Annotated in this window: 49 protein-coding genes; 43 read left to right on the top strand and 6 right to left on the bottom strand. The window is 61.3% G+C overall.

The annotated features are described in order from the left end of the window. Window positions 1-524: 524 nt before the first annotated feature. Window positions 525-914: a hypothetical protein gene (locus tag AC0L3L_RS32100; RefSeq protein ID WP_473489980.1), complete on the bottom strand. Its 390-nt coding sequence runs from the start codon at window positions 912-914 to the stop codon at window positions 525-527. A 494-nt stretch (window positions 915-1,408) separates the two neighbouring features. Between AC0L3L_RS32100 and queC the strand changes: the two genes are divergently transcribed. The 16 genes from queC (at window position 1,409) to AC0L3L_RS32020 (ending at window position 16,259) form a co-directional block, all read left to right on the top strand. After that, a complete protein-coding gene (queC, locus tag AC0L3L_RS32095; RefSeq protein WP_473641169.1) occupies window positions 1,409-2,107 on the top strand; it encodes a 7-cyano-7-deazaguanine synthase QueC in 699 nt (232 codons plus the stop codon). After that, the gene (gene queD, locus AC0L3L_RS32090) at window positions 2,107-2,463 is read left to right on the top strand and encodes a 6-carboxytetrahydropterin synthase QueD (RefSeq protein ID WP_065010611.1); all 357 of its coding nucleotides are present in this window, start codon (window positions 2,107-2,109) and stop codon (window positions 2,461-2,463) included. Before queC ends, queD begins: the two co-directional genes overlap by 1 nt. Continuing rightward, complete coding sequence (queE, locus tag AC0L3L_RS32085; RefSeq protein ID WP_473641167.1) at window positions 2,460-3,194, top strand: 7-carboxy-7-deazaguanine synthase QueE; 735 nt, start codon at window positions 2,460-2,462, stop codon at window positions 3,192-3,194. Before queD ends, queE begins: the two co-directional genes overlap by 4 nt. A gap of 713 nt (window positions 3,195-3,907) precedes the next feature. Further along, complete coding sequence (locus AC0L3L_RS32080) at window positions 3,908-5,167, top strand: glycosyltransferase family 9 protein (protein WP_473641165.1); 1,260 nt, start codon at window positions 3,908-3,910, stop codon at window positions 5,165-5,167. Window positions 5,168-5,589: 422 nt separating this feature from the next. Further along, window positions 5,590-6,639, top strand: coding sequence for a cation:dicarboxylate symporter family transporter (locus AC0L3L_RS32075; protein WP_473641163.1), 1,050 nt, complete (start codon window positions 5,590-5,592; stop codon window positions 6,637-6,639). 256 nt (window positions 6,640-6,895) lie between these two features. Then, window positions 6,896-7,612 (top strand): DsbA family protein, encoded by a 717-nt coding sequence (locus AC0L3L_RS32070; protein WP_473641161.1) that lies wholly within the window; start codon window positions 6,896-6,898, stop codon window positions 7,610-7,612. A gap of 398 nt (window positions 7,613-8,010) precedes the next feature. Beyond that, entirely contained in the window at window positions 8,011-8,973 is a 963-nt protein-coding gene (locus AC0L3L_RS32065) for an ArdC family protein (RefSeq protein WP_473641159.1), read from the top strand. Between the two features lie 145 nt (window positions 8,974-9,118). Further along, the gene (locus AC0L3L_RS32060; protein ID WP_473641157.1) at window positions 9,119-9,529 is read left to right on the top strand and encodes a DUF2958 domain-containing protein; all 411 of its coding nucleotides are present in this window, start codon (window positions 9,119-9,121) and stop codon (window positions 9,527-9,529) included. A gap of 214 nt (window positions 9,530-9,743) precedes the next feature. After that, the gene (locus AC0L3L_RS32055) at window positions 9,744-10,022 is read left to right on the top strand and encodes a hypothetical protein (RefSeq protein ID WP_473641155.1); all 279 of its coding nucleotides are present in this window, start codon (window positions 9,744-9,746) and stop codon (window positions 10,020-10,022) included. A gap of 345 nt (window positions 10,023-10,367) precedes the next feature. Beyond that, window positions 10,368-10,568, top strand: a complete 201-nt coding sequence (locus tag AC0L3L_RS32050; protein WP_473641153.1) for a hypothetical protein — start codon at window positions 10,368-10,370, stop codon at window positions 10,566-10,568. 623 nt (window positions 10,569-11,191) lie between these two features. Next, a complete protein-coding gene (locus AC0L3L_RS32045; protein WP_065010508.1) occupies window positions 11,192-11,515 on the top strand; it encodes a DUF736 domain-containing protein in 324 nt (107 codons plus the stop codon). Between the two features lie 176 nt (window positions 11,516-11,691). Beyond that, window positions 11,692-11,961: a helix-turn-helix transcriptional regulator gene (locus AC0L3L_RS32040; protein WP_473641151.1), complete on the top strand. Its 270-nt coding sequence runs from the start codon at window positions 11,692-11,694 to the stop codon at window positions 11,959-11,961. Next, complete coding sequence (gene traF, locus AC0L3L_RS32035) at window positions 11,958-12,506, top strand: conjugative transfer signal peptidase TraF (RefSeq protein WP_473641149.1); 549 nt, start codon at window positions 11,958-11,960, stop codon at window positions 12,504-12,506. Before AC0L3L_RS32040 ends, traF begins: the two co-directional genes overlap by 4 nt. Continuing rightward, complete coding sequence (locus tag AC0L3L_RS32030; RefSeq protein ID WP_473641147.1) at window positions 12,494-13,177, top strand: lytic transglycosylase domain-containing protein; 684 nt, start codon at window positions 12,494-12,496, stop codon at window positions 13,175-13,177. The genes traF and AC0L3L_RS32030 overlap by 13 nt, the downstream gene beginning before the upstream one ends. 209 nt (window positions 13,178-13,386) lie before the next feature. After that, window positions 13,387-15,357, top strand: coding sequence for a relaxase/mobilization nuclease RlxS (gene rlxS, locus AC0L3L_RS32025; RefSeq protein ID WP_473641145.1), 1,971 nt, complete (start codon window positions 13,387-13,389; stop codon window positions 15,355-15,357). Between the two features lie 575 nt (window positions 15,358-15,932). Next, complete coding sequence (locus AC0L3L_RS32020; RefSeq protein WP_473641143.1) at window positions 15,933-16,259, top strand: hypothetical protein; 327 nt, start codon at window positions 15,933-15,935, stop codon at window positions 16,257-16,259. Between the two features lie 407 nt (window positions 16,260-16,666). Here AC0L3L_RS32020 and AC0L3L_RS32015 read toward each other — a convergent pair whose 3' ends face one another. After that, window positions 16,667-16,888, bottom strand: a complete 222-nt coding sequence (locus AC0L3L_RS32015; protein ID WP_473641141.1) for a hypothetical protein — start codon at window positions 16,886-16,888, stop codon at window positions 16,667-16,669. Window positions 16,889-17,214: 326 nt separating this feature from the next. Here AC0L3L_RS32015 and glmS point away from each other — a divergent pair, with 326 nt between their 5' ends. The 13 genes from glmS to AC0L3L_RS31950 all read left to right on the top strand — a co-directional run bounded on the left by glmS (window position 17,215) and on the right by AC0L3L_RS31950 (window position 31,184). Beyond that, window positions 17,215-19,038, top strand: coding sequence for a glutamine--fructose-6-phosphate transaminase (isomerizing) (gene glmS / locus AC0L3L_RS32010; RefSeq protein WP_473641140.1), 1,824 nt, complete (start codon window positions 17,215-17,217; stop codon window positions 19,036-19,038). Between the two features lie 246 nt (window positions 19,039-19,284). Next, entirely contained in the window at window positions 19,285-21,315 is a 2,031-nt protein-coding gene (locus AC0L3L_RS32005) for a conjugal transfer protein TraG (protein ID WP_473641138.1), read from the top strand. A 120-nt stretch (window positions 21,316-21,435) separates the two neighbouring features. Further along, entirely contained in the window at window positions 21,436-21,849 is a 414-nt protein-coding gene (locus AC0L3L_RS32000) for a CopG family transcriptional regulator (RefSeq protein WP_065010491.1), read from the top strand. Further along, a complete protein-coding gene (gene trbB, locus AC0L3L_RS31995) occupies window positions 21,846-22,814 on the top strand; it encodes a P-type conjugative transfer ATPase TrbB (protein WP_473641136.1) in 969 nt (322 codons plus the stop codon). Before AC0L3L_RS32000 ends, trbB begins: the two co-directional genes overlap by 4 nt. Window positions 22,815-22,825: 11 nt before the next feature. After that, window positions 22,826-23,134: a TrbC/VirB2 family type IV secretion system protein gene (locus tag AC0L3L_RS31990; protein WP_008871922.1), complete on the top strand. Its 309-nt coding sequence runs from the start codon at window positions 22,826-22,828 to the stop codon at window positions 23,132-23,134. Beyond that, window positions 23,134-23,406: a VirB3 family type IV secretion system protein gene (locus AC0L3L_RS31985; RefSeq protein WP_008871923.1), complete on the top strand. Its 273-nt coding sequence runs from the start codon at window positions 23,134-23,136 to the stop codon at window positions 23,404-23,406. The genes AC0L3L_RS31990 and AC0L3L_RS31985 overlap by 1 nt, the downstream gene beginning before the upstream one ends. Beyond that, complete coding sequence (gene trbE / locus AC0L3L_RS31980) at window positions 23,400-25,850, top strand: conjugal transfer protein TrbE (RefSeq protein WP_473641134.1); 2,451 nt, start codon at window positions 23,400-23,402, stop codon at window positions 25,848-25,850. The genes AC0L3L_RS31985 and trbE overlap by 7 nt, the downstream gene beginning before the upstream one ends. Next, window positions 25,847-26,572 carry a P-type conjugative transfer protein TrbJ gene (gene trbJ / locus AC0L3L_RS31975; RefSeq protein WP_473489340.1) on the top strand — a complete coding sequence of 242 codons (726 nt, stop codon included), beginning with the start codon at window positions 25,847-25,849 and terminating at the stop codon, window positions 26,570-26,572. The genes trbE and trbJ overlap by 4 nt, the downstream gene beginning before the upstream one ends. A gap of 29 nt (window positions 26,573-26,601) precedes the next feature. Then, window positions 26,602-27,924, top strand: a complete 1,323-nt coding sequence (gene trbL, locus AC0L3L_RS31970; protein WP_473641133.1) for a P-type conjugative transfer protein TrbL — start codon at window positions 26,602-26,604, stop codon at window positions 27,922-27,924. Beyond that, on the top strand, window positions 27,925-28,656 hold the full coding sequence (trbF, locus tag AC0L3L_RS31965; protein ID WP_473489342.1) for a conjugal transfer protein TrbF: 732 nt from the start codon (window positions 27,925-27,927) through the stop codon (window positions 28,654-28,656). It begins immediately after the preceding gene. After that, complete coding sequence (gene trbG / locus AC0L3L_RS31960) at window positions 28,646-29,671, top strand: P-type conjugative transfer protein TrbG (RefSeq protein ID WP_473489343.1); 1,026 nt, start codon at window positions 28,646-28,648, stop codon at window positions 29,669-29,671. Before trbF ends, trbG begins: the two co-directional genes overlap by 11 nt. A 13-nt stretch (window positions 29,672-29,684) precedes the next feature. After that, window positions 29,685-30,899, top strand: coding sequence for a TraB/TrbI/VirB10 family type IV secretion system protein (locus tag AC0L3L_RS31955; RefSeq protein WP_473641131.1), 1,215 nt, complete (start codon window positions 29,685-29,687; stop codon window positions 30,897-30,899). 12 nt (window positions 30,900-30,911) lie between these two features. Then, complete coding sequence (locus AC0L3L_RS31950) at window positions 30,912-31,184, top strand: DUF2274 domain-containing protein (protein WP_473489345.1); 273 nt, start codon at window positions 30,912-30,914, stop codon at window positions 31,182-31,184. 152 nt (window positions 31,185-31,336) lie between these two features. Here AC0L3L_RS31950 and hemN read toward each other — a convergent pair whose 3' ends face one another. Beyond that, complete coding sequence (gene hemN, locus AC0L3L_RS31945) at window positions 31,337-32,686, bottom strand: oxygen-independent coproporphyrinogen III oxidase (protein WP_473489346.1); 1,350 nt, start codon at window positions 32,684-32,686, stop codon at window positions 31,337-31,339. 154 nt (window positions 32,687-32,840) lie between these two features. Here hemN and AC0L3L_RS31940 point away from each other — a divergent pair, with 154 nt between their 5' ends. From AC0L3L_RS31940 to ubiM, 13 genes are all read left to right on the top strand, one after another. Next, window positions 32,841-33,590, top strand: coding sequence for a Crp/Fnr family transcriptional regulator (locus tag AC0L3L_RS31940; protein WP_473489347.1), 750 nt, complete (start codon window positions 32,841-32,843; stop codon window positions 33,588-33,590). Window positions 33,591-34,201: 611 nt separating this feature from the next. Then, window positions 34,202-35,821, top strand: a complete 1,620-nt coding sequence (ccoN, locus tag AC0L3L_RS31935) for a cytochrome-c oxidase, cbb3-type subunit I (protein WP_473489348.1) — start codon at window positions 34,202-34,204, stop codon at window positions 35,819-35,821. 3 nt (window positions 35,822-35,824) lie between these two features. After that, on the top strand, window positions 35,825-36,556 hold the full coding sequence (ccoO, locus tag AC0L3L_RS31930) for a cytochrome-c oxidase, cbb3-type subunit II (RefSeq protein ID WP_473489349.1): 732 nt from the start codon (window positions 35,825-35,827) through the stop codon (window positions 36,554-36,556). A gap of 11 nt (window positions 36,557-36,567) precedes the next feature. Further along, on the top strand, window positions 36,568-36,717 hold the full coding sequence (locus AC0L3L_RS31925; protein WP_040591650.1) for a CcoQ/FixQ family Cbb3-type cytochrome c oxidase assembly chaperone: 150 nt from the start codon (window positions 36,568-36,570) through the stop codon (window positions 36,715-36,717). A 2-nt stretch (window positions 36,718-36,719) separates the two neighbouring features. After that, window positions 36,720-37,583, top strand: coding sequence for a cytochrome-c oxidase, cbb3-type subunit III (ccoP, locus tag AC0L3L_RS31920; RefSeq protein ID WP_473489350.1), 864 nt, complete (start codon window positions 36,720-36,722; stop codon window positions 37,581-37,583). Between the two features lie 166 nt (window positions 37,584-37,749). Then, window positions 37,750-39,309, top strand: a complete 1,560-nt coding sequence (gene ccoG / locus AC0L3L_RS31915; protein ID WP_473641129.1) for a cytochrome c oxidase accessory protein CcoG — start codon at window positions 37,750-37,752, stop codon at window positions 39,307-39,309. Further along, window positions 39,306-39,803: a FixH family protein gene (locus tag AC0L3L_RS31910; protein WP_473641127.1), complete on the top strand. Its 498-nt coding sequence runs from the start codon at window positions 39,306-39,308 to the stop codon at window positions 39,801-39,803. The genes ccoG and AC0L3L_RS31910 overlap by 4 nt, the downstream gene beginning before the upstream one ends. Further along, entirely contained in the window at window positions 39,800-42,082 is a 2,283-nt protein-coding gene (locus AC0L3L_RS31905; protein ID WP_473641125.1) for a cation-translocating P-type ATPase, read from the top strand. Before AC0L3L_RS31910 ends, AC0L3L_RS31905 begins: the two co-directional genes overlap by 4 nt. Beyond that, a complete protein-coding gene (ccoS, locus tag AC0L3L_RS31900; protein ID WP_008871940.1) occupies window positions 42,079-42,234 on the top strand; it encodes a cbb3-type cytochrome oxidase assembly protein CcoS in 156 nt (51 codons plus the stop codon). Before AC0L3L_RS31905 ends, ccoS begins: the two co-directional genes overlap by 4 nt. Window positions 42,235-42,449: 215 nt before the next feature. After that, window positions 42,450-42,572: a hypothetical protein gene (locus AC0L3L_RS31895; protein ID WP_473641124.1), complete on the top strand. Its 123-nt coding sequence runs from the start codon at window positions 42,450-42,452 to the stop codon at window positions 42,570-42,572. Continuing rightward, window positions 42,569-44,470 carry a glycoside hydrolase family 127 protein gene (locus AC0L3L_RS31890; protein ID WP_473641122.1) on the top strand — a complete coding sequence of 634 codons (1,902 nt, stop codon included), beginning with the start codon at window positions 42,569-42,571 and terminating at the stop codon, window positions 44,468-44,470. The genes AC0L3L_RS31895 and AC0L3L_RS31890 overlap by 4 nt, the downstream gene beginning before the upstream one ends. Beyond that, window positions 44,471-44,848 (top strand): hypothetical protein, encoded by a 378-nt coding sequence (locus AC0L3L_RS31885; RefSeq protein ID WP_473479540.1) that lies wholly within the window; start codon window positions 44,471-44,473, stop codon window positions 44,846-44,848. It abuts the gene before it with no gap. Window positions 44,849-44,977: 129 nt separating this feature from the next. Next, window positions 44,978-46,159 carry a 5-demethoxyubiquinol-8 5-hydroxylase UbiM gene (gene ubiM / locus AC0L3L_RS31880; protein WP_473641120.1) on the top strand — a complete coding sequence of 394 codons (1,182 nt, stop codon included), beginning with the start codon at window positions 44,978-44,980 and terminating at the stop codon, window positions 46,157-46,159. Between the two features lie 103 nt (window positions 46,160-46,262). Here the strand turns inward: ubiM and AC0L3L_RS31875 are convergent, their stop codons facing one another. Together AC0L3L_RS31875 and AC0L3L_RS31870 are read right to left on the bottom strand one after the other, a co-directional pair. Next, a complete protein-coding gene (locus AC0L3L_RS31875) occupies window positions 46,263-46,454 on the bottom strand; it encodes a hypothetical protein (RefSeq protein WP_473489357.1) in 192 nt (63 codons plus the stop codon). 71 nt (window positions 46,455-46,525) lie between these two features. Continuing rightward, window positions 46,526-46,813 (bottom strand): portal protein, encoded by a 288-nt coding sequence (locus AC0L3L_RS31870; RefSeq protein WP_473641171.1) that lies wholly within the window; start codon window positions 46,811-46,813, stop codon window positions 46,526-46,528. A 156-nt stretch (window positions 46,814-46,969) separates the two neighbouring features. Between AC0L3L_RS31870 and AC0L3L_RS31865 the strand changes: the two genes are divergently transcribed. Then, window positions 46,970-47,587, top strand: a complete 618-nt coding sequence (locus AC0L3L_RS31865) for a class I SAM-dependent methyltransferase (RefSeq protein WP_473489358.1) — start codon at window positions 46,970-46,972, stop codon at window positions 47,585-47,587. Between the two features lie 788 nt (window positions 47,588-48,375). On the opposite strand, the gene AC0L3L_RS31860 is transcribed toward AC0L3L_RS31865, so the two are convergent. Further along, complete coding sequence (locus tag AC0L3L_RS31860; protein ID WP_065010507.1) at window positions 48,376-49,152, bottom strand: sulfite exporter TauE/SafE family protein; 777 nt, start codon at window positions 49,150-49,152, stop codon at window positions 48,376-48,378. Window positions 49,153-49,385: the final 233 nt, after the last annotated feature.

Genomic DNA, 49,385 nt, shown 5'->3' with positions numbered 1-49,385 from the left:
TTGCGTGGCGCTAACACCACAAACTTTGGCACATTGCGATGCCGTCGGAGAAGGCTGGCATCCACCCCATCAGCAAAGATGGCGTGGCATTAGCGGTGACGTTGGCGTGTCCGCAGCCCCCGTGTTTAGCGGAGCGGCGGACATGGCGGGCCGCGTCTCAGGCGGCCAATGCCCTGAGGTTCTCCTTCTTGTGCTCGCGCAGATGATCCATGTCGAGGTAGCGGGTCGCCTCGAGCCAGTTCTCGTGGATCTCCACTGATTGCTCGCTTTTCCTGCTCGATTAACTGCAGAAGCGCGGCGTCACCGCCAAGCAGGCGCACCGGCGGATATTTTCGCGCAATCCCTGTAACGTGAAGGAGAAGGTAACTAAGGAGCGCGGCTCGTGCGCGTTAGGTATATCCGAACGTGTGCGGCAGATCGTAGCGCTCTCCCCGGACACATCCGCTCGCCACAGAGCCCTCGGTGGCCGGCCGCTCGGACGCGCAGGCGGATCCAAAAATCCACAGATGCATTCCGGTCATATGCTAGCTGCCAAGCATATGACCGGCCTTTCGCAAGGCGCCTAGGAAGAGACCGGCATGGACGGTGACATCGATCTTGGCCTGCATTGACAGGGGCATGCCGGCCCAGTTCTCCAATGGCGAAATGAAATGTGAGAAAGTGCCATTGACCATGCAAGAGCGGGTAACAAGGCCTTGTCTGTCCAACGCGACCACGCCCGTCTGGTCGGCTCCATATCGGATGGCTGCGATCCGCTGGACCTCCGAGTCACCATCGACCCGCACGTCGAAAACCAGGACACCGTGGCTCCTCGTGGCTATCTCTGCGGCTTTTTGGTTGAAGCTTAGGGAGAGTGAGCGCACGCTTTCGACCGCCATCTGGAAAATCGCCAAATCCAGTTCATCCAACGCCATGTAGGCTATTGCGCGCAATATAGGAGTGATTGCAACGACGCACACGGCTTGTTCACAGGTGTCGGCTCACGACCAATCCTTTAGCTGGTTTTGCCACTCGGCCACCGACGGATTCGTGTTCCAGATCGAACTGATCCTGAAGCGGGGCGCGCGCACTGTCCTTGAACTTGGGCTTCTGCACTCCCGCAGTTAACGAACTCCGTTCCTTCCTCGTTGCTTCGCCAATTCGCGTGCGGCCTGTGCAAGCATCCGTAACGCAGATTTGGATAGGTCAGCTTCTTTCCCAGCAATGCCTCGAGGTCGCTTCGCATCTGTCCTTCTGAGCATATGCCTGGGTTTGGACATCAATGAAAGAGCCCGCTGTCGGCGCCCGGTGCGCAACGGCACGTCAGCGATCAGACTCCACCGGGTTCACAAAGTTGACTCGCTGGGGTAGGGGGACCGCAGAGAAATCTCCGGTCGCAGCCTTACCCGGTCAAAACAAGGATACCACGATGAAGACTCTCGTCATCTGCTCCGGCGGATTGGACTCCGTTTCCCTTGCTCACAGCGTGGCAGCGGAGCACGAGCTCGCCGGCCTCCTGTCTTTCGATTACGGCCAACGGCACAGGAAAGAATTGGGCTTCGCCGCTCTCTGCGCGGAGCGACTGAACACTATGCACCAGATCATCAACATCCCCGAAATCGGCCGCGGCCTTTCCGGCTCAGCGCTCACCGATAATGTCGACGTTCCGGACGGCCACTACGCCGAAGACACGATGAAGATCACGGTAGTGCCGAACCGGAACGCCATCATGTTGGCAATTGCCTTCGGTCTCGCCACCGCGCACAAGGCCGAAGCGGTGGCGATGGCCGTACATGGTGGGGACCATTTCATCTATCCAGATTGCCGTCCGGCCTTCATCGAAGCTTTCCAGATGATGCAAGACCGCGCGCTGGAAGGCTACGCCGAGATTCGCCTTTATACGCCTTACGTCAACCTCACGAAGGGCGACATCGTCCGGGATGGAGCAAGACACGGAACGCCATTTGCGGAGACCTGGTCGTGTTACAAGGGCGGCGAGCGTCACTGCGGACGGTGCGGGACCTGCGTGGAGCGGCGCGAGGCGTTTCATCTCGCGGGGCACGCTGATCCTACCGACTACGAAGACCCTGTCTTCTGGCTCGAGGCGCTGCGGAGGAGGAGCGCCTGATGTTCCGCATCACCAAGGAATTCCACTTCTCGGCCTCGCACCAGCTCACCTCTTTGCCGCCGGATCATCAGTGCGCGCGCCTGCACGGGCATAACTACATCGTCGAAGTGGAACTTTCGGCGAAGGACCTGGACGCGCACGGCTTCGTGCGCGACTATCACGATCTGGCGCCGCTCAAACGCTATATCGACGAGAGCCTCGACCATCGGCACCTCAACGAGGTGCTGGGACATGAGCAAGTCACGGCGGAATACTTGGCCAGACATTTCTATGAATGGTGCAAGGCACGTCTGCCGGAAACCGCGGCCGTGCGGGTGAGCGAAACCCCGAAAACCTGGGCGGAATACCGGCCGTGACGGACACGTGTCCCGCAATCCGTGTGAGCGAGATATTTGGGCCCACGGTCCAGGGCGAGGGAGTGCTCATCGGTTTGCCTACAGTCTTCATCAGAACCGGCGGGTGTGACTACCGGTGCTCCTGGTGCGACAGCCTCCATGCGGTGGACAGTCAATTCCGCCACGAATGGGAGATGATGCCAATCGATGCGGTGTGGCAAAGCGTCGTTGGGCTTTCCGGTGGCCGGCCAGTGATGGTGTCGCTGTCAGGCGGTAATCCGGCCATTCAGCCCTTCGGTGCGCTGATCGAGCGAGGCCATGGTGAGGGTTACCGTTTTTCGCTGGAAACCCAGGGTTCGGTGGTCAGGGACTGGTTTGCGGATCTTGATGTGCTGGTTCTCAGCCCAAAGCCGCCGTCAAGCGAGATGAGGACGAACTGGGCTGCATTCCAGGCGTGCATAGAAGCGGCGCAGCAGAAGCCGCAAATCGTGCTCAAGCTCGTTGTTTTCGACGAGAATGACTACGCCTACGCCAAAGACGCCGCGGCGCGATTTCCGCACCTTCCGGTCTATCTGCAACCCGGCAATCACACGCCACCGCGCCCTGGCAATGAAGACGCACCTGTCGACCTGGACGGAATAATAAAACGCATGGAGTGGCTTGTGGAAAAGGTGACACACGACAGGTGGTTCGAAGCACGCGTGTTACCGCAGTTGCACGTTTTGCTCTGGGGAAACAGGAGAGGCGTCTAGTCGCGCCTGTGCGGGAAATGCGCCGCCATTTTGCGGCGCTGCCGGGTACTTCCGGAGGTGCTCGATGCCGAGATGGTGCTGGGCGCTAAAGTGAGCGCGCACCGGAGCGGCTAGGCTACCGCTCCGCTGTATTGTGGCCGCAACCTTTGGCAGCCATCTATCCATGGCGTGGATGGGCTTCATCGAAACAAAGGATTTTATCAACCTTCCGGAATCTCGCATTGACCTTCACCGGACACGCATCGACCGTCCCTGCCTCTGTCGCGTGAAAAGGGACCCGAAAGGGGAAAATCTTTGCATGAGCTCAGACGTGCGCTGGAAATTGTCCTGGGAATGAGTTGCAGCAGGCCGACGATTTCGAATTGTCCGACCTCTTTGTTAGCGGAGTCTTTCCCCTCTCAGAACCGTTGAACGGCCGGTGTCACCTAGGCCTAACTCATTCAGGCCAGGCCGCACCTGCCTCGTCCCGCAAAGAAATTCGACAGCCCATCTTTCCGCCCGTCATTGCCGTCGCTGGTCGGCAAAGCTTCCGGACTGACCGGGGCTGACGCCGGAACTCCTCTTTCAGTCGCAGCCGATAACACTGCAAATCACCAGTCGTCTCAGAGTCGTTTGCCGCGTTAATTTGTCAACGCGGATAAGACGGGAAGCAATCCAACCTACACGGACATCACTAGTCAAGAAATGTTGTGCGTATAACCTTCGGAATGGCAATGGGATACTTTACAAAGCGCGACGCCAATCAAATTATATACCGCAGCTGGGAGGAGTCGGAACAGTCAAGCGCCAAGTTGCGAATTTTGGCGCTTAAGCTTGATCGTGTCGGGGACTTTTGGATGTCTCTGGCGCCCCTGATGGACCTGCGTCAGCGCTTTGCGCATGCCCACATTACGCTGGTGGTCGGAAGCTGGAACATCGACACTGCAAAACAGTTCGACCTCGCCGACGATTACGTTGCTTTTGACTTCTTTCCTCGCAACCCGAAGGTCGATACCCGCAAGAAAGCGGCCGACATACGGCCGCTGCTGACCGGCGAGTTTGATCTTGCCATTGATATGCGTGTCCCGGATGAGACAAGGCCCATTTTGCTCGAAGTCCCCGCCAGGCATCGTGCGGCGATAGTTGATCCTTACGGAATGCATCAGATCGATATTGCGATAGCGCCATTCGATCTGAAATTGCGCAGAACCATCTTCTACAAGCTGGCCCAAAAAATAGGGATCGCCGACAAATTCCCTCGCACATGGCTTGATTGGTTCGTTGACCGTAAGCAGGTACGTCTACAGCATGTGTCGGAAATCCTCCTCTTTCTGGTCGCAAAGGCAGCGGCCTATTTTGACGGAGAAAGTGAAGCGGGCCGCCGACAGAGTTCGACAGAAGGCAAGTCCCCGATCGTCGTGGCTCCGTTTTCAAATTCCAGCCTGCGCGATTGGCCGATCGAAAACTTTGGCAAACTTGTCGCTGCTCTTTCTACCCGTAGTGAGGTGATCCTCGTCGGCCGTGGCGAAAGCCGGGAAGCGCTTGAAGAGGTCGCGATGACAGCTCGCGACCGTGGAGCCGCGGAGATTCGAACGGCTGTCGACTTGTCGGAATTGGAATTCAATCATCTCATGAATTCGGCCGCGCTCGTGGTGTCGAACAATTCAGGCACTGGCCATGTCGCTGCCCAGCTTGGCCGCCCTACTGTCGGAATTTTCACCGCGTCACATCTACCGGAAATTTGGGGATTTCGTGGTCCCCTGGTCAGCATGCTTATGAGCGTTATTGAATGTCGCGGATGTGGTCTGGACAAAGTGCGGCGCTGTCCGGTCAAAGTCCGCTGCAAGTTCGACATCACGCCCGATCTGGTCATTGCCGAGGTAGACGCCTTGATGAATTATTGTAAGGGGCGGGACAAACTTATTGTGGCTCGCGGGCGGTGCGGCCAGAACGACGATCGCGCGCGAAGAGGCAGCTCAGGGCCCATGCCGTAACCCGGCCGGTCGATTACTCCATCTGTGGAGCGCCAGACTATACGGATCGCGGTAGCGATCCCCTGTCGACGGCGGTGTTTGATATCCGACAAGCTCAGCCGACTGGGCGATGGCTTGGACATAGCCATAGCCAGATGTCGACCATCTAGATCCCGATCGCAGCCACCAAGGCAAACAGGTTGCCTCGACGACTTTTCGGCCGCTGCCAGGCCGCATGTCCGCCGACGGTCTGCCCTTGTTTTTAAGAGGGCACGCGGCTGCGGCGAATGCGGCACTGCGTGAGAGGTCCTGCGCGTTATCGCGCCGCCGCTGCTTGGCACGGCACTTGCGCCCGAGATGGCAGCAGCGTTCGACCGGAGCGCCGCCAGTGAGAGGCCTTGAAGCGAGGAAGAGCCCGACCCGATCCGGCAGGGAGAGAAACGGTGTTAGCTCCACAAGTCCACAGCGCGAACGCCGGGCCTCGTAAGCCCCATATTGCGCGGCTTTACGTTCAGGTGCTTGCCGCCGTCGCCCTTGGCGTCGCTGTTGGCTTTTTCTATCCGGCGACCGGAGAGGCTCTGAAGCCGCTCGGCGATGCTTTCATCAAGCTCGTGAAGATCATCATCGCGCCTGTCATCTTCCTGACAATTGCGACCGGCATCGGCGGCATGAACGATCTCAAGAAGGTCGGCCGGGTCGCCGGCAAGGCAATGATCTATTTCCTCACCTTCTCGAGCCTCGCATTGATTGTCGGTCTCATTGTCGCAAATGTCGTTCAGCCAGGTGCCGGCCTCAACATCGATCCAGCCTCGCTCGATGCTCAGGCCGTGAAGGGCTATGCCGCCAAGGTCCACGAGCAGTTCGTGACCGGCTTGCTGATGCCGTCAATCGTTGGTGCCTTCGCCGAAGGCGATATCCTGCAGGTCCTGTTCTTCTCGGTCCTGTTCGGCATCGCTCTGGCGATGGTCGGCGACACGGGCAAGCCTGTGCTTTCTTTGCTTCAGGCGCTCCTTGCGCCGGTGTTCAAGCTGGTCGGCATTCTGATGAGGGCCGCGCCCGTCGAAGGGGCGAGCGCCAGGCGTTCGGTCGTGGGCCTCGGCATCCCGGCCGCATATTCATTCAATCTGCACGGCACCAATATCCACATGACGCTGGTCCCCCTCTTCCTCGCCCAGGCGACGAACACGGATCTGTCGATCGGCGGTCGGATTCTGCTGCTGTTCGTCGCCTTGCTCTCTTCGAAGGGAACAACTCGCATTACCGGTGCGGGCCTCCTCACGTTGGCCGCGGCGCTCTTTGTCGTTCCGACCGCCCCAGCTGCCGGCGTGACGCTTATTCTTCGCGTCGACCACTTTGTGTCGGAGTGCCGTGTGCTGACCATTTTTCTCGGCAACGCAGTGGGAAGGCTCGTTGTCGCCCGGAGCAGGGCGAGCCGGATGATGGACGATTGGCAAAGGCTCTCACGAGCGGGTCCTTCGGCGCTCGGGCGTTGAAGGGCAGATCGCCCGGCGTGATGACCGGTGGTCTCGGCTGGCAACGCGCGAACGCCGCTCAGCTATTGCAGTCAGCCCATTGGAGCGAAGCCGTCATAAAGCAACCGCCAGATGGCGCCGGCATCGACATTGTGAGCCCCCCCGCGACTGCCGATACTGCGGGAACTGCCGGGCAAGCGATCCAAAGCGACGACCAACTTTCACGCCAAAAGGCCAGCCGTTGCTGCCCCGTTAACAGCTGATTGGAGCCCGACCCATGTCCAAGCAAAACGCCGGCCTTGTCGCCGTAATCGGTTTCTTAGTCCTCGCCCTGTCCGTGCTGGGAACGCTAAAGCGACAGCCAGATAGGTTGACGACCTGCAACGGCTCGGAGATGAACGCCTTGCTCGCGGCGGACTTGAGGATACTCATTCCGCAGCATCGCGACGCACTCCTCAACGACCTCGCCTCGCCAATCGCCGGCAATCCGCAGGGCGACGTCCCCCTGGTCTCATTCCTCGACTACAACTGCCCGCTGTGCAAGGAAATGGACCTCATTCTCCAGCAAGCCCTCAAGCATGATCCCAATCTGAGGAGTGTGCGTAAACAGCTCCCGGTCCTGGGACCTTCTTCCGAATTCGCCGCGCGCGCGGCGCTCGCCTCCCGCAAACAGGGAAAATATGAGGCGTTTAATCGCGCCCTTTTTGCTTTTCCCGGCTTGGTGAACCAAAGAACCACCCTAGTCATTGCGGCACGTGTCGGCCTCGATGTTGAGCAGCTCAAGCGGGATATGGAAGGCCCGGCCATCACCGAAGCCATCGCACGCGATCGCGCGCTCGCGAACGAGCTGTACATCACCGGCACGCCGGCGTTGGTGGTCGGCGACGAAGTGATAGCCGGGGTGGTAGAGACGGCCGGGCTGCGAAGCTGCATCGCCGATGTGCGCGCAAACGCCAAGGTTCAGTCTCCCACAGCTGCAAAATCGGCATTTTGACCGCATCAACTGCTCTCGGGACCAGAGTCCTGAGCGCCCGCGCGCCTGAAGGCGCGCGCCGGGTGCTCGTGCACCGAGCCCGCTTTTCTTCGACAGGCTCAGGCGGTCTCGGCCATCCGGCTTCGCCCCCTGACGCGGGCAGCCTGTCGGCTGCTGACGGTCGCCGGCCAGCCGGCCGGCGTCGATTTTGTGGTGGCCTTCCCCGGTGGCACGGGGTGGGCGGCACTCCCTTCTAGGCCAGCCGCGGCATCCCGCAACCCTCCGCTTGCCGCTCCGGGTCCTCCTCTTCGTTCCGGTCCTTCGGATGCGGTCTGCCTTCTACGGCGGGCCTTTCCGGTCGCTTTTGCCGCCCACCCCGCTTCCGGGGAGGGCGCGATTGGCGAACGGAGGACCAGACAATGCGTGCAAACAACAAGCATTCCGGCAGCCGAGAGGCTGGCGCGGGCAAGGGCGGGCGCTCAGGCGCCAGCCTCTATCAGGAGATCACAGACCGCATCGTTGCCGAACTGGAGCGCGGCACCGTGCCATGGGTCAAGCCCTGGGGCAGGGCAAAGGCAGCCCTTGGCCTGCCCAGAAATGCAGCCACCCAGCGCCGCTATTCCGGCATCAATATCCTGATCCTGTGGGGCGCCGTCATCGAGCGCCCATACCCCAGCCAGAACTGGCTCACGTTCCGGCAGGCGCTTGCCCTTGGCGGCAATGTCAGGAAGGGCGAGCGCGGCACGACCATCGTTCACGCTGACCGCTTTATTCCCAAGGACGAAAAGGAACGCGCCAAGGCCGATGGCGACGAACCGCAGGCCGTGCCTTTTTTGAAGCGCTTTACCGTCTTCAATGTCGCGCAGTGCGATAATCTTCCCGACGATCTCCATGCCGCCGCCGAGCCGCTGCCGGCGCGCGAAATCGTCCCGCAGGCCGAGCAACTTATTCGCAGAAGCGGTGCGGATTTCCGTATCGGTGGCGATCGCGCTTTCTACATGCCCGGCAGCGACACCATCCAGGTGCCGCCCCAGCCGGCTTTCTTCCACCAGATCGACTACTACCGGACCTGCTTTCACGAGCTTGGCCACTGGACCGGCCACCCGACGCGACTCGCGCGCGACCTGTCAGGCTCATTCGGCTCCAGAACCTATGCGCGCGAGGAATTGGTCGCCGAGATGGCCGCAGCCTTCATCTGCAGCAGTCTCGGTATCGAGCCGACCGTGCGCCATTCCGATTACATCGGCTCATGGCTGACGGTTCTGCGCGAGGACAATCGCGCCATTTTCCGCGCGGCCAGCCATGCCTCGAAAGCCGCCGATTTCCTGCTTGGCCTCAATGCCGACGTCGAAGGTGAGGCGCATGCCGAGATCGCCGCGTGAGCGCGCTCCATCGCCATGCGCGACCGCCTTGCGCTTCTGATGGCGCGCCGATACGCGCCCGCGCGCGGCGCACCAGCCGCTCGATCCGCCTTGTTTCAAAAAGCCGCTCTCAATTCAGCCAGAACCGTTTTGAAGGAATTCCGCAATGATCCTGATCACCGATGAACTGCGCGCCCGTCTCCTCGCCAATGGCGCTGCCGACACCGAAACCGACCACGCACCGGTCGTGAAGCTATTCAACCCCGTGGGCGCCGCCACCTGGCTTCTGAGCGAGCTCGACGCCGATGGCGATACACTCTTCGGCCTCTGTGATCTCGGTTTCGGCTTCCCTGAACTCGGCAGCGTCAGCCTTGCCGAGCTCCAAGCCGTCAAGGGACCGCTTGGCCTCGGCATCGAGCGCGACCTGTATTTCAAGGCGCGGTTTCCGCTCTCGGTCTATGCCGAAGCCGCTCGCCTATCCGGCCACATCACCGAGGCCGAACGGCTCTTGCGGCAGGCCGCCGCCGCCCTTTCGCTTTCCCTTCCCGAGCTTCCGCCCGACCGGGCGGAACAATAGCGCCACCGGGCGCAAAACCGTCGCGCCGCTCGGCCTGCGGCCTCGCGGTCAGGCAATTTCGGCCATAGCAAAGGAGAAAGACCATGCAGCTTGCCCACGTTTCCATTGACCAATTGAGTGTCGCGGCCGCCAACATGCGGCATTCCAAACGCGCGCCCGATATCTCCGACATCCTGCCGTCGGTGCGCGCCCGCGGCGTCTTGTTCCGCTTCTGGTGCGGCTCAACGGCTCGCCCGAAACTTTCGAGATCGTCGCCGGACGGCGACGCTATTTCGCCGCAAAATCGCTCGCCGACGAGCGAGGTAAAGCCGATCCCTTGCCCTGCGCCATCATGGAGGCTGGCGAGGACGCCGATGCCCTCGAAGCCTCGTTGATCGAGAACGTCGCCCGCCTCGACTCCGACGAAGTGTCGCAATGGGAGACGTTCTCACGGCTGATCAGAGAGGCGTGCGCTTGGGGCTGCTCGACCATCCGAGCGCAGCACTTCGCCTGATGGTGGCGCATGCGATAGCCGGTTCCGGCCTGTGGCAGGTTCGCCGCGAACCGTAGCGCGCTTGCAGCGAGATCGTGGCCGCAAGCCTCGCCGGAAGCAGGGCGGAAGCCGCGTTCGCCGAAAAACGGCGCGAGGTCTTGGCGCTGCTTGGGCAACCGGATGAGGATGGCACAATCGCTGGCGGCATGGCGACGACCTCGGCACGGCAAGCATCTTCTAGCGGCTCCTGGCGCTCCGCGACGATCATGCCGTGCGCGTTCTCAGCATCGTCATGGCCGAGACACTTGAAGCCGGCAGCGCCGTCATCGAGGCGCTCGGCAAGCATCTGAATGTCGACATCGGCGCTTGCTGGCAACCGGACGACGCATTCTCGATCTGTTGCGCGACAAGGAAATTGCCAATTCCATGCTCGCCGAAGTCGGCGGCGAACATGTCGCGGACGGCAGTGTCGCCGAAAAGGTGAAGACGCAAAAGAAGATCATCCGCGACTTTCTTTCGGGCGATAACGCCGCAGACAAGTCGAGACCTGGCTGCCGTGCTGGATGAAATTCCCGGTCGAAAGCTACACTGATCGAGGCGGCTTCCGCACCGCCGATCAATGGGCACGGGTCAGGTCGCTGTTCGTCTGCGAATAGCCTGTCACGGCCGGCCGCGGCTTCTCGGCAGCAGCCCTTCGGCACTGTACCCCGGTCGCAGTGGCTGCATGTTCGAGCTTCCTTTGCCCCGCATCGCGCACCAAAATCCAGGCCGGCAAACTCCTGATCCCCATGGATCGGTCCGCCCGCCCGATGCCTGATCTGCGCCCAACCTACGGTCACGATCTCGATCGGCGTGGGCACCTTATCAGCCGCAGGCCTTGTAAATTCCCGCCCCTCCTGCCTGGCTGTAGCGACCGCGTTTCCCACGATCTCCCGCTCTCTTCAAGGACCATTCCCCTGCGGCTGGCTTGTGACCTATGGGCGGATCCGGCCGCCCGAAACCCTCGCCGATCAGCTTTTTTCCCCGCCGCCTGCGGCGGCTTCCTCGCGCCGCTTCGCTTCAAAAAAGCTGCCCGCTCGGGTCCTCCGCTATCGCTTCGGCCCTGTCGGGTTCAGGCGGTCCGGACGCGCCCATTACGGTCCGCCATCGCAGGGGATGGTCCCCGGCGACAGCAAAAGGAGACTTCGAAAATGACCGCGATCGGTTACGTCAACAAGCAGGAAAACGGCGGCTACAAGGGCCAGCTCAAGACGCTCAGCGTCCGCGCCGACATCGACATCGTCCCCAACCAGGCCAAGAGCGCCGACAACCATCCCGACTTCCGGGTGCTGACGCAAGGGGTCGAAGTTGGCGCCGGCTGGATCCGCACCGGCGAAACCTCCGGCAAGGACTATGTGAGCCTGTCGATTGCGGCGCCGGAGTTCGGACCGCGCAAGCTCTACGCCAATCTCGGCCGCGCCGCCGGCCAGGACGATGACGACACCTACGCCATCATCTGGAACCCGGCCGACTGATCGGCCGACCCGAGCCTCGCGCCCCAGCCGGCGCGGGGCTCATTCCCAGGCGCTCCAGCCAAACCCGTCCGCCCGAAAAGGCGGCGAAAACTCTCCCCGGACTCTTCGCCCGTCCCGGAGGCGATCTCGCTCGCCCATCCTCGCCATCGCTTGTCCGAAGCGAAACGAGGATCACCATGGACGACGAAAACGAACGCGCGGCCCGCGCCAAAAAGGGCAGTCCCTTTCTCAGCACAGCCCAAGCAGCCTTCTATATCGGGCTCTCCCAGCGCACCCTGGAAAAGATGCGGCTCACGGGCGGCGGCCCGAAATTCCGCAAGCACGGCCGCTATGTCCGCTACCACATCGACGAACTCGATGGATGGTCGAAAGGACACCCGCAGTACGCCGGTAACGAGGATGGTGAGGCCGGTTCCGGCCAAGCCGGCCAGGGAGGCCGAGCATGAGCCGGCGCCCTTCCATCCGTCTGATCGGCAGCCGCCTGCGGCGCCTCCAGGCACGCAAAACCATCGCCGCTGCCATGATTGGACTGACCCTGATCGGCTTCGACGGCACCGTCAAACCAAGGCCCTGGCTGGTCTGGAACGCCTCGGCCAGCGCGCCCGTCGGCCTCTATCGCCTCGGGTTTGCAGCACCGGCTCGGGGCGATCTGGTGCTCGTCCGCCCGCCAGAATCGCTCGCCGAACTCGCCGCCCAACGCGGCTATCTGCCCCGCAACGTGCCGCTGGTAAAACGTCTTGCCGCGCTGCCGGGCAACGAAGTCTGCACCTTCAATGACGCGGTCATCATCGACGGCGAGATCGTTGCGCGACGGCTGGCGAAGGATACCAGAGGCCGCCCGCTGCCACGGTGGAACGGGTGCCGGACACTCGCCGACAACGAAATCTTCCTGCTCGGCAGCGACGATATTCGGTCATTCGACAGCCGCTATTTCGGGCCGGTGCCGCGCGCAAATGTCGTCGGGAGGCTCGTGCCGCTATGGACCGAGTGACCCTCCTGATGTTCGGCACGATCGCCTTTGCGCCATGCGCCTGTTCCGCCTCGACCGGCGCTGAGCCGGTCGCCATCTCCCAAATTCCGCAGCTTCAAAGGTGGCAGGAGTTCACAGACGAAGCAAGCAGACGCTTCCGTATTCCTCAGGCCTGGATTTACGCCGTCATGGATGCCGAAAGCGGCGGCAAGACCATGCTCGACGGCCTCCCAATTACCTCACGCGCGGGCGCAATGGGCCTCATGCAGGTGATGCCGGAAACGTATGAGGACATGCGTGCCGAGCACGGTCTGGGAGCCGATCCGCACGATCCGCGTGACAATATTCTCGCCGGAACCGCCTATCTCAGCGCCATGTTTGACCGCTTCGGATTCCCCGGCCTGTTTGCCGCCTATAACGCAGGACCCGAGCGCTACGAAGAGCATTTGAAGCGTGGGAAGCCGCTGCCCAAGGAGACAGCTGCCTATCTTAAACAGCTCAGGGGGAAGGGGATTTCGGCGGACGACATTGATCAATTCGAAGGGGACTCCAAGGCGCCAAACAGCCAAAACGCTCCCTCCGGCCGCTCGCTCTTCTTCCTTCGTAACGGCGTTCGCGCCGGCGAAGCGAAAGGCGATCTCTTTGTGCCGCTGCGCGTCAATCGCGTTCGGACGAAACCGAATGGCGGGTGACTCGGCGAGCGGGGCGGTTTTGCGGGGCGGGAAAGGGCGGGTGCGGACGCCGGAAAGCGGAAGGGCGGCGTAAGGCAAGATAAAGGCAATGCCTCCAGGAGGCGGCGAAGTCTTTGTCTGCACATCGTTTTTCACGGAGGCTGCTGGCAGAGCCGGGAGTGTGGGACACGCAAGTATCTGACTCTGCTTGAAATTTCTGGGAGGCCACGATGCAGCATGACGAATTCAGGCCGAAGCTCGGCAGAATAGGTTCGCGCGGCTCGAAGGCAGGCAAACGCTTCGCCAGCCAGGTCCGGGCGGCGATTAACAGAGCCGGCGGCCGGCCGCAGGGCGGCGGCCGCTTTAACGGCAGCCGGGCAGGGCGCGGCGGAGCGGCCGCCGCGCTGCTGAAATCACGCGACAGGTATGCTGCCTTCCGGCAGCGGCGGGTGGTGGTCAAGGCGCGCGTCGTCAAGCTGGCCGGCAAAGGCCAGGGTGGGGCGCGTGCGCATCTGCGCTACATCCAACGCGACGGCGTTACCCGGGAAGGCGCGCCTGGCGAGCTCTACGGCGCCGACAGTGATCGCGTCGACAGCAAGGCCTTCCTTGATCGTGCCGATGGCGATCGGCATCAATTCCGCTTCATCGTCGCACCCGAAGACGGCATCCAGTATGACGACCTGAAGCCACTTACGCGCCGGCTCATGGCGCAGATGGAGGAGGATCTCGGCACGAAGCTCGACTGGGTTGCCGTCGATCATTTCAACACCGGCCACCCGCACACCCATATCATCGTCCGTGGCAAGGACGACCGCGGCGAGAACCTCGTCATCGCGCGGGAATATATCTCAAGCGGAATCCGCGAACGGACCGCCGAGCTGGTCAGCCTCGATTTCGGTCCACGAACCGATCGCGAGATCGCGCACCGCCTGCGCCAGGAAATGGAGCAGGAGCGCTTCACCAGCATCGACCGGCAGCTGCTCAGCATGCGCGACAGCGATGGACTGGTTTCTCCGGTCGGCCGCGACGCCTTTCGGCAGACCCTGCACCAGGGCCGCCTGCGCAAACTTGGACGGATGGGTCTGGCCGAGGAGATCAGCTCCGGCCGCTGGCGCCTCGACGATGAGCTCGAAGCGACACTGCAGCGCATCGGCGAGCGCGGTGACATAATCAAGACGATGCACCGAGACATTGCGGGTAAAGGACTATCCCGAAGTGCAGCCGACTGTGTGATCCACGATCAATCCGGGCAGCTCGCGCGACCTTTCGTTGGCCGCCTTGTGGCGCGCGGGCTTGCCGACGAGATCAACGACCGCCACTACCTCATTGTGGATGGGGTGGACGGGAAAAGCCACTACATCGATGTCGGCAAAGGCGAGGCCACCGAACCGACGCCCGACGGCTGCATCGTCTGTGTCACGCCGAGAAACACCGGGCCGAGGCAGGTTGACCGCACCGTCGCCGAGATCGCTGCCGTCCACGGCGGGCGCTACAATGTTGATATCCACCTGAAGCATGATCCGTCTGCCAGCGAACGCTTCGCCGAAACCCATGTGCGTCGTCTGGAAGCCATTCGCCGCGAAACCGGCACTGTCAGGCGCGAAGCCGACGGCACATGGATTATCGCGCCGAACCATCTCGACCAAGTCGCCGACTACGAGCGCAAGCGAGCCATGGCTGTGCCTGTTGTCGTCGACAAGCTCTCATCAATGCCGCTGGATCAGCAAATCGGGTTCGACGGTGCCACCTGGATCGACCGGGAAATGGTTTCCGATTCACCGGAGGCCCTGCGCAACTCCGGCTTTGGCCGTGACGTGCGGGAGGCGCAAGCCCGCAGGCGGCAATGGCTGATTGCCCAGGGTCTCGCGCATGAAGAGCAGGACCGCACCGTCTATCGCGCCAACATGATTTCGATCCTCCGCCAGCGTGAACTGAACCGTGTTGCCGGTCAGCTCTCGGAAGAGCTCGGTCTGTCCTATGCTGAAGTGCGACCCGGAGACCGGGTACAAGGCACTCTCCGCCGCTCAGTTGAGCTCGCCAGCGGCAAATACGCCCTTATCGAGAAATCGCGCGAGTTTGTGCTCGTCCCGTGGCGGCCGGTGCTCGAGCGGCATGTCGGCAAAGAGATTTCTGGCATAGTGCAGCGAGACGGTATCTCCTGGAACATCGGTCGGCAAAGGAGTGGGCCTAGCGTTTCGTAACTTGTGTGGCAGCCATGCGTGAGTGCGGTGTGCCTTGGACTGGCCCGGCAAGAGTTCGACCAGGGCGCTCCGAGAGCGTGAGTGCCACCAGCTCTGGTAGGTCTATCGGACCAACGACAGCGCGCCCCGTGGCCAATTGCGATCCCATTCTAACCAAGATGCTCGGGCTCGCGCCAGATCGCCGTTAAGCTTGCCGGAGCTCGCGCAAACGTCGAGGACATTTGCTGAACCAGCTCGACAAAAAACAAGGGATAGAGCTCCTCCCGGCTGCTGTCGCTGTGGATGCCCTTCCACATGGCATGAGGATAAGGGCATTCCGAGCAACGAGTCCGCCTCCGCTTCAATGGCTCGCGAACGATCTGACGAGGTCGAGCAGTTTGGCCATGCGCTTCGAGCATCAGAGTATCGCCGCTTTCCAAGCTGATCGGTGGACGAGGTGAACCGCTCTTATGCTCGGAAAAGGCGAGGCTCGTCGCACCGATCGGGTGTAACGATGTCGACATCGGCGATAAACGTTACGAGCATCGTCGGCTGTAGGCGAGCATCATGCTTCCGTCCCAATTCGGGAGGGAGCCATGAGCAGCCCCAACACCTCGAAAATTGGCCTTGCCTACTCAAAAGACCGCGACCGTGCGCAGCCGATTCATAACCCAGTAACGGCACATAAAAACGAACTGCTGCTGCGCATGTCTCCGGCCGACCCGCAATTGCTCAGCCCACACCTTCACCGCAGCTATCTGCCATTGAGAACCCAACTCGAAACCGCAAACGCCCCTATAGAGGCTGTCTACTTCTTTGAGATGGGGATCGGCCCGGTGGTGGCGAAAACTCCGGCCGGAGCTCGACGCCGAAGTTGTCGTAGTCCGGTTTTTGTAGCACATCAGCTGTCCGCTTTGGGTTGACGGCGAAGCCCGGATGAAAGCGGAAGAACACCCGGGGCCGCTTGCTGGTTCAGGTGACTGCCGCGGCAGGCTCCTGCGCATGTGCTTGTCGCTGCCCTTGCGTCGTTTCCGGTGAAGCGCCGACCTCGTGTCGAGACGCAGTCAAGGTTGGCCGCCGCGCTGCCGCGGGCGCCGGCTGCGACGCTTCCAGGCCACGCCTTGAGGGGCGTTGAGCCGCCGGCCGGGATGTCAGCGTGCCGATGGAAGTCAGGGTCGTTGCCACGCGCTGTTTGGCATTGTCCAGAACTGATGAGTTTGGCGCAAGTTCCAGACAGCCGACAGTGCGCGTGAGCAAACATGCAGGAGTTTGCCAAGGCGGCCAGCAAGGCAGTCGAACAGGCAAAGGGAAGGTCCGGTGACTGCATCCCTCAGCGGAGATAACGAGTAGCCCGCCGCTTCGATCTGATGAGTTCAAGCAGCTCAGCCTCATCCGCGTCAGCCTCTTCTTCCAACGCGACCAAAATATCCAGGGCGAGATTGTCCGCCTCCAACGATGAGCGGGCGATATGCTCGTCACTGCATATCTGGTCGAATACCCGTTGGCATAGATCGAGATCGGCAGGGTATAGACCGGCCCGTTTGAACGGCACTTTGAAAACCCCTAAGCATTGTAGCAGTCAATGGATCTAAGGGCCGTTAACCGGGCGAGTCAACAGCATGTAAAAAGCGGACATTGCGATGATCGTTACGCCTCAGCCGACTACGGAAACTCGTCCCAACTGGCGGTTGGTGGACGCAAGCCGGCACCGCGCGTACCGTTTCTCGCTGGTCAACACGTCCTCTTCTATCCACTGGCTGGATGGCAGCCATCCCAACAATCGATTTTACCTGTTTTACCTAATTCTACTAGGAGGCTCAGCGCCGGGCGGTGCCCTTCGGGTCGGCTGAGGCTACCGGGAAGAATTCGGAGACGATCATGTGCGGGATTGTTGGCATCGTTGGGCATCAGCCGGTGTCTGATCGGTTGGTCGACGCTTTGAAGCGTCTCGAATATCGAGGATACGACTCAGCCGGCGTTGCCACCATCACCGAGGGCTCGTTGCACTGCCGGCGCGCCAAGGGCAAGCTCATCAATCTCGAGACGAGGTTGAAGGAAGAGCCGCTGAGTGGCACCATCGGCATCGCACACACGCGCTGGGCAACGCATGGGGCACCGACTGAGCGCAACGCGCACCCGCACTTTACGGACGGTGTGGCCGTCGTTCACAACGGCATTATCGAGAATTTCGCCGAGTTGAAGGACGAACTGGTGGCGGCGGGCGCCGAGTTCCAGACCGACACCGACACCGAGGTCGTCGTGCATCTCTTGGCAAGACACCGCCGGGAGGGCATGGGGCGGGGTGAGGCAATGCACGCCATGCTGAAGCGCGTCAGGGGCGCCTACGCGCTTGCCATTCTCTTCGAGGATGATCCGTCGACCATCATGGCGGCGCGCAATGGACCACCGCTGGCGATCGGTCACGGCGACGGCGAGATGTTCCTGGGCTCCGACGCCATGGCGCTAGCCCCCTTCACAAATGCAATCACATATCTCGTCGACGGCGACTGGGCCGTTATCGGCAAGGCAGGCGCCGATATCTTCGATTTCGATGGCCATCCCGTCGAACGTCCGCGCCAGACTTCCACGGCCGGGGCATACCTGGCCAATAAGGGCAACCATCGCCACTTCATGGAGAAGGAAATTTACGAGCAGCCCGAGGTCATCGCCCGTGCGCTCGGTCATTACATCAACTTCGAAGGGAATCGCGTCGATACGGTTTCGAGCATAGATTTCGCCAGCATCCCGAGCCTGGCGATCTCGGCTTGCGGCACCGCCTATCTGGCCGGACTGATCGCAAAATACTGGTTCGAGCGCTATGCGCGCCTGCCGGTCGAAATCGACGTTGCGTCCGAATTCCGCTACCGGGAGATCCCGTTGCCGCCGGAATCGGCGGCTCTTTTCATTTCGCAATCCGGCGAAACCGCCGATACGCTCGCGTCCCTGAGGTACTGCAAGGGGCGTGGGCTGAAAACCGGGGCTGTCGTCAATGCCCGCGAATCGACCATCGCTCGGGAGGCCGACGCGGTCTTCCCGATCCTTGCCGGCCCGGAGATCGGCGTCGCCTCCACCAAGGCTTTCACGTGCCAGCTTGCGGTTCTGGCCACACTCGCCATCGGCGCTGCCAAGGACCGTGGAACGCTAACTGAATATGAGGTGAAGGCGCTCGTCCAGAGCCTTGCCGAAATGCCGGGAGTCATGGGCCGGGTACTGAACAGCATCCAGCCAGATATCGAGCTCCTGTCGCGCGAACTGTCAAAGTGTCATGGTGTCCTGTATCTTGGCCGCGGCACCAGTTTCCCACTGGCGATGGAAGGTGCGCTGAAGCTCAAGGAGATTTCCTACATCCATGCTGAGGGCTATGCGGCTGGCGAATTGAAGCATGGTCCGATCGCATTGATAGACGAGAACATGCCAGTGATCGTCATCGCGCCACATGATCGTTTTTTCAACAAGACCGTCTCCAATATGGAGGAAGCGGCCGCCCGTGGAGGGCGGATTATCCTCATTACCGATGAAAATGGGGCCGCTGCGTCGAAACTCGACACGATGCATACGATCGTGCTGCCGGCCGTCGACGAAATTATTGCGCCGATGATCTTCTCGCTGCCGATACAGCTTCTTGCCTATCATACGGCGGTCTCCATGGGCAAAGATGTCGACCAGCCGCGCAATCTCGCAAAATCGGTCACCGTCGAATGATGTGACGCGCTCATAGGTGGCATGCGTCCATCGGAAATACACTTCAAAGCGTCACCGGCATTTGGATGTCGACGAGACGCAGATCAGGTCTGCGGCCAAGTGAGCATATTTGCTCCACCGAAAGTTTCCAGTCTGAGCGATCCTGCCCATTCCCCCATCGCACCTGGTCGTGCGTAGTGTGCATTTCAGTTCACATCGCGCCGCGCGATGCTTGGCCCCGCATGTCCAGAACTGCGGAGCAAGCCAATGACGCCTACGAAGTTGCTGATTGGGCAGATCGCCGTCGTGTTCGCAATCGTGATACTCGGCGTATGGGCGGCCACGCAGTGGTGCGCCCACATGCTCGGCCATCAACCGCCACTCGGCGCGCCATGGCTAGTCGCGGCTGGCTGGCAGATCTACAAGCCGTGGAAACTGTTCGAATGGTGGTTCCACTTCGATGCTTATGCGCCCGAGGTCTTCGATAAGGCCGGTGCGCTTGCCGGCGCCAGTGGGTTGGTGGGCTGTGCCGCCGCGATCGCCGGCTCGCTCTGGCGCGCGCGACAGCTCGGGTCGGTCACCACATATGGGTCGTCAAGGTGGGCCGCGACTCACGAGATCGAGACGGCAGGGCTGTTCCGGCCGGCCGGCGTTTTCCTAGGCAAGCTGAAGGATCGCTATCTGCGCCATGACGGGCCCGAGCACGTCATGGCCTTTGCCCCAACACGATCAGGCAAGGGCATCGGACTGGTTGTTCCAACTCTTCTGTCCTGGACCGGCTCGGCCGTCATTCACGATATCAAAGGCGAGAACTGGCAGTTGACCTCCGGCTGGCGCTCGAAGTTCTCCTACTGTCTCCTGTTCAATCCGACCGATCCGAGGTCGGCGCGCTATAACCCGCTGCTGGAGGTACGAAAAGGTTCAGACGAGGTCCGCGACGTCCAGAACATCGCCGACATCCTGGTAGATCCGGAAGGCGCGCTGGACCGGCGGAACCACTGGGAGAAAACCAGTCACTCACTCTTGGTCGGCGCCATTTTGCACGTGCTTTACGCCGAAGAGGAAAAGACGCTCGCTCGCGTCGCCACCTTCCTGTCCGACCCGCAACGCTCGTTTGCCGCGACACTACGGCGGATGATGACGACCAACCATCTCGGCGCGGCGGATAAGCCCCAGGTCCATCCTGTCGTGGCCTCGGCAGCTCGCGAGGTGTTGAACAAGTCGGAGAACGAGCGTTCAGGCGTTCTTTCGACCGCCATGTCGTTCCTCGGCCTCTATCGCGATCCTACGGTGGCGGCAGCGACATCAGCCTGCGACTGGCACATTGCCGACCTCCTGGATGCTGAGCGACCGATGTCACTCTATCTGGTCGTGCCGCCATCGGACATCTCGCGCACGAAGCCGCTGGTGCGACTTGTGCTCAATCAGATCGGCAGGCGTCTGACGGAGCGGCTGGAGGGGGATCCTAAGAAGAGCAGGAACCATCAACTGCTCATGATGCTGGACGAATTCCCGGCGCTCGGTCGCCTTGATTTCTTCGAAACCGCGCTCGCCTTCATGGCCGGCTATGGCATCCGTGCATATCTGATCGCGCAATCCTTGAACCAGATCTCCAAGGCGTATGGCGACAACAATGCCATTCTCGACAACTGCCATGTGCGGATTGCCTTTTCCTCCAATGACGAGCGCACGGCCAAACGCATTTCGGACGCGCTCGGCACGGCGACGGAGCTGAGGTCCATGCGCAACTATGCCGGCCATCGCTTGGCCCCCTGGCTGTCGCACGTGATGGTTAGCCGCCAGGAGACCGCCCGCCCACTATTGACACCGGGCGAGGTGATGCAGTTGCCGCAAGCCGATGAACTGGTGTTGGTTTCAGGGCTGCCGCCGATCCGGGCAAAGAAGCTGCGCTACTACCAGGATCGAAATTTCACCGAGCGCGTGCTTTCTGCGCCGGTATTGCGCGACGGCGCCTACGCGGATCGGCCAGTACCGCGTCCGGACTGTTGGATCGGGCAGGTGCGGGGCGTTGACCGCCGTCTTGCTGGCGGCGGCGAAAGCGCGGGCGAGGCAATTGAAGATGAAGGAGGTGTCCAGCAACAGCGACATCCGGGTCTGCCTGAAGAGCATACAGCCGTCACTCTGGAGCCCGACCGGGACGACCTGCTCAAGCCCGCGGACGATGATAGCGAGGCAGTTGCCGACAGGCGCGTGATGGACCGAATTTCCACTGCCGCACGCGCCTATGGCATCAACGAGGGAAGGGGCGACAACAAGGACATCGTGCCCGGCTTCTGAAAGAAGCTGCCGAAGGCAGAGCGCAAATCAGCGTAGATAACGGCCATAAGCAATTTCGAGGAAGTCGCCGATGCTCGTTCCCGCCCGCGCAACAGCGCTGGGACAGTTGGAACGAGTCACATGAGCCCTCAGCGCATTCGTCATCAGTTTCTGCTCGAACCCGACCTGAGCAAGAAACTGGACGACCTCAACCGCGATCCATCGACGACCAAATCAGCGATCGTGGCGAAGGCAGTCGAGGCCTTTATCGAGCGGCGTGGCGAGAACGAGCTCGACCGGCGCTACGGCGTAAGGCTCGACCGTCTTTCTCGTGACCTCGGTCATCTCAGACGCGACGTCGAGATGATCCTAGAGAGCCTGGCGCTCTTCATTCGCTTTTCCATCACGCTTCATGCTCACACGCCAGTCCCGGACAGGGCGACGCAGGCGATTGCCCAGGAGCGCTTCGACAAATTCGTCGAGCAAGTGGGCCGCCAGATCGCCTCCGGCAAACGGTCGCTTGGGACGGATAATGGCGGGGGAGGGGAAGGATGAGTTCTCATCCGGAGGTCGACCATCGCCATCGTGCCATGTTGCGCACCGCCATGGGCCCGGCAATCGCTGAGGCCCTTGCCGATTCGTCTGTTGTCGAGGTGATGGTCAATCCCGACGGTGCGCTGCGGCTCGACCGGCTAGGAGAAGGTCGGGTCGGTACCGGCGTGCATATGCACCCATCCGAGGCGGAACGCATCGTTCGCCTGGTCGCTTCCCATGTGCGTACCGAGGCGCATGCGGGTAGTCCGATCGTCAGCGCCGAACTGCCCTCGGGCGAGCGCTTCGAGGGGCTGTTGCCGCCAGTCGTTCTGGCGCCATGCTTCGCCATCCGTAAACCGGCCGCAAAACTCTACACGTTGGCCAACTATGTCGCCGACCAAATCATGCTGCCGCTGCAGGCCGATGCGCTGAGGAAGGCCGTGCGCGAGCGGCGCAACATATTGGTCGCAGGCGGCACGTCGTCGGGTAAAACCACGCTCGCCAATGCACTGCTGGTCGAAGTCGCGGAATGCGACGAGCGGGTGATCTTGATCGAAGACACACGCGAGCTGCAGTGCGCTGCCAAGGACTGCGTTGCACTCAGGACAAGACGGGGCTCGGTGACGCTTGCCGATCTCGTACGTTCGACGCTGCGGCTCAGGCCCGACCGCATCGTCGTCGGCGAAGTCCGGGGTGCGGAAGCCCTCGATATGCTGAAGGCATGGAACACTGGCCACCCCGGCGGCATCGCAACGGTTCACGCCAATTCGGCGCGCTCCGCCCTCTACCGGATCGAGCAACTCGCGCAGGAAGCCGTCGTCACTGTACCACGCCGTCTGATCGCCGATGCCATCGATCTGATTGTCTTCATCGCCGGGCGCGGATCCTCGCGCCGCATTGACGCCATCGCCGAGGTCACCGGTCTCGACGGCAGCGGCGATTACGCCGTCACCCAACTGACGCTCCCGCAACTTCAGCAGTTTTGAAAGGCCAATTCATGTGCAAGAAGCTTCGCTTTCTTTCGTCCACCGCGCTCGTGCTTGTTCTCACGGTCTCAGCCCGCGCAGCAGGCTCCGGCATGCCTTGGGAACAGCCGCTGCAGCAGATCCTGGAGTCTGTACAGGGACCGGTCGCCAAGATTATCGCCGTGATCATCATCATCACCACTGGCTTAACCCTTGCCTTCGGTGACACCGCAGGCGGTTTCCGCCGGCTGATCCAGATCGTCTTCGGGCTGTCGATCGCCTTCGCGGCATCGAGCTTCTTTCTCTCCTTTTTCTCCTTTGGCGGCGGAGCACTCGTCTGATGGTCGCTGGAGAGCAGCATATTGAGGGCTTCGCGGTTCCCGTTCACCGGGCATTGACCGAAGCCATCCTGCTGGGCGGTGCACCGCGAGCGGTGGCGATCCTCAACGGCACGGTGGCCGCAGCTATCGGCCTCGGTTTGCAGCAGTGGATCGCTGGGCTGGTGCTGTGGATTGCCGGCCACACGCTGGCGGTCTTTGCCACAAGACGCGATCCAGACTTCGCCAGCGTGCTCGTTCGTCACCTTCGTCTGAAGGGATGGTTGGCATGCTGAACCTGTCAGAATACCGCAGCAAAGCCGACAAACTTGCGGACCATCTGCCCTGGGCAGCGCTCGTCGCGCCCAGCATCGTGCTCAATAAGGACGGCAGCTTTCAGCGGACCTTACGGTTCCGCGGGCCCGATCTCGAAAGCGCGACGGAAGCAGAACTTGTCGGCATCTGCGCCCGGGCAAACAATGCGTTGAGAAGGCTCGGCTCCGGCTGGGCATTGTTCTTCGAAGCCGAGCGCATAGAGGCGCTCGGCTATCCTAACTCAACCTTTCCCGACGCCGCGTCTTGGCTGGTCGATGAAGAACGACGCGCGGCCTTCGAGGGCAAGGTCGCGCATTACGAGAGCCGCTATCACCTGACTTTGCTGTTCATGCCGCCCCCGGACGCACGGGCGAGGGCTGAAAGCGCGCTCGTTGACGCACACCAATCTGGCGGCGGGAGAGACTGGCCCCAGGAGCTGGCGCGGTTTCGCGACGAGACCGACCGGGTCCTCGATCTTTTGTCCGGTTTCATGCCCGAGGTGCGCGTGCTCGACGATGCCGAGACCCTGACTTACCTGCACGGCACAATCTCGACCCGCCGCCATCCACTCGCTGTCCCGGAAACGCCGATGTATCTCGACGGCATCCTGGTCGACGCGCCGCTTACCGGCGGCTTGGAGCCGATGCTCGGCGAACACCATCTTCGCACCCTTACCGTCCTCGGATTCCCGAATCTCACCCGGCCCGGAATTCTCGACGCGTTGAATCATCAGGATTTCGCCTATCGCTGGGTGACGCGCTTCATCCCGCTCGACAAGACGGAAGCCACGAAGACGCTGACACGGTTGCGCCGCCAGTGGTTTGCCAAGCGCAAATCGATCGCGGCCATCCTGCGCGAGGTCGTGACCAACGAACCTGTCCCGCTGGTCGACAGCGATGCCGACAACAAGGCGCTCGATGCCGACGCAGCCCTTCAGGCGTTGGGCGGCGACCATGTCGGCTTCGGTTATCTCACCACAACGGTGACAGTGTGGGATGAGGACCATCAAGCCGCCGCGGAGAAACTTCGCGCGGTCGAGCGCATCATCAATGGGCTCGGCTTCACCACCATCCGCGAAAGCGTCAATGCGGTCGAGGCGTGGCTCGGCTCGCTGCCTGGTCATATCTATGCCAATGTTCGCCAGCCGCTCGTTCACACATTGAACCTTGCGCATCTCATGCCGTTGTCGTCGGTCTGGGCAGGTCCTGCGGCGAACGAGCATCTCGCCAAGGTCATCCAGCGAGAGGCCTCGCCACTTCTGTTCGCAGAGACCAACGGGTCGACACCATTCCGGCTATCCACCCATGTCGACGATGTCGGCCACATGCTGATCGTTGGCCCGACCGGCGCCGGCAAATCGGTGCTGCTTGCCCTGATTGCGCTGCAGTTCCGTCGCTATGCCGGCGCGCAGGTCTATGTCTTCGACAAAGGCAATTCGGCGCGCGCGGCAGTCCTTGCCACGGGTGGGGAACACCACGCGCTGGGTGCTGACGGTGCGCTCGCCTTCCAGCCCCTGCGCAATATCGGCGACCAGGCTGCCCGCAGTTGGGCAGCCGAGTGGATTGCCGGCCTCATTGCCCATGAGAATGTCACCGTCACGCCGGAGGTGAAGGAGGCAATCTGGTCGGCACTCACCAGCCTTGCCACCGCGCCGGCGCAGGAACGCACGCTGACCGGCCTTTCGGTCCTGCTTCAGTCCAACGGGCTGAAGTCCGCGTTGATGCCCTACACGCTCGACGGTCCTTTCGGCCGCCTGCTCGACGCCGATGATGATCGGCTGGCCTTATCGAATGTGCAGTGTTTCGAGACGGAAGAGCTGATGCAGAGCCAAGGCGCTGTGCTGCCTGTGCTCACTTACGTGTTCCATCGTCTTGAAGAGCGGTTCGATGGACGGCCGACGCTGCTGATGCTCGACGAGGCTTGGGTCTATCTCGACAATCCGCTCTTTGCCGCCCGTATCCGCGAATGGCTGAAGGTGCTCCGAAAGCGGAATGTCTCGGTGATCTTCGCTACGCAATCGCTGGCTGATATCGCGGGCTCTTCAATCGCGCCGGCGATCATCGAGAGCTGCCCCCAGCGCATTTTCCTTCCCAATGATCGTGCTGTGGAACCGCAAGCGCGGGCAGCCTACGAGCGCTTCGGCTTGAACGAGCGGCAGATCGAATTGATCGCCCGCGCCACGCCGAAGCGCCACTACTATCTTCAGTCACGTAGCGGAAACCGTCTCTTCGAGCTCGGGCTTGGCCCCATCACTCTTGCGCTTTGCGGCGCTTCCGATCCGGCGACTCAGACCCTGATCGACAAAATCCTGTCCGAAGACGGGCAAGACAGCTTTGCCTCCCGCTTTCTGAGCGCGCGCGGCCTCGATTGGGCTGCCGAGCTTCTCCAGCAATTCCCTCAACCAGACATGGAGCAATCCTCATGATTGGACGCCGTCTTTTCACCAGCCTGATCACCGTTTCCCTGATCGCCAAGCCAATGGCCAACTATGTGCAGCCGGCCTACGCCCTTATCGTGTTCGATCCATCCAATTATGCGCAGAACGTGCTGACGGCGGCGCGCGCGCTGGAGCAGATCAACAACCAGATCCAGTCGCTGCAGAACCAGGCAACCATGCTGCAGAACATGGCGCGCAATCTTCAGCGTCTGGACTTCTCTTCCGTGGGCCAACTCTCCGGTTCGCTCCATCGCATTGACGGTTTGATGGACCAGGCGAGTGGCCTCAGCTTTGATCTGGGCAAGCTTCAAGACCAGTGGCGCAGCCAATATCCGGAAAGCTACGAGGCCACGATCAAGGTCAGCGATGTGGCAACCGCAGCGCGCGAGCGCTGGCAGACCGCCATGCAGGCGTTCCGCCAGACCATGCGGGTCCAGTCGCAGATCGTCGAGAACGTCCGCGCCGACGGCGACCTGCTTGCCGATCTCGTCAACCGCAGCCAAGGGGCAGCCGGTGCGCTTCAGGCAAGCCAGGCCACCAACCAGCTGATCGCGCTTTCGACCAAGCAGCAGATGCAGATCCAAACACTGCTCGCGACTCAGTTTCGAGCTGAGGCCGAGGATGCCGCGCGCAAGGCGCAGTCCGAGGAAGCCGCCCGCGAGACGACCAAGCGCTTCCTGGGTACCGGCTCGGCCTATCCCGGCAATTGATCACCAACTCTGACGAGGAAGGCGGCGGCATGAACGACCTTGGCGTCATCGATCGCTTCATGGAGACCTTCATCCGCTACATTGACAGCGGGTTCGGTCTGCTTTCGGGCGACGTCGCCTTCCTCACCACCATCCTGATCGGTATCGACATCACGCTGGCCGGGCTGGCCTGGGCGCTCGGCAACGAGCCCAACATTCTCGGCCGGCTTACCCGCAAGGTGCTCTATGTCGGCGTCTTCGCCTTCATCTTGAATAATTTTAAGAACCTCGCCGACATCATCTATCGCTCCTTTGCCGGGCTCGGCATCAACGCGTCCTCCGGCAATCTCTCCCCAGACAATCTCCTGCGCCCGGGCCGCATCGCCGCGACCGGTTTCGAAGGCGCTTGGCCGCTGCTTGATCAGGCAAGTCAGCTGCTCGGCTTTCCAGAAATCTTCGGCAACGCGCTCACCATCTTCGTGCTGCTCATGGCCTGGTTCCTGGTCATCATCGCCTTCTTCATCCTTTCCATTCAGCTGTTCATCACAATCCTTGAGTTCAAGCTCACCACGCTTGCCGGCTTTGTTCTGGTTCCCTTCGCACTCTGGAATCGATCGGCGTTTCTGGCGGAGCGCGTGCTCGGCAATGTCATCTCTTCAGGCATCAAGGTGATGGTACTTGCCGTCATCGTCGGCATCGGCTCCACACTCTTCGGCGAGTTTGCTTCCGCGCTGCAAGGCAAGGAGCCGGACCTGGCCGCGGCCATGTCACAGGTGCTGGGCGCGCTGGCGCTGCTTGGGCTCGGCATCTTTGGGCCCGGCATCGCGTCGGGTCTTGTCTCCGGCGCGCCGCAGCTTGGCGCGGGCGCCGCCCTTGGCACGACTGCGGCGGCAGCTGGTGCATCGCTCGTTGCCGGAGGCACGGCATTTACTGGCGCGCGCAGGGCAACCGGCGGCAGTCTCGCCGCAATTCGGGCCGGCACAACGATGGGATCGGCTGCTTTAACGGCCTGGCAGATCGGGCGAGCAACCTCGCCCCACACCGGCCAGTCCGGTGTGGCTGCTGGATTGCGGGGCGTGACCAGTGCCGCCGGCGGCGCCGCGATGCGAGCCGCAAAAGCTGCCGCGGGAACGTTCGGGCGCAGCGCCGATGCCGGCCGGGAAGCCGCATGGACCGCGACCGGTGGTGCGCCCACCGCGTCCATGACTCGAAACCCAACCGCTGCAGACCATAATACCGCTCCGACGTGGGCAAGGCGCTTGCGTTCCGAACAGACCGCCCGTGCCCACCGCCACGCCGCCATGCAGGCTGTCCGTGAAGGCGACAGCCCGGGAGGCAGCGCCAATCCCTCTCTCAACGACAAGGACGACTAGATGCTGTTCAAGCGACCCGTTCAACGTTACGGCAAGACACCCGAACCGGTCACGCCGTATCAAAAGGCCGCCCAGCTATGGGACGAGCGCATCGGCTCATCTCGAGTACAGGCTAGGAACTGGCGGCTCATGGCCCTCGGCTGTCTGGCCTTGGCGACCGGGCTCTCTGGCGGACTCGTATGGCAGTCGATGCAGAGCCGTGTTGTGCCTTACGTCGTCGAGGTCGACCGCTTCGGCGAGGCACGCGCCGTCGCGCCGGCGATCCAAGACTACGAGCCCTCCGACGCCGAGATAGCCTGGCACCTCGGCCGCTTCATCCAGAATGTCCGTTCCGTCTCCACTGATCCGGTGCTGGTGCGGCAGAACTGGCTGGCGGCTTACGACTTTGCCACCGACCGTGCGGCACTCTTCCTCAATGAGTACGCCAAGGCGAACGATCCCTTCGGCCAGATCGGAACGCGCAGCGTGTCCGTCCAGGTGACCAGTGTGGTCAGGGCATCCGACAGCTCGTTCCAGGTCAAATGGACTGAGCAGGTCTTTGAGCGCGGCAGCCTTGCCAGCACCACGCGCTGGACCGCGATCCTCACCATCGTGATCCGCCCGCCAAGCAATACGGATCAGCTGCGCAACAATCCGCTCGGTGTCTTCATCAACGCCATCGACTGGTCGCGCGAGCTCGACAGTGCCGCACCGACATCCGTTTCCCCGAAGGAGCCCGCCGATGACAAATAGAGCCCAATCGTTCCGTGCCGCGCTGATCCTATCCGCATCGGCAGCAGTTCTCTCGGCCTGCGCATCGAAGCCGGTGCCGCCTGAGATTTCGTATGATGCTGCCGACTTCAAAGCAGCGGCAATCGAGAAGGCGCCAGAGACACCGGTCAAGATAGTCGAGGTGCCAAAGCCGTTGCCGCTCCCCGGCCAGTTGCAGCCAGAACCGGGCAAAATCGCCGACGACAAGCGCTCTCCTGAAGAACGCGTCGCCGACGCCAACAAGGCGGCGACGCAGCAACCCACCCGGTACGGCTACGTCAATGCGGTGCAGGTCTATCCCTTCACCGATGGCGCGCTTTATCAGCTCTATGCCGCGCCGGAGCGCGTCACCGATATCGCCCTACAGCCGGGCGAGAAACTGACAGCCGTGTCGGCCGGCGACACGGTGCGCTGGGTCATCGGCGATACCGTCAGCGGCACCGGTGACGACCAGCGCACCCATGTGCTGGTAAAACCCTTCGCGCCGGGGCTTAGCACCAATCTGGTGATCACCACGGAACGACGCACCTACCACTTGCAGCTTCAAAGCACCGATAAGACCGCTATGGCGGCGATCTCCTGGACGTACAGCGAGGACCAGATCGTCGCGCTCCGCCAGCGCAACGCTCAGGCCGAGGCTACCATGCCGGTGGCGTCGAACGTGGCGCTCGAAAACATTCGCTTTCGCTACTCGATTAGGGGCGACACACCGCCCTGGAGACCGACGCGAGCCTTCGATGATGGCAGCAAGGTCTATATCGAGTTCCCGCGCCGCATAGACCAGGGAGAGGCCCCGCCACTCTTCATCGTCGGCTCTGACGGGGACAACCAGCTCGTCAACTACCGCATGCGCGGCAACTACTACATTGTCGATCGGCTCTTCGCCGCGGCCGAACTACGCCTCGGCACCAAGCAGCAGCAAGTGGTGCGCATCACAAGGACGGACGGCCGGCAACCGCCGCGTCGCGTATCTCTCTTTGCGCGCTCCAGCAGGTGAGGAGAGGGGCCTTATGACCGACATTTCCCCATCCAATGCTCCGCCAAAACTCGATCCCGAGCAGCTGCAGTTACGGGCCTCGCCCCGCCGCGCCGTGCGGTTCAGGCGCGGCGTGATCATCGCCATCGCTGCCGTCGGGTCCGGTGCCATCCTGGGCGTCACGATGATGGCGCTGCAGGGACCGGCGCTTCGCTTCAAAGAACAGGCGGAAGATCTCTACAACACTGACCGCAAGCCAACCCCTGAAGGACTTGAAACACTTCCCAAGGACTATTCCGGAGTGAAGCCGAACCCTCCTGTGCTTGGACCACCACTGCCGGGCGACCTCGGTCGCCCCATCCTTGAGCGGCGGCGCCAGCTCGGCATCGCGCCAGGGCAGGACAACTCCGCCGAGGAGCAGCGCGTTGCCCAGCAGGCGATTGAGGCGCGCGAATCACAAGTCTTCTTCCGCATTGAAAATCGACCCAAGGAGGCGGGCATCGGCGGTAATGCGAAAAGTGCCCAGCAGCCGTTCGGGGCGCCTCCGCAATCTGATGCCGCTCGGCCATCAGATTCCGTTGCCCCGGCTGAGGGCGATCAGAACAATCAACAACGCAAGCTCGATTTTGTCAGCCAGCGCAACACCAGCGGGATCTACAACCCGCATGCATTGCAGACGCCAGCTTCGCCAAATCAGCTCATGGCCGGCAGCGTGATCGCCGCAAGTCTCATCACCGGCATAAATTCCGACTTGCCCGGGTTTGTCGTCGCGCAGGTCACCGAGAACGTGCACGACACGCTCACCGGCAGGATCCTGCTTATCCCGCAAGGCTCGCGGCTGATCGGGACCTATGACAGCGTCGTCGCTTTTGGGCAAAAACGGGCGCTTCTGGTTTGGCAGCGAATAATACTGCCAGACAGTTCTTCGATCGAAATCGACAATCTGCCGGCGACAGACACTGCCGGCTATGCCGGGCTCGAGGACAAGATCGATTTCCACACCTGGCAGCTGATCAAGGGAGTCGCGCTGGCCACATTGCTGGGCGTCGGCACCGAGTTAAGTTTTGGAGAAAACGAAAGCGATCTGGTCAAAGCGATCCGGGAATCCACTCAGCAGAACGTCAGTCAAGCCGGCCAGCGCATCACCGAGAAGAACCTCAATGTTCAGCCCACCATCACCATCCGCCCAGGTTGGCCACTGCGCGTCATCGTGCACAAGGATCTGGTGCTACGGCCATACGCGAGTTGAGCGGGAGTGAATATGGCCAACTTGAAACTTGGAAAGCTTCCAGACCGAACACCTTCGAAGATTACCATCACCGTCAGCTCGGAGTTGGGCCAAGCACTCAAGGAGTATGCTGCCCTTTATCGTCAGACCTATGGCGAGTCTGAAACGGTGGCGGAACTCATCCCTTTCATGCTGGCGGGGTTTCTGGAAGGCGACCGAGCGTTTGCCAAGGCCAGAAAGGAAGGTTTGCCGACGTCCAGCATGCCGGAGAAGTCGCGGCGTCTGGCAGGCTCAGATTCCGAGTAACCGAGGCAATGAGTGAACCGCCCGCACACGAGCCTCGATGGGCTAACTCCGCTTGAATATGTAACCCGATCCGTCAAGGATCACACGTGAACAGGCTCACTCACAAATGGAGGCAAACAGGGGAGCACGTCACCGCGACCGCACTCTTTGGCTCAAACTGCAACCGAGTGCCTGGCCCATCCGCTTTGGAAATATTTGTCGAACCTGGCCGCGATGCTTCGGACGAATGGGCGACTTTCAGCCGGCACGACGAAACGGTCGCCATCCAGTTCAAGCAATCGAACGGGATCGTGGAAGGCCATGGTACTCGACTCAAGAAGGAGCTTCTGGCCGGCTTTGCCGAAGCGTTCCACCAGATCGACTGCCGAGAAGGCGAAATCACACATTAGCCTCTCGATGATCCAGCCGCGAACGCGGTCGTCGTCGGAAAGCGCGATACCGCGGACAACCGCCAGCCCGCCATGCGCGACCATACTTCCGTACTCGGCGGTTGAAATATTGTTCTGCACGTAGCCCTGGCGAAAACGGCCGATGGACGAAGGGCCAAGCCCGATCAGTGTCTCGAAGCGATCCTCCGTGTAGCCCTGAAAATTGCGATGCAAAGCCCCTGCGCGGGCCGCTATCGCCAAGGCATCGCCTGGCTTGGCGAAATGATCGAGCCCTATTGCTTCATACCCCTTGTCCACAATCGCTCGCGCAGCGAGTTGCGATTGCGCCAACCGCTCCGTGGGGCCAGGCAGCCACGCCTCTTTGATTATCGTCTGGTGCTTCTTGAACCAGGGCACATGCGCGTAGCCGAACAGCGCCATCCTGTCCGGTTCCAGGGTCAGCGCCTGCGCTACGGTGGAACAGACGCTCTCCCTGCTCTGGTGCGGCAATCCGTAGAGCAGGTCCAGATTGACGGAACCGACGCCGCGGGAGCGAACTCCGTCCACGACAGCCTTCGTTTGCAAAAAGCTTTGCTCGCGGTTGATTGCCTTTTGCACTTTTGGCTCGAAATCCTGGACGCCGAGACTCGCCCTGGTCATGCCGATTTCGGCCAGCGCATCAAGGCGCGCCTCATCCATGTCGTTTGGATCGATCTCGACGCTGATTTTTGTGTCCGGGACAAAATCGAAGCTGTCCCGCAAAAACGCGCCAAGCGCCACCATGTCCTCGGGCTTCAGCATGGTGGGCGAACCGCCGCCGAAGTGGACTGCGCGGACATGGCCCTTGCCGCTGACGAGACCCGCAACCGTCGCGATCTCCGCGTGTAGCGAGCGCAGATAGGCCGTCACCGGCTCATAGTGGCGCGTCTGCTTGGTATGACACGCACAGAACCAGCAGAGTCTGTCGCAATAGGGGATGTGCAGATAGAGCGAGATCTCGCCGCCACTTTTGAGCGCCTCCAGCCAGCCACGATAAACCGCAGGATTGACGCCCGCGTGGAAATGCGGTGCAGTCGGATAACTGGTATAACGCGGGACGTTCTCGCCAACCCGGGCAGCTAATTCGGACTGCATGTCGTGGTCCACCATGTTTGCATCGCTGGAACGCTGGGCTTATTGGCAAGCCAAAGCCCTGATTTCGGTCAGCAACTCGGACAAACTGCCGCAAGGATTTTTCTACCTTAGATTGCTACCCTGTCGGCGCTTGGGAGAGGGGTAGAGCGACGGCATGACATTACGGCAAGACATTCACAGTTCCGGCGTTCCCGTTCTTTGCCTCTCTTGCGAGGCAAGGCGTCGTGGTGTGTGCGGTGCGCTCGATCCAGACCGTTTGGTTGGGCTCGCCAAGACTTCGTCGCGGCACAAGATCGAGGCGGGAGTCGAACTGATCGGCGATGCCGAGGCCGTCGACAGCTATTCGAATGTGCTTTCAGGCGTTGTGAAGCTAACAAAGAGCCTTTCGGACGGGCGCCAGCAGATCGTAGCTCTCCGGTTTGCGCCGGATTTTCTGGGACGACCCTTCAAGGTGGAAAGCGAGATCAATGCGGAAGCGGCAACAGCTGTCACGCTGTGCTCGTTTCCGAAGGCAGCCGTGGAACGGATGATGAAGGAATCACCGGAACTCGAGCATCGCCTGCTCAGGCAGACGCTGGACGAACTCGACGCAGCACGCGAATGGATGGTGACGCTGGGGCGCAAGACGGCATCGGAAAAGGTGGCGAGTTTTCTCGTCATGATCGCCCGGAATATCGATTCCAGTGTTGACCAGGCCGCCAGGTCAGCGTCGTTCGATCTGCCGCTGACTCGTGCCGACATCTCTGATTTCCTTGGACTTACGAACGAGACCGTGAGCCGCCAGCTGACGCGATTGCGAGCTGACGGCGTGATCCGGATCCAGAACAAACGCCACGTGATCGTGGACAGCATGAGCCGGCTGGAGCAGCGTTGCGGCAGCCGAATGGCGCGGCAGTTTGGATAGGCCCAAGCGGCGGGGTGTGCGTCGCCAACTCCGATTCGTGGCAGGGACACGCCCGTTCGAATGCAATGTGTCGCCATAACCCTTCGTGATGCCGCGGCAACATGAACCCGACAGCTTCCGCGCTCGCTATCGGATCACCTGACCAATCGCCAGGAGTGTTTCGGACAGCTCGCCGGCGAAGCATTGATCCCCGAGGTGGCCGACGCGCAATCGGCTGGTGGAGGCAAGATTGCCCCTCCTCGAACCGTGAACGTCACGAAGCAACGCAACGATTGCGTTGGCCGTCCCGAGCCATTCGAAGCGAGCGATGTTTAGCAAGGCACGACAGTACTTTTCAGCTCGTCGCAGAGCCCCAGCTTTTTCGAATGGGCACGCCTCATTGTGTCGCCCGTCTCCACGCCCGCCCCGGCTCCGAGCCCACCCCACTTGTCCATGAAGGAGCAGGCCCGCGCCGCGTTCCCTCTTCATTCGCCACCATCTGATTGCGCCGAACTCGATGCTGCCCGAAACAAAACGGGCTGCCCTGACATGGATCAGGGCGAGCAGGCGGCGGCTGCGCAATTGATGCACAGCGGATTTGGCGTCCGCCGGATTCGAGATCGGGATTTGCGATGAAATTCGGCACAGAGATCGTGCTTCTAAGCCTGTTTGCTTTTGCGGCCCTGGTGGCTGCCGGTTTCGGCGTAGATGAACCTTTCCGCCAGCATATGTGGGTGTTGTTCTTCGCCGTAGCTGGTTTCACCGCGATCCTGTTGCGCAATACGGAGTTCAAGCCTGCAGTTCCGATAGACCCCGCCGCTTTTATGGACGGTCCAATCCGTTACGGGGCCGTCGCGACGGTGTTTTGGGGCGTCGTAGGCATGCTGGTTGGTGTGGTCATCGCGCTGCAGCTTGCCTATCCCGATCTCAGCGTCGAGCCCTGGTTCAACTTTGGCCGCTTGCGGCCGTTGCATACATCCGGCGTGGTTTTTGCCTTCGGCGGCAATGCGCTGCTTTGCACGTCCCTTTATGTCGTACAGCGCACCTGCCGCGCCCGGCTGTTCGGCGGCAATCTCGCCTGGTTCGTGTTCTGGGGCTATCAGCTGTTCATCGTCATGGCTGCGACGGGCTACCTGCTCGGCATCACCGAAAGCCGCGAATACGCCGAGCCCGAATGGTATGTGGATCTTTGGCTGACCATCGTCTGGGTCGCCTACCTCGTCCTGTTCCTCGGCACCATCCTGAAGCGCAGGGAACCGCACATCTACGTCGCCAACTGGTTCTACCTGTCCTTCATCGTGACCATCGCGATGCTGCATGTGATCAACAACCTGTCGATGCCAGTCTCGTTCGTGGGTTCAAAAAGCTATTCAGCCTTCTCCGGCGTCCAAGACGCCTTGACGCAGTGGTGGTACGGCCACAATGCCGTGGGCTTCTTTCTCACCGCCGGCTTCCTTGGCATGATGTACTATTTCGTGCCGAAGCAGGCGAACCGGCCAGTCTATTCCTACCGGCTGTCGATCATCCACTTCTGGGCGCTGATCTTTCTCTACATCTGGGCCGGCCCGCACCACCTCCACTATACCGCCTTGCCCGACTGGGCGCAGACGCTCGGCATGGCGTTCTCGATCATGCTTTGGATGCCCTCCTGGGGCGGCATGATCAACGGCCTGATGACGCTGTCCGGCGCCTGGGACAAGCTGCGGACGGACCCGATCATCCGCATGATGGTCATGGCCATAGCCTTCTATGGCATGTCCACTTTCGAAGGCCCGATGATGTCGATCAAGACGGTCAATTCGCTCTCGCACTACACCGACTGGACCATCGGGCACGTGCATTCCGGCGCACTCGGTTGGGTCGGCATGATCTCGTTCGGCGCGGTCTATTTCATGGTGCCGAAGTTGTGGAACCGCGAGCGGCTCTATTCGCTGCGACTAGTGAACTGGCACTTCTGGTTGGCAACGCTGGGGATCGTCGTATACGCCGCGGTGATGTGGGTCTCCGGCGTCATGCAGGGCCTGATGTGGCGCGAATACGACGACCAGGGCTTTCTGGTCTTCTCCTTCGCCGAAACTGTCGCCGCCATGCATCCGTACTACATCATGCGTGCCATCGGCGGCGCGATGTACCTGTCCGGCGCCCTGATCATGGCATGGAATGTCGCCATGACAATCCTCGGCTACCAACGCGATGAGGATCCGATGCCGCGTCCGATCGCCGCTGTCCGACCTGCGCGATCTGGAGCCTGAAAAATGGGCTTGATGAACAAACACGCCGTGATCGAGAAGAACGCCACGCTGCTTCTCGTCGGCTCCCTTCTGGTGGTGACGATCGGCGGCATCGTCGAGATCGCGCCGCTCTTCTATCTCGACAATACGATCGAGAAGGTCGAAGGCATGCGGCCCTATTCGCCGCTCGAACTCGCCGGCCGCAACATCTATGTGCGCGAGGGCTGCTACCTCTGCCATAGCCAGATGATCAGGCCGTTCCGCGATGAGGTCGAGCGCTATGGGCACTACAGCCTGGCGGCCGAGTCGATGTACGACCACCCGTTCCAGTGGGGATCGAAACGCACAGGACCGGATCTCGCGCGAGTGGGCGACCGTTATTCGAATGGATGGCACGTTCAGCACCTTGTGGATCCGCGCTCCGTGGTGCCGGAATCGATAATGCCGAGCTACGCGTTCCTGAAAGAAATGCCGATTGAGGTGAAGTACTTCTCGACGCACCTGATCGCGAACAGCCGTGTGGGCGTGCCCTACTCCGACGACATGATCGCGAGCGCGAATGCCGATCTGATGGCGCAGGCAGATCCCAACGTCGACACATCCGGTCTTGAAGCGCGGTATCCAAAGGCCAAGCTCGGTGACTTCGATGGCAATCCGCAACAGGTCAGCGAGATGGACGCGCTGGTCGCTTACCTCCAGATGCTTGGCACTCTGGTCGATTTCAAAAACTACGACGAAGCCGCCGGTTACCGCTGAGGAGAATGGTGATGACCTACAACTTCATGCGGGCGTTTGCCGACACTTGGGGCCTGCTCGCTATGGCGCTGTTCTTCGTAGGATGCATCACCTTTGCGCTCCGTCCCGGCAGCAGGACGCGAGCCGACGAAGCTGCTCAAATCCCTCTCAAGGACGACTGATCATGAGCGGTGAGCACATTGACGAAGTCTCCGACGTCTCGACCACCGGCCATGAATGGGACGGGATCAAGGAGCTCAACAATCCGCTTCCGCGCTGGTGGGTGAGCACCTTCTACGTCACCATTGTCTGGGCGATCGGCTACACCATCGCTTATCCCGCATGGCCTATGCTAAGCTCCGCCACCCGAGGCGTGCTCGTCTATTCCAGCCGCAACGATGTCAAGAATGAGCTGGCAGCGGCCGAGGTCGCCAAGGGCAAGTATGTTGCCGCCCTTCAGGCGAAGACTGTCGCCGAGATTGCCGCCGACGATGTTTTGCGCGGATTTGCTATCGCGGCCGGTGGCGCCGCCTTCAAGGTCAATTGCGTTCAGTGCCATGGCTCCGGCGCCCAGGGTTCGAAGGGCTTTCCCAACCTGAATGATGACGATTGGCTGTGGGGCGGCAAGGTCGAGCAGATCCAGCAGACAATCGCGCACGGCATCCGCGTTGCCTCCGACCCCGACACGCGCCTGTCGGAAATGCCGGCGTTTGGTGACATCATTGCGCCCGAGCAGATTACACAGGTCAGCGCTTATGTCTCGAGTCTCTCCGGCGCTGTTGGCGATCAAGCAATGGTCATACCCGGCGCCAATGTTTTCGCCGAAAATTGTGCCGCCTGTCATGGTGATAATGCAAAGGGAAACACGGAGCTTGGCGCACCCGACCTGACCGACGCGATCTGGCTCTACGGGGCGGGCGAGACGGCTATCGCCGCGCAGGTTCGCGCGCCAAAGCAAGGCGTCATGCCGGCCTGGGGTGGGCGTCTCGGCGAGGTCAAGGTCAAGGAACTTGCGGTCTATGTCCATTCGCTTGGCGGCGGAGAATAGGAACGGAAGCCTATTCTCGGCCCTCCCCCTGCCAAGCGACGAGGCCCGGCGCGAGCCGGGCCTCGACACCATTCCGGCTGTGACCTGCATCAACACGGGCGGACCGCCCACGGCGAGGCTGTTCGATGGGCGGCCCTGACATCGGCAGCGGGACTGGAGATGCCACGTGCGTGATAAAACGCAGACAGAACCGCCCGAAGCAGAAGCGATCGACTCCCCCAACACCCGTGAGCCGCTTTATGCCCCACGCAAGAAGGTTTTCCCGAAGCGAATCTCGGGTAATTTCCGTCGCTTCAAATGGCTGGTGATGGCGATCACGCTGGGCATCTACTACCTGACGCCCTGGCTGCGCTGGGATCGAGGTCCGTTTGCTCCCGATCAGGCCGTGCTGATCGATCTTGCCAACCGCCGCTTCTATTTCTTCTTCATCGAGATTTGGCCGCAGGAATTCTTCTATGTCGCCGGCCTTCTCGTTATGGCCGGCATCGGCCTTTTCCTAATCACATCCACAGTTGGCAGAGCCTGGTGCGGCTATACCTGTCCGCAGACCGTATGGGTCGATCTGTTTCTGGTTGTGGAGCGCGCGATCGAGGGAGATCGCAATGCCCGCATGAAACTCGACGCCGGACCGTGGACCGCGCGCAAGCTTGTGCTGCGTGTCTCGAAACACGCGATCTGGCTGGCCATAGCGGCAGCGACCGGCGGCGCCTGGATCTTCTATTTCGCCGATGCGCCAATGCTGATTGGCGAGGTCTTCGCTGGCACCGCGGCGCCGGTCGCCTACATCACCATCGGCGTGCTGACGGCAACCACCTACACATTCGGCGGGCTGATGCGCGAGCAGGTCTGCACCTATATGTGCCCGTGGCCGCGCATTCAGGCGGCCATGCTCGATGAAAATTCGCTTACCGTGACCTACAATGACTGGCGTGGCGAACCTCGGTCGCGGCACGCCAAGAAGGTCCAGGGCGCGGGGCAGCTTGTCGGAGACTGCGTCGATTGCAATGCCTGTGTCGCCGTCTGCCCGATGGGGATCGACATTCGCGACGGCCAGCAGCTCGAATGCATCACTTGCGCGCTGTGCATCGATGCCTGCGACGGCGTCATGGACAAACTCGGCAAGGAGCGCGGGCTGATCTCCTATGCGACGCTGTCCGATTACAACGCCAACATGGCGGTGGCGACCGCAGGCGGCTCTTGCTCGGTGAACCCGTCGCTCGTCCGGACCGACGGCGGCGCTTTCTCCGACAAATTAGCCCATTTCCATATCCGCAAGATCTTTCGGCCGCGCACCTTCATCTACATGGGCGCATGGTCGGCGGTCGGCCTTGCGCTGCTCTATTCGCTGCTGACGCGCGACCGGCTCGAGGTCAACGTTCTGCACGACCGCAACCCGCAATTTGTCACGCTGTCCGACGGTTCGATCCGCAACGGCTACACCGTCAAGCTGCTCAACATGATCCCCGAGCCAAGGACGATCGTCGTGACGATGCAGGGCCTGCGGGGAGCCGAAATGAGCGTCGTTGGTATCGACCTTCCCGCAGACCGGTCCTTCGCCGTCGCGGTCGAACCCGACCGCCTGAAGATGCTGAAGGTTTTCGTGCGCCAGCCGGCGGACCAGGTCGGAAGCGCAACACAAACCTTCAAATTCCGCGTCGAGGACAAGGCGAGTTTCGAAACGGACGAATACACCGCCACCTTCAATGCCCCGGAGATCGCCAGATGAGCGCCAATACGCAAAAAACCCGCGAATTCACCGGCAGGCACATGCTGGCCACCATTCTCGCCTTTTTTGGTGTGGTCATCGCAGTCAATCTGACGATGGCGACATTCGCCAGCACAAGCTGGACCGGCCTTGTCGTCGAAAACACCTATGTGGCCAGCCAGCAATTCAACCAAAAGGCCGAGGAAGGGCGCGCACAGGCGGCGCTCGGCTGGACCGGCAAATTGACGATCGCTTGGGGCGAAGTCCGCTACAGTCTCAGCGATGCCGCCGGCAAGCCGGTTCCCTTGCGTAGTGTCAAGGTGCTGTTTCGTCATCCTGCCTACGAGGGCGCGGACAAAGCTGTCACTCTCGCCGCTGCCTCGGGCCAGGAATTTGTTGCTCAGCACACGCTAAGGGACGGCGTCTGGATCGTCGAAGTCGACACTGATGCCGGTCTGCCAGAGCCTTATCGCGACGTTCGCCGGATCATGATTTCTCAGGGAGCACTGCAATGAGCTGCTGTGCGCCGGGCGCTGAAATGGCGCTGGATCTGGGCGGAGTCACATCCAGTCTGCCGTCGGGCCAGGAGATCAGGCTGGCAAGCCGCTCGCTTGGCGATGACCTTCGCCAGACCGATCTCTCAGTACCGACCGCTCATTGCGCGGCCTGCATCCAGGCCATCGAGACAGCTCTCGGAAAGCTCGATCGCGTCGAAGGCGCTCGTGTCAACCTGTCGACGAAACGGGTTGCGATCAGGTGGCGCGGAAATGAGGCTCCACCGTTTGTCGCCGCGCTTGGACGGCTGGGATACGAAGCGCATTTGTTCGAGCCCGAGACAGGGGAGAAGGACAAGACGCTATCGGAGCTGATCCGGGCCGTGGGGGTTGCCGGCTTTGCAGCGGGCAACATCATGCTGCTTTCGGTCTCGGTCTGGTCCGGCGCTGAAGGTGCGACCCGCGACCTGTTCCACTGGGTCTCGGCACTGATCGCCATCCCCGCGCTCGCCTTCGCTGGTGGCATCTACTTCCGCTCGGCATGGAACGCATTGCGTCACGGCCGCATGAACATGGATGTGCCGATTGCGGTTGGTGTCTCGCTCGCCTACGCGATGAGTCTTTACGAAACCATCAACCATGGTGACCACGCTTACTTCGATGCATCGGTATCGCTGCTGTTCTTCCTGCTGATCGGCCGCACGCTTGATCACGTGATGCGCGAGCGTGCCCGGACCGCGGTGAACGGTCTGTCACGGCTGGCGGCGCGCGGCGCCATGGTATTGCGCGACGATGGCACGCGCGACTACCGGCCGGTTGGCGAGATCGAACCAGGCATGCAGTTGCTGATCGCTGCCGGCGAACGGATTCCCGTCGACGGCAAGGTCATTCGAGGCTCTTCGGATCTCGACTGTTCACTGGTTTCCGGTGAGAGCACACCCAGAACCGTGGCGACAGGGGAAACCGTGCAGGCAGGCACGCACAATCTCACCGGCCCACTGACGGTCGAGGCGACAGCCGCCGCAAAAGACTCCTTCCTGGCCGAAATGGTCCGGCTGATGGAAGCCGCCGAGGGCGGTCGCGCGCATTATCGCAGGATCGCCGACCGCGTTTCAGCGCTCTATGCTCCAGTGGTTCATCTGACCGCCTTCCTAACGTTCCTTGGCTGGATGGCGGCGACCGGCGATTGGCACCGGGCAGTAACAAACGCAATCGCCGTTCTCATCATCACCTGCCCATGTGCGCTCGGCCTCGCCGTGCCGATCGTGCAGATGGTCGCTGCGCGGCGTCTGTTCGAAAGCGGGGTCATGGTCAAGGATGGTTCGGCCATGGAGCGCCTGGCGGCGATCGACACGGCCGTGTTCGACAAGACAGGAACGCTTACGCTCGGACAGCCCCGGCTCGTCAATGCGTCGTCAGTCGATCCAGCCATGCTGGCAATCGCTGCCGAGATGGCCGCGCACTCCCGTCACCCGCATTCAAACGCCATTGCCACCTTTGCCGGTTTCGCCGGTCAGCCAAAGCTCGAATCTGTCAGCGAACACCCCGGATTCGGCATCGAAGCCACCGCGAGGGGAAGCACCTGGCGACTGGGGCGGCGCGGTTGGGCTGGATGGAAGGCCCGAACCGGTGGCGAAAGCAGATACGGCGGAACGGTTCTGACCAAAGACGGGATCATCGTGGCGTCCTTTGTCTTCAAGGACGCGCTGCGTCCGGACGCCAGGGCGGCCATCGAGCAATTGAACAATGCCCGAGTTTCCGTGGAAATGCTGTCGGGCGATACCGGGGCTGCCTGTGCCGAGGTCGCGACGACGTTGGGGATACATCACTTTGTTCCGGCGCTGCTTCCTTCGGGCAAGGTCAAGTATATTGAAAGCCTGGCGAAGGACGGCCACAAGGTGCTCATGGTTGGCGACGGCCTCAACGACACCCCTGCGCTGGGCGCGGCACATGTCTCGATCGCTCCAGCCACGGCGGCCGATGTCGGCCGCAAAGCTGCGGATTTCGTTTTCCTGCACGAAAGCCTTTCGGCCGTCTCCCTTGCGCTCGACGTTTCGCGAAAGGCCGGACAACTGATCCGGCAAAACATCGCCATCGCGATTGTCTACAACGCCATTGCCGTCCCGATCGCCATTTTGGGGCAGGTAACACCATTGATTGCGGCAATCGCGATGTCGGCCTCATCACTGCTTGTCATTGGCAATGCGTCGAGGCTGCAAGGTTATGTGCCAGACGTGCCAAGGAGAACTGCTCCGCCTGATAGCCGCTCCCACACCGGCACATTGACGCAACCCTCATGACAATCCTGGTCTATCTCATACCGGTGGCTCTGTTGTTGGGCGGGCTTGGACTGTCTGGCTTCCTGTGGGCCTTGAGGAGTGGTCAATACGAGGATCTCGACGGAGCCGCCGAGCGTATCCTCATTGACCGGGACGAGAGGCCGGAACGCTGATTCCGTCACTCGAGGGCCTGCGTCGCCCGCGATGCAAGCGGCTGATGCCACGAAGTACCTCCCACGGCCGGACGAGCGCTGGCGATGTACGTGTTCCAAGTGCAACGGAGCGGATAGACCGGCGGCGCGGGTTTGTCGTGTCTGGCTGACCCAGATCAGTGCTGTCTCCTCATCGCCCTGATTTCAATGGACGAGTCTTTTCAAGGGGAGAACGCATGTCTAGCCAGACGGAAGCTGAGCGGCATCAGGTGCTGGCCGTGTTCCCCGGGGGCGCCGGCATTGTCGAAGCCGTGAGCAGGCCGGCGCACGTCATTGGAGGAGCCGATGCGTTCGAATGAGCGAGTTCAAGCCAGTTCGGTTCGTTGATGTCGCGCTGGAGGGGCAATTCTGGCGCGAGCGGCTGGAGACGGTGCTGACACGGACCATCCCCAGCCAGCACGCCCAGCTTGGCAAGCAAGGTGTATTGCTGTCCCTCACACTGCCGAACCAGTCGCTGCCACTGAGCGTCCCAGGCAACGAGCACGATTTCGGGCAGGTGTTCTGGGACTCCGACGCCGGCAAGTGGATAGAAGCAGCATCCTACGCGCTGTCACACAGGCGTGATCCCGACATCGAGGCATGGATCGAAAACATTGTCGATGATCTCGAAAAGGCGCAGGCTCCCGACGGTTATCTGAACTGCTGGTACCTGCAGCGCGAGCCCGACAAGCGCTGGACCAACCTGCGCGACAATCACGAACTCTACAATCTTGGACATCTGCTCGAGGGCGGTATCGCCTACTTCCTCGCGACGGGCCGGCGCCGGCTCCTGGACATCCTTGAGCGGTATGTTGACCATGTGTGCAAGACATTCGGCCCGAACCCCGGCCAGAAGCGCGGCTATTGCGGCCATCAGGAAATCGAGCTGGCCCTCGTAAAGCTCTATCGCTTGACCGGAGACAGAATGCATCTCGACCTCGCGGCCTATTTCATGAATGAGCGCGGGCGTCAGCCGCACTACTTCGATCAGGAAGCGGTCGCGCGCGGGGAGAACCCCAGGGATTTCAGGGCGCAAAGATATGAGTACAACCAGTCGCACAGGCCGATGCGCGAGCAAACTAAGGTGGTCGGACATGCGGTCCGAGCGATGTACATGCTTTCTGCCATGGCCGACCTCGCGGCGGAACTGAATGACGACAGCCTCAAGAAAGCATGCGAGGTGCTCTGGGCCGACGTCATCTCCTCGAAAATCTACATCACGTCCGGCTTGGGTCCGGCTGCCGCGAATGAAGGCTTTACTGAGGATCACGACCTGCCGAACGATACGGCGTATGCGGAGACCTGCGCCTCGGTAGGCCTGATCTTCTGGGCACATCGCATGCTGCATCTCGAACTCGACGGCCGATACGCCGACGTTCTGGAACAGGCGTTGTTCAACGGCGCGCTGACCGGCCTTTCGCGCGATGGCGAGCTCTATTTCTACTCCAATCCGCTCGAGAGCGATGGGCGACGCAGCAGATGGGCCTGGCACTCATGCCCATGCTGCACGATGAATTCGTCTCGTTTGATTGCTTCGATCGGAGGCTATTTCGTCTCGGCCAGTGAAAACGCAATCGCCTTCCATCTCTACGGCGGCGTTTCGACGAACATCCAACTCGCTACGGGCAATGTGTTCCTGCGGGAAACCAGCGCCTATCCATTTTTCGGCTCGATCAGGATCGAGGTCAGCCCTGACGCGCCAGCCGAGTTCACTATCAACCTCCGCATTCCCGGTTGGGCTCATGAAGCCGAAGCTTCGGTCGGGGGATGTGCAGTCGATGTGACGGCATGCACCAGAAATGGCTATCTTGCGATCTCGCGGCTATGGAGTGCCGGAGACACCATCGCCCTCGAGCTACCGATTTCTCCCGAGCGCATCTATGCTCATCCCTCGGTCAAGCAGGATATCGGCCGGGTGGCGCTTAAGCGCGGACCATTGGTTTATTGCGTTGAAGAGGTCGATAATCCCGGGGCGCCCGTGCAGCAGCTCACACTGCCGCGAGAGTCCGAGATCGAAACGATGGAACGGGGCGATCTTTTCGATGGCGTGGTCACGCTGACTGCCTCCGCGCAGCGCGTCGAAGACCAAGGCTGGGGAGACAGCCTATACAGAAATACACCCCCCATCGCTTCGGACTGCCGGCTAACCGCCCTGCCATACTATCTCTGGAACAATCGGGCAAAAGGCTCGATGCAGGTGTGGCTGCTGGAAAGCTGAATGGCCGAGGTGAGAAACCCGTTGGTTGGCTGGCTGTCTGCCCAGGTGAGCGGAGTATGCCAAAGTTTTGTTTGCAGGAGTGAACGGATGTCGCGATTTCGCCTATTGACGATCTTCATGTCGGGAATGCTGGGAACGGCGACGTTGCCGGATCCAGTCGCCTCGGCACCAGTCCTCAACCCCGCCAATCGCAATGGGCTGGTCGAGCAGAACGAATTACTGATGCTGGAGAACAGGCTGCGGCGGCAGCAATATCAGCAGCAGCAGCAGCAGTTCCGTTCCCAGGATCGCGAGATCGCGCCGCAGCAACGGCCCGATCGACCGCTTACTTGCCAGCTACAGCCGTCAAGCAACGGCTTTGTGAGCATCTGCCGCTGATGAGGCGGCTTGCCACTTATTTAGGCGGCCATAGCTTGTGCGCGTCGTGCTTAACTAGCATCAGAGGCGTTTTTTGATTTCGCAGCTCGTGCTTGGGCACTGGAGAGCCTACGCGATGGCGCCACGCTGATGGCCGACTCCGATGACAGCTTCGACATCATTGTCGTTGGAGCGGGGCCGGTCGGACTTTGCTTCGCCGCATCACTCGCTCAAAGCCAACTCAAGGTCGCAGTTGTCGAACAGAACTCAATTGATACTCTCGCCAATCCGCCTTTTGACGGCCGGGAAATCGCGCTGACCCACGCCTCGATCAGAATCCTTCGCGAGATCGGCGCTTGGGATGCCATCCCTGCTTCGGACAAATCACAGCTTCACGGCGCGCGCGTGCTCAACGGTTCGAGCCCTTTCGCTCTGCGTTTCGATCCTCCCAGCGGGTCTGGAGAACCCCTCGGAGTTTTGGTCCCAAATTGCCGGATCCGCGACGCGCTGTTCAAGACCATCCACGTGCAGAATCACGCGCGGCTGCTGTGCGGCCACTCGGTCGTAGATGCAACAACCAGCCACACAGGAGCACTCGTAACGCTGTCTAATGGCGTGCAGTTGAACGCTAGCCTTGTGGTTGCCGCCGATTCACGTCTGTCGGCCACTCGTGATCTGCTCGGCATAGGCGCCGATATCAATCGGCTTGGCTACTCGATGCTAATATGCCGGGTGCGGCATGAGCGCCCCCACCACCAGGTGGCAATCGAATGGTTCGATCACCATCAGACGATAGCGATGTTGCCCCTGGCGGAGGGAGTGTCGTCGCTGCTGCTCACCCTGCGCTCAAACGAGGCCGATAGACTGCTTGCCTTCAGCGACCATTTGTTTCTGAGGGAATTGACGAACCGGTGTCGAGGGCGCCTTGGAAAAATGACCTTGGCAAGCAAGCGCCACACCTATCCGCTGGTCACGACTTGGGCGCACAAATTCCGAGCTCCCAGCGCCGCACTCATCGGCGACGCTGCCATCGGCATGCACCCGGTGACTGCGCATGGTTTCAACATCGGTATCAGCGGCCAGAAGCAACTCGCCTATAGAATCCTAACAGCATGTCGCGACGGTCGCGAGATTGCCGATCCCGACATGCTGCACGGATACGAAAGGTGGCTTCGCCTGTCAGCGGCGCCGCTCTTCCATGGCACGAACATTGTCGTCGGACTCTACTCAAGCGAGCACCCGGCGGCACGGCTTGCACGACATGTGGGGCTTCGGTTCGCCCAACATGTCCCCTTTATGCGGCATGGCATTTCGGCCATGCTTAGGCGATGAAACCGTACCAGCAGCTTTGGACCGTGCGCGATGAAAGAGGGCCTCATTCGCCTGAGCAATCGCTGCCCCTGCAGGTATAGGCGGCAGCTTCCCGCGGCAGGTCCTAAATGTCGCCCCGATCGATCTTGGTCGGGCGCTCGTCATGGCCGGGGGCGTCGAGACGGAGGCGGATCGGCAATTTCTTTACAAGCTTGGCTGCAGAACTGCTCAGGGCTTCCTGTTCTCCGAGGCGGTGCCTCTCAGCCAAGCTCTTGAGTAAAAGAGCACCCGAAGCAATGTTGATCACCGCCGTCAACAGTCACTGCATCGAGCAGAGCGTCAAATGACCGATGGGCTGGGGTGAGGCGGGAATGGGAAACGCGTTGATCACGGGCGTGCAACGAGCGCAAATGGGTTCGACGTCGACAGCCCGTGCCATTTTCCCGACTGCGGGATGATCAGGCTTTCCAGCCCGGCGGCCAGCCGGTTTGCAGCCGAGTTGATGGTGTTGGCGTAGACGCGGGCGCCGCGCCGCTCCTGCCGCTCGGCCTGCGGTTCCGCCCCCGGCCACCACTCCAGAAATCGGGCGCGTCGGGGTCGCAGAATTCCCGATACCGCCTCCCAGACAGCCTCATACCGGCTGCGCTCGCTCTCCAGTTCCGCCTGTCGCGACAGGATATCGTAGGCGCGGGAATTGCTCTCATGGCATTTCCTTGTTCGGTCGTATCAGCTTGTTCGAAGCCCAGATATTGCCAAGGCCAGGTCGAATTTAGTTATCTTTTTCGATAATCAAGGGGCGCGGGGGGGCGAATCAAGGAGATCGATGTGACAATGACGGAGAGCCTACCCGGTGCCCTGACGAGGCGAAGCAAGCAGGTTGCAAAACGGCTGATCGGCTACGATTCCCGCAACTGGCTGCGCATCAGGCAGATCGAGGCGTTCACCGCGTTTCTTGAAGCTGACGGCCGCGAATCATCTGACGTGATCGAGGTTTCACCCGGCTGGAACCGCTACTGGAAGACGATGTGCTCCAACTATACCTCGGTCGATTTCCCTGATTTCGACGTCTGCAAGGACCGCACCGACCGGCAATATTCCGTGGTCATCGCCGACCAGGTGCTGGAGCATGTGCAGCGCCCGTTTGCCGCGGCACAGAATATCCACGCCATGACCCGGCCGGGCGGCTGGGCGATGGTGGCGACGCCATTCCTGTTCAGGGTGCATGCCAGGCCGCACGACTACAACCGCTGGACCCCCGCCGGCCTGAAGCAGGTGATGGTCGAAGGCGGCTTCCCGGAATCCGGGATAGAAGTGTTCGGCTGGGGCAACAGAGCCTGCGCCAAAGCCCATATCGGCGGCCCGGTGCGCGCCTACGGCCTATGGCGCGACCTCAGCAACGACGAGGAATACCCGCTGATGGTCTGGGCGTTCGCGCGCAAGCCGGAGTAAGAGCGTAGTCTCCCCGCTTGAGGACCCTTGAGGGGAGATGCTCGGCAGAGCAGAGGGGTCATCTCGCGTAAAGCGCGGGCATCCTCTGTCCCCGATAAAGGCTGCTTCAACTCGTGCCGACCCCCCGCTGTCGCCATCGGCATAATCTCCCCCTTCAAGGGCCCCTCAAGGGGGAGATTATGCGCACTCCCCCGCCGCTTCACCTGCCTCGCATGCCGGTGCCGATACCAGCAGGCCAGCGCAGCAGAGCTGTGCGAAGGCCGGTATCAACCTTGAGGTCAGGCGCGAACGGGACGACGGCTACTTTAGATGAAAATAGATCAAGGCTTCATCCGCGGCTTGGCCAAGTCTCGGGAGGACCGGCTGCTTGTCAAAACGGTGATCGATCTTGGTCGGGCGCTCCGCATCGATGTCATGGCCGAGGCGTTGAAACAGAGGCGGACCGGCAAATTTTGTACAAGCTAGGCTGCAGAACTGCTCAGGCTTCCTGTTCTCCAAGGCGGTGCCTCTAAGCCAGGCGCTTGAATTGGCACTGAAAGAGCACGCGAAGCAATGTTGATCGCCGCCGTCATCAGTCACTGCATCGAGCAGAGCGTAAAAGGACCGATGGGCCGGGCGAGGCGGGAATGGGAAACGCGTTGATCACTGGCGTGCCATACGCTGTTCGTGGCGCAGGTTAGGTTTTCCAGGGTGGCAAGTCGCCTCCAGTCCGCGATTCACTTCGGTTACGCCGATCATGATGTCCGGAAGCAAAGCGAAGGCTTAGAAGGGTAGTCCGCTTGCTCAGGTCAGACAAATCCCAGTTGTTGGGCGGTCTGGAACAAAGCGAGCAGCATGATCAGGCAGCCGACGAGCCGCAAAAGCGTCCGCTCGGCAATCGCCTTGAGCACCCATCCGGCAAGCGGAGCGGCGACTATGCCGCCCACGATCAGCCCCAGCACCGAGCTTGCATGTGTCGACAGCGCCCCCGCTTCCTGCCAGTGCCCACTGACGAGCGCGACGATGAAGGTGACGGACACCGCTAGCGTGATCAGGAACTCGGCCGCATTGACAGTGCCGATCACGTAGCGGGGCGGCGCGCCGGCGCCGAGCAATCCGGTCACGACCATCGGGCCCCATCCGCCGCCACCTGCAGCGTCGAGGAAGCCGCCGACAGTGCCCAGCGGCGCCACAAGACGGGTAGGAACCGGATTGCTGGGGATCTTGCGGAACGACCGGAGGAACAGCCAGAGCCCGATCACAGCGAGATAGGTCGTGACGTAGGGCTTCACCATGTCGCCGTCGAACGAGGTCAGCACGAAGGCGCCGAGGCAGCCGCCGAGAATGCCGAAAGGAGCAAGCCGCCAGAACAGCTTCCAGTCGATATTGCGGTGGTAGTGGTGCGCCGTGCCGGAAGCGGCCGTGGTGAACACTTCCGCCGCGTGTACCGCGGCGGAAGCCTGCGCCGGCGGAACACCGAAGGAGAGCAGCACGGTGGAGGAGATCGCGCCATAGGCCATGCCTAACGCGCCGTCAACGGCCTGGGCGAGGAAGCCGACAATGGCGAACAGAATGAAGTCAGTCATTGGTGTCCGCCGTGAAAGTGCCGCCGTATGTAGCCTTATGGATGTGGCATCCGGCTTGGCTCCGCGTCAGAGAAAAGGGCGGCATCGCTGCCGCCCATCGAGATTGTTGAGGTGCGTGGACCTTAGAAATCCATACCGCCCATACCGCCCATGCCACCCATGCCGCCGCCGCCCATGCCGCCAGGCATGCCGCCGCCAGCCGACTCCTTCTTCGGAGCCTCCGCGATCATGGC

The sequence above is a fragment of the Mesorhizobium sp. WSM4849 genome, from assembly GCF_055811385.1.
This window is presented reverse-complemented; position numbering and strand designations above follow the sequence as displayed.

Excerpts from the sequence above, each read along its gene's own strand:
- ccoN (WP_473489348.1), top strand. The coding sequence starts at position 34,202 with ATGAAATTCGGCACAGAGATCGTGCTTCTAAGCCTGTTTGCTTTTGCG.
- glmS (WP_473641140.1), top strand. The coding sequence starts at position 17,215 with ATGTGCGGGATTGTTGGCATCGTTGGGCATCAGCCGGTGTCTGATCGG.
- AC0L3L_RS32005 (WP_473641138.1), top strand. The coding sequence starts at position 19,285 with ATGACGCCTACGAAGTTGCTGATTGGGCAGATCGCCGTCGTGTTCGCA.
- AC0L3L_RS31955 (WP_473641131.1), top strand. The coding sequence starts at position 29,685 with ATGACCGACATTTCCCCATCCAATGCTCCGCCAAAACTCGATCCCGAG.
- AC0L3L_RS32070 (WP_473641161.1), top strand. The coding sequence starts at position 6,896 with ATGTCCAAGCAAAACGCCGGCCTTGTCGCCGTAATCGGTTTCTTAGTC.
- AC0L3L_RS31990 (WP_008871922.1), top strand. The coding sequence starts at position 22,826 with ATGTGCAAGAAGCTTCGCTTTCTTTCGTCCACCGCGCTCGTGCTTGTT.
- AC0L3L_RS31865 (WP_473489358.1), top strand. The coding sequence starts at position 46,970 with ATGACGGAGAGCCTACCCGGTGCCCTGACGAGGCGAAGCAAGCAGGTT.
- AC0L3L_RS31950 (WP_473489345.1), top strand. The coding sequence starts at position 30,912 with ATGGCCAACTTGAAACTTGGAAAGCTTCCAGACCGAACACCTTCGAAG.
- queC (WP_473641169.1), top strand. The coding sequence starts at position 1,409 with ATGAAGACTCTCGTCATCTGCTCCGGCGGATTGGACTCCGTTTCCCTT.
- AC0L3L_RS31895 (WP_473641124.1), top strand. The coding sequence starts at position 42,450 with ATGTCTAGCCAGACGGAAGCTGAGCGGCATCAGGTGCTGGCCGTGTTC.
- ccoO (WP_473489349.1), top strand. The coding sequence starts at position 35,825 with ATGGGCTTGATGAACAAACACGCCGTGATCGAGAAGAACGCCACGCTG.
- AC0L3L_RS31890 (WP_473641122.1), top strand. The coding sequence starts at position 42,569 with ATGAGCGAGTTCAAGCCAGTTCGGTTCGTTGATGTCGCGCTGGAGGGG.
- trbL (WP_473641133.1), top strand. The coding sequence starts at position 26,602 with ATGAACGACCTTGGCGTCATCGATCGCTTCATGGAGACCTTCATCCGC.
- AC0L3L_RS32065 (WP_473641159.1), top strand. The coding sequence starts at position 8,011 with ATGCGTGCAAACAACAAGCATTCCGGCAGCCGAGAGGCTGGCGCGGGC.
- AC0L3L_RS32000 (WP_065010491.1), top strand. The coding sequence starts at position 21,436 with ATGAGCCCTCAGCGCATTCGTCATCAGTTTCTGCTCGAACCCGACCTG.
- AC0L3L_RS31910 (WP_473641127.1), top strand. The coding sequence starts at position 39,306 with ATGAGCGCCAATACGCAAAAAACCCGCGAATTCACCGGCAGGCACATG.
- traF (WP_473641149.1), top strand. The coding sequence starts at position 11,958 with ATGAGCCGGCGCCCTTCCATCCGTCTGATCGGCAGCCGCCTGCGGCGC.
- ccoS (WP_008871940.1), top strand. The coding sequence starts at position 42,079 with ATGACAATCCTGGTCTATCTCATACCGGTGGCTCTGTTGTTGGGCGGG.
- trbG (WP_473489343.1), top strand. The coding sequence starts at position 28,646 with ATGACAAATAGAGCCCAATCGTTCCGTGCCGCGCTGATCCTATCCGCA.
- AC0L3L_RS31860 (WP_065010507.1), bottom strand. The coding sequence starts at position 49,152 with ATGACTGACTTCATTCTGTTCGCCATTGTCGGCTTCCTCGCCCAGGCC.
- AC0L3L_RS31885 (WP_473479540.1), top strand. The coding sequence starts at position 44,471 with ATGGCCGAGGTGAGAAACCCGTTGGTTGGCTGGCTGTCTGCCCAGGTG.
- AC0L3L_RS32040 (WP_473641151.1), top strand. The coding sequence starts at position 11,692 with ATGGACGACGAAAACGAACGCGCGGCCCGCGCCAAAAAGGGCAGTCCC.
- AC0L3L_RS32060 (WP_473641157.1), top strand. The coding sequence starts at position 9,119 with ATGATCCTGATCACCGATGAACTGCGCGCCCGTCTCCTCGCCAATGGC.
- AC0L3L_RS32045 (WP_065010508.1), top strand. The coding sequence starts at position 11,192 with ATGACCGCGATCGGTTACGTCAACAAGCAGGAAAACGGCGGCTACAAG.
- ccoP (WP_473489350.1), top strand. The coding sequence starts at position 36,720 with ATGAGCGGTGAGCACATTGACGAAGTCTCCGACGTCTCGACCACCGGC.
- trbB (WP_473641136.1), top strand. The coding sequence starts at position 21,846 with ATGAGTTCTCATCCGGAGGTCGACCATCGCCATCGTGCCATGTTGCGC.
- queD (WP_065010611.1), top strand. The coding sequence starts at position 2,107 with ATGTTCCGCATCACCAAGGAATTCCACTTCTCGGCCTCGCACCAGCTC.
- AC0L3L_RS32080 (WP_473641165.1), top strand. The coding sequence starts at position 3,908 with ATGGGATACTTTACAAAGCGCGACGCCAATCAAATTATATACCGCAGC.
- AC0L3L_RS31985 (WP_008871923.1), top strand. The coding sequence starts at position 23,134 with ATGGTCGCTGGAGAGCAGCATATTGAGGGCTTCGCGGTTCCCGTTCAC.
- AC0L3L_RS31905 (WP_473641125.1), top strand. The coding sequence starts at position 39,800 with ATGAGCTGCTGTGCGCCGGGCGCTGAAATGGCGCTGGATCTGGGCGGA.
- AC0L3L_RS31940 (WP_473489347.1), top strand. The coding sequence starts at position 32,841 with ATGACATTACGGCAAGACATTCACAGTTCCGGCGTTCCCGTTCTTTGC.
- trbF (WP_473489342.1), top strand. The coding sequence starts at position 27,925 with ATGCTGTTCAAGCGACCCGTTCAACGTTACGGCAAGACACCCGAACCG.
- rlxS (WP_473641145.1), top strand. The coding sequence starts at position 13,387 with ATGCAGCATGACGAATTCAGGCCGAAGCTCGGCAGAATAGGTTCGCGC.
- AC0L3L_RS31925 (WP_040591650.1), top strand. The coding sequence starts at position 36,568 with ATGACCTACAACTTCATGCGGGCGTTTGCCGACACTTGGGGCCTGCTC.
- ubiM (WP_473641120.1), top strand. The coding sequence starts at position 44,978 with ATGGCCGACTCCGATGACAGCTTCGACATCATTGTCGTTGGAGCGGGG.
- AC0L3L_RS32020 (WP_473641143.1), top strand. The coding sequence starts at position 15,933 with ATGAGCAGCCCCAACACCTCGAAAATTGGCCTTGCCTACTCAAAAGAC.
- hemN (WP_473489346.1), bottom strand. The coding sequence starts at position 32,686 with ATGCAGTCCGAATTAGCTGCCCGGGTTGGCGAGAACGTCCCGCGTTAT.
- trbJ (WP_473489340.1), top strand. The coding sequence starts at position 25,847 with ATGATTGGACGCCGTCTTTTCACCAGCCTGATCACCGTTTCCCTGATC.
- trbE (WP_473641134.1), top strand. The coding sequence starts at position 23,400 with ATGCTGAACCTGTCAGAATACCGCAGCAAAGCCGACAAACTTGCGGAC.
- AC0L3L_RS32030 (WP_473641147.1), top strand. The coding sequence starts at position 12,494 with ATGGACCGAGTGACCCTCCTGATGTTCGGCACGATCGCCTTTGCGCCA.
- AC0L3L_RS32100 (WP_473489980.1), bottom strand. The coding sequence starts at position 914 with ATGGCGTTGGATGAACTGGATTTGGCGATTTTCCAGATGGCGGTCGAA.